The sequence below is a fragment of the Gordonia sp. CNJ-863 genome (assembly GCF_001942325.1).
GTDB classification, from domain to species: domain Bacteria; phylum Actinomycetota; class Actinomycetes; order Mycobacteriales; family Mycobacteriaceae; genus Gordonia; species Gordonia alkanivorans.
Genome location: NZ_MKKG01000012.1, coordinates 1 through 57,671 on the forward strand (window position 1 = coordinate 1; position 57,671 = coordinate 57,671).

47 protein-coding genes, 2 tRNA genes and 2 pseudogenes (1 of these 51 running past the window's edge) are annotated in these 57,671 nt (G+C 67.2%); 22 read left to right on the forward strand and 29 right to left on the reverse strand.

Annotation, left to right across the window (positions count from 1 at the left end):
- Positions 1-870 (forward strand): DUF4190 domain-containing protein (locus BJF87_RS26620; protein ID WP_262338910.1); only part of this gene is annotated, 870 nt, incomplete at its 5' end.
- A 305-nt stretch (positions 871-1,175) separates the two neighbouring features.
- Positions 1,176-6,662 carry a carboxyl transferase domain-containing protein gene (locus tag BJF87_RS08180; protein WP_006361187.1) on the forward strand — a complete coding sequence of 1,829 codons (5,487 nt, stop codon included), beginning with the start codon at positions 1,176-1,178 and terminating at the stop codon, positions 6,660-6,662.
- A gap of 67 nt (positions 6,663-6,729) precedes the next feature.
- Here the strand turns inward: BJF87_RS08180 and rpsR are convergent, their stop codons facing one another.
- The 4 genes from rpsR to rpmB are packed head-to-tail and all read right to left on the reverse strand — an operon-like array spanning position 6,730 to position 7,712.
- Positions 6,730-6,984 carry a 30S ribosomal protein S18 gene (gene rpsR / locus BJF87_RS08185; RefSeq protein WP_006361186.1) on the reverse strand — a complete coding sequence of 85 codons (255 nt, stop codon included), beginning with the start codon at positions 6,982-6,984 and terminating at the stop codon, positions 6,730-6,732.
- Between the two features lie 22 nt (positions 6,985-7,006).
- Complete coding sequence (rpsN, locus tag BJF87_RS08190) at positions 7,007-7,312, reverse strand: 30S ribosomal protein S14 (protein ID WP_005200415.1); 306 nt, start codon at positions 7,310-7,312, stop codon at positions 7,007-7,009.
- Entirely contained in the window at positions 7,312-7,476 is a 165-nt protein-coding gene (gene rpmG, locus BJF87_RS08195) for a 50S ribosomal protein L33 (RefSeq protein ID WP_005200413.1), read from the reverse strand. The genes rpsN and rpmG overlap by 1 nt, the downstream gene beginning before the upstream one ends.
- Positions 7,476-7,712, reverse strand: coding sequence for a 50S ribosomal protein L28 (gene rpmB, locus BJF87_RS08200; RefSeq protein ID WP_035753882.1), 237 nt, complete (start codon positions 7,710-7,712; stop codon positions 7,476-7,478). Before rpmB ends, rpmG begins: the two co-directional genes overlap by 1 nt.
- A gap of 94 nt (positions 7,713-7,806) precedes the next feature.
- Between rpmB and mrf the strand changes: the two genes are divergently transcribed.
- From mrf to BJF87_RS08220, 4 genes are read left to right on the forward strand one after another with little or no spacing between them, the layout of a single operon-like run.
- The gene (gene mrf, locus BJF87_RS08205; RefSeq protein ID WP_035753884.1) at positions 7,807-9,186 is read left to right on the forward strand and encodes a ribosome hibernation factor-recruiting GTPase MRF; all 1,380 of its coding nucleotides are present in this window, start codon (positions 7,807-7,809) and stop codon (positions 9,184-9,186) included.
- Between the two features lie 31 nt (positions 9,187-9,217).
- A complete protein-coding gene (locus tag BJF87_RS08210) occupies positions 9,218-9,466 on the forward strand; it encodes a hypothetical protein (RefSeq protein ID WP_006361183.1) in 249 nt (82 codons plus the stop codon).
- Positions 9,456-10,289 carry an SDR family NAD(P)-dependent oxidoreductase gene (locus tag BJF87_RS08215; protein ID WP_042378133.1) on the forward strand — a complete coding sequence of 278 codons (834 nt, stop codon included), beginning with the start codon at positions 9,456-9,458 and terminating at the stop codon, positions 10,287-10,289. The genes BJF87_RS08210 and BJF87_RS08215 overlap by 11 nt, the downstream gene beginning before the upstream one ends.
- A gap of 35 nt (positions 10,290-10,324) precedes the next feature.
- Positions 10,325-11,044 carry a type 1 glutamine amidotransferase domain-containing protein gene (locus BJF87_RS08220; RefSeq protein ID WP_042378131.1) on the forward strand — a complete coding sequence of 240 codons (720 nt, stop codon included), beginning with the start codon at positions 10,325-10,327 and terminating at the stop codon, positions 11,042-11,044.
- Between the two features lie 6 nt (positions 11,045-11,050).
- Here BJF87_RS08220 and BJF87_RS08225 read toward each other — a convergent pair whose 3' ends face one another.
- Positions 11,051-11,620: a TetR/AcrR family transcriptional regulator gene (locus tag BJF87_RS08225; protein ID WP_006361179.1), complete on the reverse strand. Its 570-nt coding sequence runs from the start codon at positions 11,618-11,620 to the stop codon at positions 11,051-11,053.
- A gap of 76 nt (positions 11,621-11,696) precedes the next feature.
- On the opposite strand from BJF87_RS08225, the gene BJF87_RS08230 reads away from it, so the two are divergent.
- The gene (locus BJF87_RS08230; protein ID WP_006361178.1) at positions 11,697-12,263 is read left to right on the forward strand and encodes a dihydrofolate reductase family protein; all 567 of its coding nucleotides are present in this window, start codon (positions 11,697-11,699) and stop codon (positions 12,261-12,263) included.
- A 68-nt stretch (positions 12,264-12,331) separates the two neighbouring features.
- Here BJF87_RS08230 and BJF87_RS08235 read toward each other — a convergent pair.
- The 9 genes and pseudogenes from BJF87_RS08235 to dnaA form a co-directional block, all read right to left on the reverse strand.
- Positions 12,332-12,407, reverse strand: a tRNA-Ala gene (locus BJF87_RS08235).
- A 59-nt stretch (positions 12,408-12,466) separates the two neighbouring features.
- Positions 12,467-12,540, reverse strand: a tRNA-Ile gene (locus BJF87_RS08240).
- A 67-nt stretch (positions 12,541-12,607) separates the two neighbouring features.
- Positions 12,608-13,524 (reverse strand): annotated as a pseudogene (locus BJF87_RS08245) (DUF3566 domain-containing protein).
- A gap of 103 nt (positions 13,525-13,627) precedes the next feature.
- Positions 13,628-16,117, reverse strand: coding sequence for a DNA gyrase subunit A (gene gyrA / locus BJF87_RS08250; protein ID WP_006361176.1), 2,490 nt, complete (start codon positions 16,115-16,117; stop codon positions 13,628-13,630).
- Between the two features lie 44 nt (positions 16,118-16,161).
- Positions 16,162-18,225 (reverse strand): DNA topoisomerase (ATP-hydrolyzing) subunit B, encoded by a 2,064-nt coding sequence (gene gyrB, locus BJF87_RS08255; protein WP_035753888.1) that lies wholly within the window; start codon positions 18,223-18,225, stop codon positions 16,162-16,164.
- Between the two features lie 345 nt (positions 18,226-18,570).
- Positions 18,571-19,158 (reverse strand): DUF721 family protein, encoded by a 588-nt coding sequence (locus tag BJF87_RS08260; protein ID WP_006361174.1) that lies wholly within the window; start codon positions 19,156-19,158, stop codon positions 18,571-18,573.
- Positions 19,151-20,365 carry a DNA replication/repair protein RecF gene (gene recF / locus BJF87_RS08265; RefSeq protein ID WP_006361173.1) on the reverse strand — a complete coding sequence of 405 codons (1,215 nt, stop codon included), beginning with the start codon at positions 20,363-20,365 and terminating at the stop codon, positions 19,151-19,153. Before recF ends, BJF87_RS08260 begins: the two co-directional genes overlap by 8 nt.
- A 37-nt stretch (positions 20,366-20,402) precedes the next feature.
- Positions 20,403-21,572, reverse strand: coding sequence for a DNA polymerase III subunit beta (gene dnaN, locus BJF87_RS08270; protein WP_006361172.1), 1,170 nt, complete (start codon positions 21,570-21,572; stop codon positions 20,403-20,405).
- 848 nt (positions 21,573-22,420) lie between these two features.
- Entirely contained in the window at positions 22,421-23,953 is a 1,533-nt protein-coding gene (dnaA, locus tag BJF87_RS08275) for a chromosomal replication initiator protein DnaA (protein ID WP_006361171.1), read from the reverse strand.
- A gap of 515 nt (positions 23,954-24,468) precedes the next feature.
- Between dnaA and rpmH the strand changes: the two genes are divergently transcribed.
- From rpmH to BJF87_RS08320, 9 genes are all read left to right on the forward strand, one after another.
- Positions 24,469-24,612, forward strand: a complete 144-nt coding sequence (gene rpmH, locus BJF87_RS08280) for a 50S ribosomal protein L34 (protein ID WP_005200386.1) — start codon at positions 24,469-24,471, stop codon at positions 24,610-24,612.
- Positions 24,613-24,655: 43 nt separating this feature from the next.
- Positions 24,656-25,087 (forward strand): ribonuclease P protein component, encoded by a 432-nt coding sequence (gene rnpA / locus BJF87_RS08285; protein WP_075862925.1) that lies wholly within the window; start codon positions 24,656-24,658, stop codon positions 25,085-25,087.
- Positions 25,084-25,563, forward strand: a complete 480-nt coding sequence (gene yidD / locus BJF87_RS08290; RefSeq protein WP_075862898.1) for a membrane protein insertion efficiency factor YidD — start codon at positions 25,084-25,086, stop codon at positions 25,561-25,563. The genes rnpA and yidD overlap by 4 nt, the downstream gene beginning before the upstream one ends.
- Before the next feature lie 28 nt (positions 25,564-25,591).
- Complete coding sequence (gene yidC / locus BJF87_RS08295) at positions 25,592-26,782, forward strand: membrane protein insertase YidC (RefSeq protein WP_075862899.1); 1,191 nt, start codon at positions 25,592-25,594, stop codon at positions 26,780-26,782.
- Positions 26,783-26,826: 44 nt separating this feature from the next.
- Complete coding sequence (locus BJF87_RS08300) at positions 26,827-27,480, forward strand: R3H domain-containing nucleic acid-binding protein (protein WP_075862900.1); 654 nt, start codon at positions 26,827-26,829, stop codon at positions 27,478-27,480.
- Between the two features lie 1,201 nt (positions 27,481-28,681).
- Positions 28,682-29,383, forward strand: coding sequence for a 16S rRNA (guanine(527)-N(7))-methyltransferase RsmG (gene rsmG, locus BJF87_RS08305; protein WP_042378121.1), 702 nt, complete (start codon positions 28,682-28,684; stop codon positions 29,381-29,383).
- A gap of 225 nt (positions 29,384-29,608) precedes the next feature.
- A complete protein-coding gene (locus BJF87_RS08310) occupies positions 29,609-30,565 on the forward strand; it encodes a ParA family protein (RefSeq protein WP_042378119.1) in 957 nt (318 codons plus the stop codon).
- A gap of 34 nt (positions 30,566-30,599) precedes the next feature.
- Positions 30,600-31,637: a ParB/RepB/Spo0J family partition protein gene (locus BJF87_RS08315; RefSeq protein ID WP_006361164.1), complete on the forward strand. Its 1,038-nt coding sequence runs from the start codon at positions 30,600-30,602 to the stop codon at positions 31,635-31,637.
- Positions 31,638-31,783: 146 nt separating this feature from the next.
- Entirely contained in the window at positions 31,784-32,644 is an 861-nt protein-coding gene (locus tag BJF87_RS08320) for a hypothetical protein (protein WP_075862901.1), read from the forward strand.
- Here BJF87_RS08320 and BJF87_RS08325 read toward each other — a convergent pair.
- The 9 genes from BJF87_RS08325 to BJF87_RS08365 all read right to left on the reverse strand — a co-directional run bounded on the left by BJF87_RS08325 (position 32,589) and on the right by BJF87_RS08365 (position 40,185).
- Entirely contained in the window at positions 32,589-33,722 is a 1,134-nt protein-coding gene (locus tag BJF87_RS08325; protein ID WP_006361162.1) for an N-acetylmuramoyl-L-alanine amidase, read from the reverse strand. The genes BJF87_RS08320 and BJF87_RS08325 overlap by 56 nt on opposite strands.
- Before the next feature lie 271 nt (positions 33,723-33,993).
- Positions 33,994-34,332: a thioredoxin gene (gene trxA / locus BJF87_RS08330; protein WP_006361161.1), complete on the reverse strand. Its 339-nt coding sequence runs from the start codon at positions 34,330-34,332 to the stop codon at positions 33,994-33,996.
- Positions 34,333-34,388: 56 nt separating this feature from the next.
- Positions 34,389-35,396, reverse strand: coding sequence for a thioredoxin-disulfide reductase (gene trxB, locus BJF87_RS08335; RefSeq protein ID WP_075862902.1), 1,008 nt, complete (start codon positions 35,394-35,396; stop codon positions 34,389-34,391).
- A gap of 143 nt (positions 35,397-35,539) precedes the next feature.
- Positions 35,540-36,334 carry a hypothetical protein gene (locus BJF87_RS08340; RefSeq protein WP_075862903.1) on the reverse strand — a complete coding sequence of 265 codons (795 nt, stop codon included), beginning with the start codon at positions 36,332-36,334 and terminating at the stop codon, positions 35,540-35,542.
- Positions 36,335-36,490: 156 nt separating this feature from the next.
- Positions 36,491-37,066, reverse strand: coding sequence for an RNA polymerase sigma factor SigM (gene sigM, locus BJF87_RS08345; RefSeq protein ID WP_042378111.1), 576 nt, complete (start codon positions 37,064-37,066; stop codon positions 36,491-36,493).
- A 96-nt stretch (positions 37,067-37,162) separates the two neighbouring features.
- The gene (locus tag BJF87_RS08350) at positions 37,163-37,519 is read right to left on the reverse strand and encodes an SH3-like domain-containing protein (protein ID WP_035753896.1); all 357 of its coding nucleotides are present in this window, start codon (positions 37,517-37,519) and stop codon (positions 37,163-37,165) included.
- A gap of 4 nt (positions 37,520-37,523) precedes the next feature.
- The gene (scnC, locus tag BJF87_RS08355) at positions 37,524-38,240 is read right to left on the reverse strand and encodes a thiocyanate hydrolase subunit gamma (protein ID WP_075862904.1); all 717 of its coding nucleotides are present in this window, start codon (positions 38,238-38,240) and stop codon (positions 37,524-37,526) included.
- Positions 38,241-38,256: 16 nt separating this feature from the next.
- Entirely contained in the window at positions 38,257-39,099 is an 843-nt protein-coding gene (locus BJF87_RS08360) for an SH3-like domain-containing protein (protein WP_075862905.1), read from the reverse strand.
- A gap of 279 nt (positions 39,100-39,378) precedes the next feature.
- Positions 39,379-40,185: a TetR/AcrR family transcriptional regulator gene (locus BJF87_RS08365; RefSeq protein ID WP_035753900.1), complete on the reverse strand. Its 807-nt coding sequence runs from the start codon at positions 40,183-40,185 to the stop codon at positions 39,379-39,381.
- Between the two features lie 112 nt (positions 40,186-40,297).
- Between BJF87_RS08365 and BJF87_RS08370 the strand changes: the two genes are divergently transcribed.
- Positions 40,298-41,248 (forward strand): sterol desaturase family protein, encoded by a 951-nt coding sequence (locus tag BJF87_RS08370; protein ID WP_075862906.1) that lies wholly within the window; start codon positions 40,298-40,300, stop codon positions 41,246-41,248.
- Here BJF87_RS08370 and murJ read toward each other — a convergent pair.
- From murJ to BJF87_RS08385, 3 genes are read right to left on the reverse strand one after another with little or no spacing between them, the layout of a single operon-like run.
- A complete protein-coding gene (gene murJ / locus BJF87_RS08375; protein WP_262338911.1) occupies positions 41,232-45,191 on the reverse strand; it encodes a murein biosynthesis integral membrane protein MurJ in 3,960 nt (1,319 codons plus the stop codon). The genes BJF87_RS08370 and murJ overlap by 17 nt on opposite strands.
- A gap of 17 nt (positions 45,192-45,208) precedes the next feature.
- Positions 45,209-48,046, reverse strand: a complete 2,838-nt coding sequence (locus BJF87_RS08380) for a DUF6049 family protein (protein ID WP_396246698.1) — start codon at positions 48,044-48,046, stop codon at positions 45,209-45,211.
- Positions 47,937-49,136: an NUDIX hydrolase gene (locus BJF87_RS08385; RefSeq protein ID WP_035753907.1), complete on the reverse strand. Its 1,200-nt coding sequence runs from the start codon at positions 49,134-49,136 to the stop codon at positions 47,937-47,939. The genes BJF87_RS08380 and BJF87_RS08385 overlap by 110 nt, the downstream gene beginning before the upstream one ends.
- A gap of 227 nt (positions 49,137-49,363) precedes the next feature.
- On the opposite strand from BJF87_RS08385, the gene BJF87_RS08390 reads away from it, so the two are divergent.
- Positions 49,364-50,806: a CCA tRNA nucleotidyltransferase gene (locus tag BJF87_RS08390; RefSeq protein WP_006361147.1), complete on the forward strand. Its 1,443-nt coding sequence runs from the start codon at positions 49,364-49,366 to the stop codon at positions 50,804-50,806.
- 22 nt (positions 50,807-50,828) lie between these two features.
- Here the strand turns inward: BJF87_RS08390 and BJF87_RS08395 are convergent, their stop codons facing one another.
- Positions 50,829-51,752, reverse strand: coding sequence for a diacylglycerol kinase family protein (locus BJF87_RS08395; RefSeq protein WP_075862907.1), 924 nt, complete (start codon positions 51,750-51,752; stop codon positions 50,829-50,831).
- A 48-nt stretch (positions 51,753-51,800) separates the two neighbouring features.
- Between BJF87_RS08395 and BJF87_RS08400 the strand changes: the two genes are divergently transcribed.
- A complete protein-coding gene (locus BJF87_RS08400) occupies positions 51,801-52,382 on the forward strand; it encodes a TetR/AcrR family transcriptional regulator (protein ID WP_006361145.1) in 582 nt (193 codons plus the stop codon).
- A gap of 13 nt (positions 52,383-52,395) precedes the next feature.
- Positions 52,396-53,924: pseudogene (locus tag BJF87_RS08405) on the forward strand (glycerol-3-phosphate dehydrogenase/oxidase).
- 11 nt (positions 53,925-53,935) lie between these two features.
- Here the strand turns inward: BJF87_RS08405 and BJF87_RS08410 are convergent.
- Positions 53,936-55,027: an aminotransferase class V-fold PLP-dependent enzyme gene (locus BJF87_RS08410; RefSeq protein WP_006361143.1), complete on the reverse strand. Its 1,092-nt coding sequence runs from the start codon at positions 55,025-55,027 to the stop codon at positions 53,936-53,938.
- A gap of 104 nt (positions 55,028-55,131) precedes the next feature.
- Here BJF87_RS08410 and BJF87_RS08415 point away from each other — a divergent pair, with 104 nt between their 5' ends.
- Positions 55,132-55,689 carry a hypothetical protein gene (locus tag BJF87_RS08415; protein WP_075862908.1) on the forward strand — a complete coding sequence of 186 codons (558 nt, stop codon included), beginning with the start codon at positions 55,132-55,134 and terminating at the stop codon, positions 55,687-55,689.
- Here the strand turns inward: BJF87_RS08415 and BJF87_RS08420 are convergent.
- Positions 55,670-57,001, reverse strand: a complete 1,332-nt coding sequence (locus BJF87_RS08420) for an MFS transporter (protein WP_006361141.1) — start codon at positions 56,999-57,001, stop codon at positions 55,670-55,672. The genes BJF87_RS08415 and BJF87_RS08420 overlap by 20 nt on opposite strands.
- Before the next feature lie 167 nt (positions 57,002-57,168).
- Here BJF87_RS08420 and BJF87_RS08425 point away from each other — a divergent pair, with 167 nt between their 5' ends.
- Positions 57,169-57,671: the 5' portion of a YqgE/AlgH family protein gene (locus tag BJF87_RS08425; protein ID WP_084813156.1), read on the forward strand. Its footprint extends 91 nt past the window's final position; 503 of the gene's 594 nt are visible here — the first part of the coding sequence; the start codon lies at positions 57,169-57,171; its stop codon lies off the right edge, out of view.

Genomic DNA, 57,671 nt, shown 5'->3' on the forward strand with positions numbered 1-57,671 from the left:
CCTGCCCGATCCGGGCCGACCCGGCCCTCGCGGGCCCTTGCCGCCCGCGCCCGGTGGTCCGGCAGGCCCGGCATCGTCTCAGCGACCCGGTCCCCCGCCCGGCGGTCCCCGTCCGCCCGGTCCGGCGGCCCCGGTCAGCCCGCCGGCCCCCGTCCGCAGCCTCTCCCGCGCCCGGCCGGCGCCTACACGACCGGCCCACGTCCGCGACCGGTTCCCGGCAGTTCGCCGGGCAACCCCGGACCGATGAATCCCGCCGGTCGCCCCCCGGCCGGACACCGCCCACCGCCGGGTACCAATCCTGTTGCGTCACAAGGGAATCTGCCACAGGGCAATCCGACGCAGAGGACCGGCGTTCCGGGACCCGACGCCCTCGGTGCCCGTCCGGGACCGGCACCGTCGCGGCCGGAACCTCCCCGGTCACGCCCTGCTGCGCTCGACGACGAGACCCGACGTTCCGACGCGGCCGACGCCACCATGTTCGTCAAGCCGCCGGCCGCTTCGGCAGCCCCCGCCAAGCAACACGACGACGAGACGCCCGGCTCCGACGACCACACGGTCTTCACACCCGTGTCCCAGGCCTACTCTGCAGACAACAACTCAGCATTCGAGGACGATCCGGAGGACAACGTGGCTCCCCAGTCCGGCCTACGCCTCAATCGCCTGGCCGTGTGGGCCCTGATCCTCTCGGGGCTCGGCATCACGTTCCCCATCGGACTCGTGCTCGGCTACCGCGCCCGTGGCCAGATCAGACGCACCCGGGGACAGTCCGGTCTGCCGTTCGCCGACGTCGCGATCTGGCTGGGCTGGGCCTACCTCGGCGTGTTGGTGTTCGGCCTGCTGATCTACAGCTGGATTCTCTTCGCCGCCTGACCCGCACCCGGCCGGTGCCGCAACCTTCATGACCCCGGTCACAGTCGGTACGGCACGAATTCGCCGATCGGAGATCGCAGATCGGCACCGAATCGCAATCTGTTTCGGTAGGAAGATCGGATAGCCGAAAAGGGTCTCCACCCAGCACGTTCCCGGTCCAGGTGAGCCGCTGGGTCGCGACGACCCGATGCCGACGCGCGTGAACGTACTCGCGCGTAATGGCTTCGGTCCGCAACTATCGATCTGTTGAACCACCTCGCGTGTGCCGAACACATCCTCGGCACGACGAACCGAAGGAGTCGGTGATGTTCTCCCGAATCGCCATCGTCAACCGTGGCGAGGCCGCAATGCGCCTCATCCATGCCGTCCGTGGCCTGTCCGCCGAGACGGGGCAGCCGATCGAGGTCATTGCCCTGCACACCGATGTCGATGCCGCCGCCACGTTCGTGCGCGAGGCCGACATCGCGTACGACCTCGGTCCGGCGGCGTCGCGCCCGTACCTGAACATGAAGGTGCTCGAGCGCGCCCTCCTCGAGACCGGCGCCGACGCGGCGTGGGTCGGCTGGGGCTTCGTCGCCGAGGACCCGGTCTTCGCCGAACTCTGCGAGCGGATCGGCGTCACCTTCGTCGGCCCGTCGCCCGACGCGATGCGCAAGCTCGGCGACAAGATCGGCGCCAAGCTGATCGCCGAGGAGGTCGGCGTGCCGGTCGCTCCGTGGAGCCGCGGTGCCGTCGACACCATCGACGACGCGCTCGCCGCAGCCGCCGACATCAGCTACCCGCTGATGCTGAAGGCCACCGCCGGTGGTGGCGGACGCGGTATTCGCGTGGTCAACAACGACGAGGAACTGCGCGACGCCTACGAGCGCACCCGTGACGAGGCCGCCCGGGCCTTCGGCAGCGGCGTCGTCTTCCTGGAGCGCCTGGTCACCGGTGCGCGCCACGTCGAGGTGCAGGTCATCGCCGACGGTCAGGGCACCGCATGGGCGCTCGGCGTCCGCGACTGCTCGGTCCAGCGTCGTAACCAGAAGGTCGTCGAGGAGTCGGCGTCGCCCGTTCTCGGTGAGGAGCAGGTCGCCGAGCTGAAGGCTTCCGCCGAGCGCCTCGCCGTCGCCGTCGGTTACCGCGGTGCCGCCACGGTCGAGTTCCTCTACCACCCGGGCGAGAAGCTCTTCGCGTTCCTCGAGGTCAACACCCGCCTCCAGGTCGAGCACCCGATCACCGAGATCACCAACGGCTTCGACCTCGTGCGTGCCCAGCTGCACGTCGCCTCGGGCGGCAAGCTCGAGGGCGAGCCGCCGACCGAGCGCGGCCACGCCATCGAGGCCCGTCTCAACGCCGAGGATCCCGACCGCGACTTCGCTCCGGCGCCGGGACGCATCAACCTCCTCGAACTACCGGCCGGCCCTGGTATCCGCGTCGACACCGGCGTCAGCGAGGGCGACACCATCCCCGCCGACTTCGACTCGATGATCGCCAAGATCATCGCCTACGGCCGCGACCGCGACGAGGCACTCGGACGCCTCCGCCGCGCTGTGCGCGAGACGCGCGTGATCATCGCCGGCGGCTCGACCAACAAGTCCTTCGTGCTCGAGTTGCTCGACCAGCCCGAGGTCATCGACGGCAGCGCCGACACCGGCTGGATCGACCGGGTCCGTGCCGAGGGCGGCCTGGTCGCCAACCAGCATTCGGCGATCGCGCTCACCGCGGCGGCCATCGACGCCTACGAGGAAGAGGAGAAGGTCGAGCAGCAGCGCCTGATGTCGACCGCCTCGGGCGGCCGCCCGCAGGTCCAGCACGAGAGCGGCCGTCCCCTCGACCTGAAGCTGCGCGGCGCCAATTACCGCGTCCGCGTCGCCCGCATCGGCGCACACCGCTTCCGTGTGAGCATCGAGGCCGGCACCGAGACCCGCACCGCCGACGTCGAGCTCGAGCGCTTCGACGAACATGCCGCCCAGCTGGTGGTCAACCGTGAACGGTTCCGTCTCGTCACCGACACCCACGGACCCGTCCACCTCGTTGACGTCGACGGCATCACCCACCGCGTCAGCCGGGACGAGGGCGGCGTCGTCCGCTCGCCGGCACCCGCACTCGTGGTCGCCACTCCGCTGCAGGTCGGCGACGAGGTCGAGGCGGGCGCACCCGTGCTGGTCCTCGAATCGATGAAGATGGAGACCGTGCTGCGCGCACCGGTCCGCTCACGGCTCAAGGAGAGCCTGGTGTCGGTCGGCACCCAGGTCGAGACCGGCGCGACGCTGCTGCGTCTCGAGCCGCTGACCGAGGACGACGGCGACGAGGCCCCGGAGGAGGTCGCGGGCGTCGATCTCGACCTGCCCACCGAACCCGAGGTCGAGGCGCACGAGCGCACCACCCGCACCCAGGAGGACCTGCGTGCGCAGCTCCTCGGCTTCGACGTCGACTCGAACGAGGCCACCCGTCTGCTCGACGACTACCTCGCCGTGCGCCGTGCCGTGATGGCCAGCGGTCGCCGGCCTCTCGCCGACGAGCTCGAACTCATCACCGTGTTCGCCGACCTCGCCGAGCTGAGCCAGAACCGCCCGTCGAGCGACGAGCTCGGCGTCGAGCACGTGCACAGTGCCCGCGAGAACTTCCACACCTACCTGCAGAGCCTCGACGTGGAGCGCGACGGGCTCCCCGCCGCCTTCCACGACCAGCTCAGCCGGGCGCTGCGTCACTACGGCGTCACCGAGCTCGACCGGACCCCGGAGCTGGAAGCCGCGGTCTTCCGCATCTTCCTGGCCCTGCAGAACCCGGCCGGATCGGTCACCGTCATCACCACCCTGCTGCGGGAATGGCTGCAGGAGCCGACGCCGCGCGACGAACTGCGCGACGACGTGGGCCCCGCCCTCGACCGACTGATCGCCGCCACCCAGATGCGCTACCCGGCCATCGCCGACCTCGCCCGCGGTGTCGTCTACGCCTGGTATGGCCAGCCGCTGCTGCTCCGCGACCGTGCCCGCGTCTACAGCAACGTCCGCAAGCAGCTGCGCTACCTCGACGAGAACCCGAACGCCGCGGACCGCGACGAGCGAGTCGACAACATGGTGCGCAGCACCGAGCCACTCGTCCGCCTCCTCGGTCAGCGCATCGAACGCGGCACCACCGACAACCAGGTGATGCTCGAGGTCCTGACCCGTCGCTACTACGGCAACAAGGGTCTCTCCGACATCCGCAACCACGAGGCCGGTGGCACCACCTTCGTCGTCGCCGACCGTGACAGCGGCAGTCTGATGTCCGCGGCCGTCGGTTTCGCGGGCCTGCCGGCAGCGCTGAACGGTCTCGGCGAACTCGCCCGTGGCGCCGCCGCGGTCGACGCCGACATCTACCTCAGCTGGGAGCAGCAGCCGAGCGGCTTCGACGCCCTCGCCGAGACCCTGCACGAGACCATCTCGAACGCCGCACTCCCACCGCAGGTCCACCGGGTCACCATCACGGTGGCCGGCCGCGGCGACGCGCGAATGCATCATCACGTCACCTTCCGTCAGTCCGCGACCGGCATGGCGGAGGAACGCCTCATCCGCGGTCTGCACCCGCACATCGCGCAGCGGATGCGGATGGAGCGGCTGCGGAAGTTCGACCTCACCCGACTCCCGTCGGCCGACGACGAAGAGGTGTACCTCTTCCGTTGTGTCGCACGGGAAAACCCGTCCGACGAGCGACTCATCGCCTTCGCCCAGGTCCGCGACCTCACCGCGGTCCGAGAGCCCGGCGGACGTCTGCTGACGCTTCCCACCGCCGAGGCGACACTCGCCTCGTGTGCCGACTCGATCCGCCGCGCCCAGCGCGGGGCGGCCCGGCCGTCGAGCACCAACCGGATCGTCCTCTACGTCTGGCCGCCGATCGACGACGACGCGTCGATCCTCGACACGATCGCCGATCACATCAGCGGAGTCACACGCGGAATCGGCCTGGAAGAGGTCCAGGTGATCGCCCGTCGCCGCAATCCCGACTCCGGCGAGCTGACCAAGGTCTCGGTGCACTTCTCGCTCACCGCGACCGGCGAGTTCGAGGTGAAGGTCACCGCACCGACCGACGCGCCCATCGAGCCCGTCGACGAGTACCGCCAGAAGGTCAAGCGCGCCGCGGCACGCAACACCGTCTACCCGTACGAGCTGGCCGAGATCCTCGGTGACTTCACCGAATACGACCTCGACGCCGAGCATCGCCTGGTCCCGGTCGACCGGCCCAAGGGTCGTAACACGGCGGCGATGGTCGCCGGTGTCGTGACCACTCCGACCGAGAAGTTCCCGGAGGGCGTCACCCGCGTGGTCCTGCTCGGTGATCCGACGAAATCGCTTGGCGCACTGTCGGAACCGGAGTGCAGCCGCGTCATCGCCGCGCTCGATCTCGCCGAGCAGATGCAGGTGCCGCTCGAGTGGTACGCACTGTCCTCGGGTGCCCGGATCTCGATGGACTCCGGTACCGAGAACATGGACTGGGTCGCCCGCGCACTGAAGCGCGTCGTCGAGTACACCCAGGACGGCGGCGAGATCAACATCGTCGTGGCGGGTATCAACGTCGGTGCGCAGCCGTATTGGAACGCCGAGGCAACGATGCTCATGCACACCAAGGGCATCCTGGTGATGACCCCCGATTCGGCGATGGTCCTCACCGGCAAGCAGTCGCTGGACTTCTCCGGCGGCGTCTCGGCCGAGGACAACTTCGGCATCGGCGGCTTCGACCGCGTCATGGGCCCGAACGGCCAGGCACAGTATTGGGCGCCGAATCTCGGTGCGGCCCGCGACGTCCTGATGTCCCACTACGAGCACACGTACGTGCTGCCGGGCGAGGGCACCCCGCGCCGGGCGGACACGGCCGATCCGTCGGACCGCGACGTCTCGGACTACCCGCACGTCCTCGCGGGCAGCGACTTCACCACGGTGGGTCAGATCTTCTCGCGCGAGCACAACCCGGATCGCAAGAAGCCCTTCGACATCCGCACCGTCATACGCGCCGTCGCCGACCAGGACCACGTCGTCCTGGAACGCTGGGCGGGCATGGCCGACGCCGAGACGGCCGTCGTGTGCGACGTCCACCTGGGCGGCATCCCGGTGTGCATGCTGGGCATCGAGTCGCGTGAGGTCGCGCGTCGTGGCTACAAGCCGACCGACGGTCCGGACACCTACACCGCCGGCACGCTGTTCCCGCAGTCGTCGAAGAAGGCCGCCCGGGCGATCAACGTGGCCAGCGGGAATCGTCCGCTCGTCGTGCTCGCGAACCTGTCCGGCTTCGACGGTTCGCCGGAGTCGATGCGCAAGCTGCAGCTCGAGTACGGCGCCGAGATCGGTCGCGCGATCGTCAACTTCCGCGGCCCGATCGTGTTCTGCGTGATCTCGCGCTACCACGGCGGTGCGTTCGTGGTGTTCTCGAAGGCTCTGAACCCGAACATGACCGTGCTGGCCATCGACGGTTCGTTCGCCTCCGTGCTCGGTGGCGCGCCCGCCGCCGCAGTGGTGTTCGCCGGTGAGGTCGCCAAGCGCGTCGCCGCCGATCCGCGCGTCCGCGAGCTGGAGACGAGCGTCGCCGAGTCCTTCGGCACCGATCGCTCGAGCCTGAACGCCGAGCTCGCCGACATCCGGCAGTCGGTCCGTGCGGAGAAGATCAGCGAGATCGCCGCCGAGTTCGACAAGGTGCACAGCATCCAGCGCGCCGTCGAGGTCGGTTCGGTCGACGCCGTCATCCGCGCCGAGGAGCTGCGCCCGCGGATCATCGGTGCGATCGAGAACTCCCCGGCCTGGGGCAAGAAGGACTCGCACGCCGTGAGTTCTTGACACACAACGCAATTCGCCGCCCCCGGTTCGAATCCGAACCGGGGGCGGCGTTGTGCTGTGTCGGCACCTAGCGTGAGTTGTACGGCAGTAACGCCATCTCCCGGGCGTTGCGGATCGCGGTGGCGACCTGGCGCTGTTGCTGTGGTGTGAGGCCGGTCAGCCGTCGACTCCGGATCCGTCCCTTGTCACTGAGGAACTGTCGGAGAAGTTGAACGTCTTTGTAGTCCACCGGGTTCCGGCCGTCGGTCCGGATGCCGAGCGCGGACAGCTGATTCTTCTTGCGGGCCGGACGTTCGTCGTCGCGGCGTGGTCTGCGTTTCATGAACGCCTCCTGTTCGGGTCTTTCACCAGCTGGATTTGTGGATGCCGGGCAGCTCACCGCGATGCGCGAGTTCGCGGAACCGCACCCGCGACAACCCGGCCTTGCCGATGTAGCCGCGGGGCCGGCCGTCGATGGCGTCCCGGTTGCGCAGGCGCGTCGGGCTGGCGTCGCGTGGCAGGGCGTGCAGGCGACGCTGGGCCTCCGCCCGTTCGGCGCCGGTGGAGTCGGGTGCGACGATGGTCCGCTTGAGTTCCGCGCGGAGGTCGGCGTATCGGGCCACCACCTCGCGACGCTGTTCGTTGCGGACGATCTTGGACTTCTTCGCCATCAGCGGTCCTCCTTGAAGTCGACGTGGGCGCGGATGACCGGGTCGTACTTGCGGAGCACCATGCGATCCGGATCGTTGCGGCGGTTCTTCCGGGTGACGTAGGTGTAACCGGTGCCGGCCGTGGACCGGAGCTTGACGATGGGTCGGATCTCATTGCGCGCCATCAGATCTTCTCCCCTCGTGCACGCATGGTGCGCAGCACGGATTCGATCCCGTACCGGTCGATGGTCGAGATCCCCTTCGCACTGACCCGAAGGGTGATGTACCGCCCCTCGCTGGGTACGAAGTACCGCTTGCGCTGGATGTTCGGGTCCCAGCGACGAGACGTGCGTCGATGGGAATGCGAGACCTGCTTACCGAAGCCCGGTTCGCGCCCGGTGACTTGGCATCGTCGTGACATGCCGTCCTCCTTATTGACAATGATTGGCATTAGCGTCGTCGACACGTTACCGTCGACCAGACCTAAATGGAAATGATTCTCAATAGTCTGGAGTGTGGACGTGGCCGACCTGAATCCCGAGGACGGGCAGATGCGATTCCTCCCTGCCGACAACCGAACGCCCGTCATCCTGGTGACCGGCCTGGACCGACCCACATCTCGCCGGATCGGAGACGCGTTGACGTCCGATCCCGGCACGGTGCAGGTCCACCACGACCTCAGCGGAGTCGGGGACGGGCGCGTGATCCGGACCCTGACCTGGCGGGAATCCGACGGCCGCCGCCGTGAGGTGGTCACGGTGATCGAACTCGCTCACGGTTGTGTGTCGTGCACGCTGCGCGAGGATCTGCTGCCCCTGCTCAGACGGCTTCACCGGCGATCGTCGGTTCGACGCATCGTCCTCACCCTCGACCCGATCCTGGAACCGGAACGGATCGCGTGGTCCATCGAGCATGTGGTCGTCGACGACGAGCCCGACACGCCCGCGGCACCGGCGGCCCTCGACGTGCGGGTTGAATCGACGATTGTCTCTGTCGCAGAGGAACTGTGGCTGCACCATGCGACGGGCGATCTCGGGTTGTGCGAGGTGTTGCCCGTACCGCCCGACGACGAGCGCACCCTCGCACAGGTTGCGGTGGGTCAGGTGGCCTTCGCCGACGCCCTCGTCGTCGTCGGCAGCGATCCCGCCGCCCGGGACGCCTGGGAGTCCGCTCGCCTCATGGCGGTCCTCAAGCGGTTGTCACCGAGGGCGCCGATGATGTTCGAGTTGCCGGAGCGGCCGCTCACTCCCCTGCTCGTCGAGCAGCTGGTCGCCGCGATCCCGCCTTCGTCGCGGCGCGGGCGCATCGACGGGCCGCACGACCCGCTCCTGGTCGACCAGCCTTCCCTCGATCCCGACTGCGGTGTCACCTGGATGGAGTTCCACACCGACCGGCCCCTGCACCCGGGCCGCCTGCACGATGCGATCGACTCACTGTTGGACGGAGTGGTCTGCGCACGAGGACGCCTGTGGGTCGCGACCCAGCCGGACGAGGCGCTGTGGCTGGAGTCGGCCGGCGGCGGGCTACGCGTCGCGCCGGGTGGTCGGTGGCTCGCCGCGATGGACGACGACGAGCTCGCCCGGGTCTCACCCGAACGGAGAGCACTCGGGGCCTTGCGTTGGGACGACACGTTCGGGGATCGCCACTCTTCTCTGGTGGTGCTCGTCCACCGCGGCGACCCCGACGAGATCGACGAAGCGCTGCGTGCCGCCTGCCTGAACGAGGTGGAACTGGCCGCGGGACAGGATTTCTGGGACACCTTGGACGATCCGTTCGGCCGGTTTCACGCGGACCCGTGCGACGACGTCGACGTCGAGGCGCCGATGGTCGACGCCCCGGCCGCCGACCGCCGATCCGGCAACGGGCGAACCGAGGACCACCACGACGACCGGTGACGTTTCGCCGATCCTCAGGCATGGTGGAGGGATGGCCGACAACGAGCAGCCCGAGTGGACGACGACCGAGGACGACCTGAAGATCGACCCCGACATGCCCGAGCAGCCCGCGGAGCGTGATGGTCCGGACTCGGTGCTGCCCACGTCCGGCGACGCCCCCGTCGGTGAGACCAAGCGCATCGAGGAGGAGAGGGCTGCTTACGACGCGGCGCCGGCCGACACCGATGCTCCGAAGGATCACGCGGTCGGCGGATCGGAGGGCACGGCAGATGGCCAGTGAGAAGCGGACCATCGTCCTCACCGGTGCCAGCGACGGCATCGGTGCCATCGCGGCCCGCGCGCTGTCCGGACCGTCGACGAATCTGATCCTCGTCGGCCGGTCCCCGCAGAAACTCGCGCCCATCGCGGCCGAGACCGGCGCGACGTCGTTCACCGCCGACTTCGCCGACCTCGCCCAGGTGCGTGATCTGGCCGCGCAGATCTCCGGCAGCGTCGAGTCCATCGACGTCCTGATGAACAACGCGGGCGGCACCTTCGATCACAAGGACCGCACGGCGGACGGCCACGAGCCGAACTTCCAGATCAATCATCTCGCTCCGTTCCTGCTGACCCACCTGCTGCGCGACCGGCTGGCCGCGGCCGGCTCGTCACTGGTCCTGAACACGGCGAGCGTCGGCAATCTGGCCGGCAGCGTCGACTTCGACAATCTCGACTTCGAGAAGCGCCGAGCGCTGGCCCTCCGCCCCTACGGCACGGCGAAGTTGATGAACATCCTGTTCACCCGCGGCATCTCACAGCGGTGGTCCGACGACAAGATCTATTCCGCCGCAGTACATCCCGGTCCCGCCGCGACGAGCTTCGGACGCGACTCCCGGTTCGTCGGACTCGCCTATCGCTCACCGATCACCCGATTGGTGACCATCACTCCCGAGCAGGGCGCCGCACCGCTGATCGCCCTCGCCGAACGCGGTGCGGATCCGTCGGTCAACGGCGTGTACTTCAGCCGGCACAAGCCGAACGGGCTCGAGAACCGGCAGGCACACGACCAGAAGCTCATCGACGGACTGTGGGAGAAGTCAGCGGAACTCACCGGGCTCAACTGACCCGCCCCGGGTCACCCCAACCGAAGGAGCGCAAGATGACGCACAACATCCTCTTCGTCATGACCGGCGCCGACGCATGGACGCTGAACGACGGATCGAGTCACAAGACCGGCTTCTGGGCCGAGGAGGCGGTGGCACCACTCGAGGTGTTCCGGGAGGCCGGATACCCGGTCACCGTCGCGACCCCGGGCGGCGTGCGTCCCCCGGTCGACGAGGGCAGCCTCAGCCCGGATGCGGTCGGATCCGTGGAACGGGCCGAAGAGATCCGGAACGTGCTCGACACCGCCCCCGAACTGCAGAAACCGATCGCCCTGACCGACGTGAACGTCGCGGACTACGACGCGGTGTTCGTACCCGGCGGGCACGGGCCGATGGAGGACCTCGCGGTGGACGCTGACGCGGGTGCGCTCCTCATCGCCGCCGACCAGGCCAAGAGAACCATCGGCATCGTGTGCCACGGACCCGCGATCCTGTTGGCCGCCAAGGGCGAGGACGGCGTGAACGTGTTCTCCGGTCGTACGGTCACCTGCTTCGGCAACGCCGAGGAGCAGCAGGCCGGACTCGCCGACAAGGCGCCCTGGCTACTCGAGAACCGGCTCACCCATGAGGGTTTCAAGGTCACGCTCGGCCTGCCGTGGACGGTGCACACCCAGGCCGACGGCAACCTGCTGACCGGACAGAACCCGGCGTCGTCGGAGAAGCTGGCCCGCGAGGTCTTGCACCGCGTGAAGAAGGTCGCGGAGGAATCCGCGTAGCGGCCTCTAGGCCGGGAGCAGTCCGTCGACCAGCGCGTCGACGATGTCGTCGAGCGATTCCTCGGGCATCAGCGGTCCGGTCAGCCGGTCGAGGACCAGGCCGTCGACGGCGTAGTGGAAGAGCGCGATCTCGCGAGCGGACCCGGGCAGGCCCGCCTGCTCGTTGAACGCCACGTCGCCGGCGAAGCCCGTTCGACGCCATTCCCCGATGATCTCGGCGACCTCGGGTCGGCGGATGCCCTCGAGTCGTAATTCGATGAGGGCGATCGTCACCTCCCGGTTGGCGAGGAGTCGTTCGACGATGTTGCGAAGATACTCCGCGAACAGCTTCTGACTGGGCGACTGGCCTGCCCGTGCGGCGATGAACTCGTCGCTGGGCGCCAGTCGCTCACCGATGCGCTCCACGAGCCCCTGGAGCAACGCTGCGCGGTTGCGGAAGTAGTTCGTCGTCGTGCCCTGCGGAACGCCCGCCTCCCGGTCCACGGCGCGATGGGTGAGTCCGCGTGCGCCCGCTGTCGCGAGCACCGTCAGTCCCGCGTCGGCGAGGGCGCGGCGTCGTTCGTCGTTTCGGGCCATAGCGAAAACGATAGCGCCGACCACTGCAGCTGCTGTACATTCCTAACCACTACATCTGAAGTGATTGGAGTGAGCATTGCGAGAACTCGTGTACTACGTGGCGGTGAGCCTCGACGGGTACATCGCGGGGCCGAACGGCGAGTTCGACGCCTTTCTCGTCGAGGGCGACCACATGGTCGGCATCAACGAGCGCTTCGCCGACACGATCCCGACCGATTACGCGACGGCCCTCGGGATCGACCAGAGCGGCGGCGGCTTCGACACCGTCCTCATGGGCGCCGACACCTACGCGGTCGGCCTGCCGGAGGCGCCGAGTCCCTACCGGCATCTCGACCAGTACGTGTTCACCCACCGAAAGCCGGAACCGGTCGACGGCGTGACGTTCACCGACCGCGATCCCGTGGAACTCGTGCGGGAGCTGAAGTCCCGGAGCGGCAAGGACATCTGGCTCTGCGGGGGCGGGTCGCTGGCGACGCAGTTGATCGGCGAGATCGATCGCCTGGTGCTCAAACGGCAACCGCTGCTGTTCGGGGACGGGATCTCGCTGTTCGCGCCCGGAACGTACGCACCGGGACGGTTCGAACGGGTCAGCAACCGGGAGTTCGAGACCGGGGTGTCGTTCACCGAGTATGTCCGCGCCTGAGTGCGGAGAATATGCCCGAGAAGCAAAACGCACCACCGGGGTCCGGTGGTGCGTTGCGGTTCTTGCAGTGGTGGAGCCTAGGAGATTCGAACTCCTGACATCTGCCTTGCAAAGGCAGCGCTCTACCAACTGAGCTAAGGCCCCGTGCCGACCGGAATCGGTCGACGGGATGCGAATTGGGAGTCCGAAAACTTCCGTCGCAGTGGGCCTAGGAGGACTTGAACCTCCGACCTCTTCGTTATCAGCGAAGCGCTCTAACCGCCTGAGCTATAGGCCCTTGAACCGAGAAGTGAGGTTACCCGACGGATCCCCCACCAACCAAAACAGCTGGTCAGAGGCTCGATTCAGTCGAGATCCGCGAGCGTCACCTCGGCACCGCCGACGAGGTCGGCACAGATGTTGTAGATGTAGCTGCCGACCGTCGCGATCGCCGTCAACAGGATGGCGTTCACGGCCCCCAGAAGAGCCGCCACGCCGAAAACGGTACCCGCCCCGATGACATCCCCCGCGGTGCTCGATTCGTCCGCCACGAGCGTTCCGAAGCTGTTGTTCACCTGATCCCAGATGCCCATGCCGTCGAAGATCAGGTACAGCACCGCGACCGCGATCATCCAGATGAAGAATCCGACGAACGACAGCACCGCGGCGATCTTGAACGTCGCCCACGGATCGATCCGACGCAGCTGCACCGCGGCGCGCAGAGCCGAACCCGCCCCGACCTGACGCGGTGCCGACCGGGGCGCGACCTTCGACGGTGCCGCGGCCGGCGGCGCCTCCGGAGGACGCTTCAGATCGGCCGTGTGGTGGATCTGATCGAGATCCGGCAGATCGTGTCCGGGCAGGTTCTCCCGGTCGATGGTGCTCGTCGGCGACTCGACGAAACCGGGCTCCTCGGTCGCGACGGCGGAGCCCGGCCGACGCGGACTGTCGAGCTTGGTGACGGGAGCCTGCTGACCGCTCATGCTGGCCGCGGCCGTGCCGCTGTTGGTCACGATGCCCCGCGGCGGCGGGCCGCCCCGAGATTCCGGCGGCGGGCCGCCCCGAGACTCCGGCGGCAGGCCGCCGGGGTTGTCCTGCGCGTTCGGGCGCGAGTCGTCCTCACGCCCGAACGCCTCGGTCGGCGCGGAACCGGACGATTCCTCGACCGGTCCGCGCTGCCACGGCGGCACCAGCCCACCGGTCGGTGTCCCCGTTCCGGGACCGGACGGGTTCCCGGACGGCGCCCGTTCTGCTCCTGGCTCGGCTCGTTCGGTGTGCTCACAGGCAATCCCTCACTCTGGCGTCACTGCCGATGGACATCGACGCGTCGGGTCACTTTCTACCGCCACCGACTGGTCGGCTGCACGTGTTCTCAACCCTAACGCCTACTCCGAGGCGTCCGTCTCCTCCGGCTCGTCGGCGTTGCGGGCGATCGCGATGACGGTGGTGCCCTCGTCGAGGTTCATCAGACGCACACCCTTGGTCTGGCGTCCCGCCTTGCGGACCTGCTTGGCCGCGGTGCGGATGACACCGCCGCCCGAGGTGATCGCGTACAGCTCCGAGTCGTCGTCGACGATGAGCGCGCCGATGAGTTCACCGCGCCGGCGATCGTGGGCGATGGTGAGCACGCCCTTGCCGCCGCGACCCTGGACCGGGTAGTCGTCCATGCCGGTGCGCTTGGCGTAGCCACCCGACGTCGCGACGAGCAGGTAGGTGTCCTCGCGAACCACGTTGAGCGACAACAGGGTGTCGTCGGCGTTGAACCGCATGCCCTGTACACCCGAGGTCTGCCGGCCCATGGGGCGCAGGGTCTCGTCGTCGGCGTGGAACCGGATCGACTGGCCCTTCTGCGACACCAGCAGCAGATCATCGTCTTTGCTGCACAGCTGGGCGCCGACGAGTTCGTCCTCGCCGCGCAGGTTGATCGCGGCGATACCGCCGGAGCGGTTGGAGTCGAAGTCGACGAGCTTGGACTTCTTCACCAGACCGTTGCGGGTGGCGAGTACCAGGTACGGGGCGTCCTCGTAGGTCTTGAGCTGGATGACCTGGGCGATGCGCTCCTCCGGCTGGAAGGCCAGGAGGTTGGCGACGTGCTGGCCACGCGCGGTGCGATTGGCCTCGGGCAGCTCGTAGGCCTTCGCCCGGTAGACCCGACCCTTGGTGGTGAAGAACAGGATCCAGTCGTGGGTCGAGCAGACGAAGAAGTGCTTGACGATGTCGTCCTGCTTGAGGCCCGCGCCCTGCACGCCCTTGCCGCCACGACGCTGACTGCGGTAGAGGTCGGTCTTGGTGCGCTTGGCGTAGCCGGTCTCGGTGATCGTGACCACGACGTCCTCGCGGGCGATCAGATCCTCGTCGCTGACGTCGCCGTCGGCCGCGATGATCTTGGTACGACGCGCGTCGCCGTACTTCTCCACGACCTCCTTGAGCTCGTCACGCACGATGGCGCGCTGACGCTCCGGCTTGTCGAGGATGTCCTTGTAATCGGCGATCTCGAGCTCGATCTCGGCCAGTTCGTCGACGATCTTCTGGCGTTCCAACGCCGACAGACGACGCAGCTGCATCGCCAGGATGGCGTCGGCCTGGATCTCGTCGATGTCGAGCAGCTCGATGAGGCCCGTGCGCGCGGTGTCGGTGTTGGCCGACCGGCGGATCAACGCGATCACTTCGTCAAGTGCGTCAAGGGCTTTCACCAGACCGCGCAGAATGTGCGCGCGTTCCTCGGCCTTGCGCAACCGGTACCGGGTGCGGCGCACGATGACGTCGATCTGATGCGCCACGTAGTAGCGGATCATCTGATCGAGACGCAGGGTGCGGGGCACGCCGTCGACGATGGACAGCATGTTGGCGCCGAAGCTGGTCTGGAGCTGGCTGTGCTTGTACAGGTTGTTCAGCACGACCTTGGCGACCGCGTCACGACGCAGCGTGACCACGATGCGCATGCCGACGCGGTCCGAGGACTGGTCCTCGATCCGGCTGATGCCCTTGAGCTTTCCTTCGTTGACCTGCTCGGCGATCGACTGGATCAAGTTGTCCGGGTTGACCTGGTAGGGCAACTCGGTGACCACCAGTGTGGTGGTTCCCTTGTTCTCCTCGATGTCGACGACGCTGCGCATGCGGATGCTGCCGCGGCCGGTGGTGTAGGCGTCCTTGATGCCCTGGCTACCGACGATCAGTGCAGCCGTGGGGAAGTCGGGTCCCTTGATGCATTCCATGCAGGCGGCGAGAGTCGTCTCGTCGTCGGCGTCGTGGTGCTCGAGCGCCCAGAACACCGCATCCGCAACCTCGTTGAGATTGTGCGGCGGCATGTTGGTGGCCATACCGACGGCGATACCGCCGGAGCCGTTGATCAGCAGGTTCGGGATCCGGGCCGGCAGTACCGTCGGTTCCTGGGTCTTGCCGTCGTAGTTCGGCGTGAAATCGACTGTCTCCTCGCCGATGTCACGGAGCATCTCCATCGCGAGCGGCGTGAGGCGGGCCTCCGTGTAACGCATGGCGGCCGCGCCGTCGTTACCGCGTGAACCGAAGTTGCCCTGTCCGTCGATGAGCGGGTAGCGCATCGACCACGGCTGTGCGAGGCGCACCAGGGCGTCGTAGATCGCGGTGTCGCCGTGGGGATGGTAGTTACCCATCGTTTCCGCAACGGGTTTCGCCGACTTGACGTAGCTGCGGTCGGGACGGAAACCGGCATCGAAGGATGCGTAGAGCAGGCGGCGGTGCACCGGCTTGAGACCGTCGCGCACCTCGGGGAGGGCGCGGCCCACGATCACGCTCATCGCGTAATCGATGTAGCTCTTCTGCATCTCCTGGCCGAGATCGACAGGTTCGATCCGGTCGCCTTCACCGTCGGCAGGCGGCAGGGTGGTGTCAGTCATTGTGTGTTCTTTCTCCGATCACTGCGAATCCATTCGATCCGTGATCAGACATCAAGGAAGCGAACGTCTTTCGCGTTACGGGCGATGAAGCTTCGACGTGCGGCGACGTCCTCACCCATGAGGATGGAGAACAGTTCGTCGGCGGCCGCGGCGTCGTCGAGCGTCACCTGACGCAGGACGCGCACCGCCGGGTCCATGGTGGTCTCCCACAGTTCCTTGGCGTTCATCTCGCCGAGACCCTTGTAGCGCTGGATACCGTCGTCGGTGTTGATCTTCTTGCCGGCGGCACGTCCCGCCTCGAGGAGACCGTCACGTTCGCGGTCGGAGTAGGCGAACTCCGGAGCCGACTTCTGCCACTTCAGCTTGTACAGCGGCGGCTGCGCCAGGAAGACGTGACCGTGCTCGATGAGCGGTCGCATGAAGCGGAACAGCAGCGTCAACAGCAGCGTCGAGATGTGCTGGCCGTCCACGTCGGCGTCGGCCATCAGCACGATCTTGTGATACCGCAATTTGGCGATGTCGAACTCGTCGTGGATGCCGGTACCGAAGGCCGTGATGATCGACTGGACCTCGGCGTTCTTGAGAACTCGGTCGATACGGGCCTTCTCGACGTTGATGATCTTGCCGCGCAGCGGAAGGATCGCCTGATACATCGAGTCGCGGCCGGACTTGGCGCTACCGCCGGCCGAGTCGCCCTCCACGATGTAGACCTCACACTTGGTGGGGTCGTTGCTGCGGCAGTCGGCGAGCTTGCCGGGGAGGCCGCCGATGTCGGTTGCGGTCTTGCGGCGCACCATCTCTCGCGCACGACGCGCGGCCATGCGGGCCTGGGCGGAGTCGGCGGCCTTCTTGATGATGATCTTGGCCTCGGCGGGGTTCGCCTCGAACCAGTGACCGAGGTGCTCGTTGCAGGTGCGCTGGACGAAGCCCTTGATCTCGGTGTTGCCGAGCTTGGTCTTGGTCTGGCCCTCGAACTGCGGGTCGGAGACCTTCGCCGAGATGACGGCGGCGAGACCCTCGCGGATGTCGTCGCCGGTGAGCTTGCCGTCCTTCTCCTTGATGAGCTTCTTCTCGAGGGCGTACTTGTTGACCGTGCTGGTCAGCGCCGCGCGGAAGCCCTCTTCGTGCGTGCCGCCCTCATGGGTGTTGATCGTGTTGGCGAAGGTGTGGACCGACTCCGAGTAACCCGCGTTCCACTGCATCGCGATCTCGACCTCGTGTCCCTCGCCCTTGGCGCTGAACCCGATGACCGTGTTGTGGATCGACTGCTTCGTGCGGTTGAGGTGCTTGATGTAGTCGACGAGCCCGTCCGGGTAGTGGTACGTCCGGGTCTTCGGCTTGGCTGCGGCCTGGGCCTTCTCGGTCTCCGACAGGACGACCTCGGCGACATCGGTCGTGGGTGCGTCCTCGTCGCCGTTGGGATCGCCGGGCGGCTCGACGGCCTGGGGGCGCTGATCGGTCAGCGTGATGGTCAGACCCTTGTTGAGGAAGGCCATCTCCTGCAGACGACGCGCCACGGTTTCGGCGTTGAATCTGGTGGTCTCGGTGAAGATGTCGGGATCCGGCCAGAACCGCACCGTCGTACCGGTCTTGCGAGTGGCATCGCCCTGCTCCAGGGCACCCGGCTTGGCGTAGGAATAGGTCTGTGTCCAGTTGTGACCGTCGCGCGCGATCTCCAGCTCGACCTTGGTCGAGAGGGCGTTCACCACGGAGATGCCGACGCCGTGCAGACCACCGGACACCGCATAGGAATCCGAGTCGAACTTGCCACCGGCGTGCAGCTGGGTCATGACGACCTCGACGGTGGGCACACCGGTCCGATGCTTCTCCACCGGGATGCCACGACCGTCGTCGACGACCTGGACTCCGCCGTCCTCGAGGAGGGTCACGTCGACGCGGCTCGCGAAGCCGGCCATCGCCTCGTCGACCGAGTTGTCGACGACCTCCCAGATCAGGTGGTGCAGGCCGCGTTCACCGGTGGAACCGATGTACATGCCGGGCCGTTTGCGGACGGCTTCCAGACCTTCGAGGATGTTGATCGAGTCCGCGCCGTACTCCGACGGCTTCTTCTTGCTCTTCTTGGGTCCGGTGTCGTTGGTGTCGGCCACGAGGTGCGTCCGCTCCTGTTCTGCTCATCGGCGGATCCCAGGTACCCGAGATCCGTCTTCGATCTACTCGACCAGGGGGCGGGCAGGTCGATGCGCACACAGGTATGCCCGGGACTTCCCGGGTTGCCTGAAGGCGGCGGTCGTTCTGCCGTTTGGTGGTCCCCTGTCGGGACAACACCTCACAGTGTACTGCCTGACTTGCCCAGGAACGTGCATCCGGGGCCGCTAACAGGCCCTCAGATCGATTTTCTTGGGACTAGCCCGGTTCGATCGTGGCTTGGGGAGGAAAGTCGGCTCACGGGGCACATCGACTAGTAATGTGCGGACGAGTCTGCTAAGCCCGGCCTAGCCGTAGGTGTCCCGCGGGCCTCTCCCCCGCACATGACGTTCGCCTTTACGCCACGACGGACCCTTGGGGCCGCTGATGCGCAGGGACTTCACCACGCCGTCTCCGACGGCCGCCGCGATCTTCGCCAGGATCTGCGACTGCACGTACCGCAGCTGCGTGGCCCATGCCGTGGACTCGGCCTGCACGTGAAGTACGTTGTCCCGCAACTCGATCGGCTTCGCGTGTGCGGCGATGTCGGCTCCCACGATCTGGTCCCACATGCCGAACAGGGTGCCTTCGCCGATCTTCTCCTGCCAGCCGCGGTCCTTCGCCAGACCGCCGACGAGACGACCGAAGGGCTGCGGATCCCGCGCATCGGGACCCGACCCTGACCATCGCTTACGTGTCTGGGCACCCCGCGGTGTGCGGCGCACGGGTGACGCGCGACCGCGTCCCACCGACTTCCCGGCCGCCCGCGCCGCGGCGCGGGCCTCCTCCAGAGCCTTCCGGGCACGTTCGTATCCGCCGAGTTCGCCCGGTTCGATCGGCCGGTTCGACGGCTCCCCGGCTGCGTCGGGACGCGACGAAGGTGCTTCGTCACTCATCGGAGACCCCGCTCACCGGTTCCCCGACGCGTTCGGGCGGTGAATCCGACTCGTCTCCGACGACCGTCGACCGGCGACCGTCTGCGTCCTCGACGACGTCGACGAGGATCCGACGGCCACCGATCTCGCCCGGGATGTCGTCGGCGACCGCTGCGGTGATCAGCAACTGCTCGGCGCCGGCGGTGAACTCCACCAGTTTCTCCCGACGCTTGGCGTCGAGTTCGGCGAAGACGTCGTCGAGCATGATGACCGGTTCGATCCCCTCGGCGCGCGTCAGTTCGACGGAGCCCAACCGCAGAGCGAGTGCGAGCGACCACGATTCACCGTGGGAGGCAAAGCCTTTCGCTACGTCGGTGCCGAGCACGATGTCGATGTCGTCACGGTGCGGACCGACCAGGCACATACCGCGATCGATCTCCTTGTCGCGCAAGTCGCTCAGACGAGCGGTGAGGATCTCGCTGATCGACTCGGCCGTGGCCGTCTCGACTTCGACGCCGCCGGCGGGCCGATAGCGCAGGGTCGCGGGCCGCGAATGCGGCGCGATCGACGCGTAGGAGCGGGTGAAATGTGGTTCCAGCTCGGCCAGGACCTGCAGCCGTGCCGCGGTCACCTGTCCGCCCAGATCGGCGAGCTGACCGTCCCATACATCGAGCGTGCTGATGACCGACTCGGCCTGGTCACCGCCGCGCCGCAGCGCCGCGGCCGCCGTCTTGAGCAGCGCCGACCGCTGTCGCAGCACCCGGTCGTAGTCGGCGCGAGCGGCCACCCACCGTGGACCGCGCTGGGCGACGAGTTCGTCGATGAAACGTCGCCGGTCGCCGGGATCCCCCCGGACGAGCGAGAGATCCTCGGGAGCGAACAGCACGGTCCGCAGGATCCCGAGCAGATCGCGGGATCGTCGGGCGGGACTGCGGTTGATCGACGCCTTGTTGGCACCTTCGGCGTTGATGCGCAGTTCCGCGGTCAGCTCCCGGCCCTCGTTCTCGACGGTGGCGGTGACCAGGGCCGACGCGGATCCGGAATGCACCAGCGGAGCATCGGAACTCACCCGGTGCGACCGCAGGGTCGCCAGGTAGAACAGCGCCTCGAGCAGGTTGGTCTTGCCGAAGCCGTTCCGGCCGGTGAAGACCGTCGGGCCGGGCCGCAGATCGAGGTCGACGGCCTGCCACGAGCGGAAATCCCTCAGGTGCAGCTCACGTACGAACACGGTCGGTTGCGGTGATCGGCTGGGTGCGCGGCGCGGGTCAGCCCGGCAGGCGGACCGGCATCAGCAGGTAGCTGAACGCGCTCTCGGGGGCCACGTAGGCGCCGGACTCGTCGGCGACCGGATCCTCGCCGCTGGCCGGACGCAGGACCGCCGGACGGCTCGGGGTGGTGAAACCGAAGTCGACGCTGTCGGCGTTGATCGCCGACAGACCGTCCTGCAGGTAGCCAGGGTTGAAGGCGATGGTCAGCGGCTCGCCGTGGAACGACACGGGCAGCTCTTCCTCGGCCTTGCCCGCCTCGTCGCCACCGGCGGTGAGGAGCACGGATCCCTCGGTGAACTCCATCCGGACCTGCGCACCGCGCTCGGCGACCAGAGCGACGCGGCGGATCGCCTCGATCAGCGGAGCGCTGTCGATGGTCGCGACCGCGGTGTGGCTGGCCGGCAGCAGCTGGCGGAACTTCGGGAACTCCGCGTCGAGCAGGCGGGTGGTGGTCTTCTTGGTCTCGCCGAGGATGCCCAGGATGCCGTCGGATCCGATGGCCGCACCGCTGCCGAAGGCCAGCGAGACGACGCCGGTGCCCTCGGCGCCCGCGGTCTTGGCGCTTTCGGAGAGCGTCTTGGCCGGGACCAGAACCGCCCCCTTGGTGTCGGGGTCCGAAGGCTCCCACTGCAATTCGCGCACAGCAAGGCGGAAACGGTCGGTGGCCGCGAGGACCACGGAGTTGCCCTCGATCTCGACGCGCACGCCGGTCAGCATCGGCAGGGTGTCGTCCTTGCCGGCGGCGACGGCGACCTGGGAGATCGCCTCGGCGAACAGCTGTGAGGGGATCGTGCCGGTGATGGCCGGGACGTCGGGCAGCTGCGGGTAGTCCTCGACCGGCATCGTCGGCAGGGAGAATTTGGCGCTACCGCAGGTGATCGCAACGCGGGAGCCGTCAAGGGTCACGTCGACGGGCTTGTTGGGCAGGGCCTTGGTGATGTCGGCCAGCAGGCGACCGGAGACCAGCACCTGGCCGGGCTCGGCCACCTCGGCACCCAGGTTCTCCTGGGCCGAGACCTCGTAGTCGAATCCCGAGACGGTCAGACCGGTCTCGCCGACGTTGAGCACCACACAGCCCAGAACCGGTACCGGCGGACGAGAGGGCAGGCTTCGAGCAACCCAGGCGACGGAATCAGCGAACTCGTCACGTGCGACACGGAACTTCATGCTGGGAGATTGCCCTTCTCTCTCGTGCGGATCGTCGGCATGCCGGAGCCGAAACGACGGCATGGTCGATCACGTCCCACATCCGGGAATCCCACTGTAGAACGCGACCGCCGATGCCGGGATGGTTGGGGCCAACTCAGTCCATCCGGGAGGACGGGCCTGCAGGGCCCGCGGATGGGTGTTTGTGCACAGTCCTTCTTACAAAAGATTTCTCTTTAGAGAGGGATCCATCTCAGTAATAGGAACTGTGGAATCTGTGGACAACAGTTACATCGGGCCAGTCGGACGGGGTGCGCGGGTGTGCATGACCGGTGGAGCGTCGTTGAGTCGAATCCCAAGAGTCTGTGGACAAAACTTGTTGTTCGCGCGGCGTCCACCGTCGGTGCACAGGTCTTCGGCTGTTATCCCATGCCGATCCACAGCCTCAGGACCTGAAAATTGTCATTCCAGACGGCCGATCCGAGTGTGCGAGAACACAGAAGATCGACGTGTCAGTCTCGACCCGGGGAACAGAGTTGTGGTTCTCGGTGATGGATCCGACGTCCGTGCGGGGCCGGCGGACAGTGGTGTCATCTCTTCCCGGGTGGTGCGAGGTGCGAGAGCCGGCTACCGCTGCCTGAGGTGCGAGGAGCGAGGTGCGAGAGCCGGCTACCGCTGCCTGAGGTGCGAGGAGCGTGGCGACGAGCCTCGAAGGCCCAGTGCGCCGTCTCGCCCCTCTGAGGCTCCCCCACGCTCGCACCTCAGGAATCGGGATATGACGGCGTCCAGGCCTGCACACGCCCTTGACACACGAAACGCGCCTCCCGTGCAAGGCACGAGAGGCGCGTGGAGAGCAGAGAAGAGGAGTGTCAGCCCACCGCACGCTGCTTGATGCGGGCGGTCAGCTCCTGGACGTGGTCGTACACCTTGCGGCGCTCGGCCATCTCCTTGCGGATCTTGCGTTCGGCGTACATGACCGTGGTGTGGTCACGGTCGAACGTCTCGCCGATCTTCGGCAGCGACAGGTCGGTGAGCTCGCGGCACAGGTACATCGAGATCTGACGTGCCTGGGCGATGGATCGCGTCTTGCCGGGGCCCCGCAGTTCTTCGACCGAGATGTCGAAGTACTCGGCGGTGATCGCGAGGATGCTGGCGGCGCTGACCTCGAGGGTGCCCGAGTTGGGCAGCAGCGCCTGCAGCACGACGTCGGCAAGCGACTTGTCGAGGGCGGCGTCGTTGAGTGAGGCGAACGCCGTCACGCGGATCAGCGCACCTTCGAGCTCCCGGATGTTGCGCTCGATCTTCGACGCGATCAGCTCGAGGACGTCGTCGGGCACGGCGATGTTGTCCATCTGCGCCTTCTTGCGCAGGATGGCGATGCGGGTCTCCAGATCCGGCGGCTGGACGTCGGTGATCAGTCCCCACTCGAATCGCGTACGGAGCCGATCTTCAAGTGTTGCAAGCTGTTTCGGCGGGCGATCGGACGAGATGACGATCTGCTTGCTCGCGTTGTGAAGCGTGTTGAAAGTGTGGAAGAACTCTTCCTGGATACCCTCTTTACCCACGAGGAACTGGATGTCGTCGACCAGCAGCACGTCGACGTCGCGGTAGCGACGCTTGAACGCCACCCGCCGGTCGTCGCGCAGCGAGTTGATGAAGTCGTTGGTGAATTCCTCGGTCGAGACGTACTTGACGCGCATCCCGGGGAACAGGCGCTGGGCGTAGTGCCCGGCCGCGTGGAGCAGATGGGTCTTGCCCAGTCCCGACTCTCCCCAGATGAACAGCGGGTTGTATGCCCGTGCCGGAGCCTCGGACACCGCGACCGCCGACGCGTGCGCGAAGCGGTTCGACGCACCGATGACGAAAGTGTCAAAGGTGTACTTGGGGTTCAGGTTTGCGCCCGACGGCGACGGCGTACTGGTCGGCCGCTCGGCGAAATACGAGGCCCAGTCGCCCGACGGCCGGCCGGTGTCGCCACCCGGCGCGGGTCCGGCGCCCGGGGTCGCCGGGAAGCCGGCACCGATCGCCGCGCCCGGGACCGCGGAGTAGTCGACCGGCGCCGCGCCGTTGACCACGCGGGGTTCGGGCGCGGCCGGCTCGGGCATCGGCTCGTCGTTGCGGGGTGTCTGGATTCGGACGCCGAGATCGACCGGCTCGTTCAGGTGACGGCTCAGCACGGAACGGATCGTCTCGCGCAGATTCCGCTCGATCTGTTCCTGGACCAGAGCGGTCGGCACGGTGAGGAGGGCGAAACCCTCGGTCAGGGTGAGGGGTCGGACCAGTGACAGCCACGCCTTCTGCTGGCGGGTCAGTGGTTCGTGGTCACGTGCGGCTTCGTCGTCGTTGAGTTCGGCGACGACCTGTTGCCACACCTCACCGAATGTGTCGCGGTCTGAAGTCACGGGGCTGGCCTCCTGACCCGGAAAACTACCAGCGTTGACGCGGGCCGGGGCACCCCACGTCATCGACCGCATCTCTCCACAGAGTTATCCACACCTGTGTACAACGGTGATGACGAACTTGGGACTTTGGTCGGTAACCTCGGATCCCGGCGACACTTCGTTGGTGTCCGGCGGGGGTTCGTGGCCGACGCTCTGACAGAACCTAACAGAGGTGTCGGCGGGCTACAAAGCGATCGGGACAATTGACTCGTTCAGACTGATTGTCGTGATCCGCGTGCTCCAGAACACACCTGGTGAGAGACTGTTCTGCTGCCCCGACGACCGCGTTTGATTTGAGCGCGCGCTGTCAGTAGTCTCGACTGGTCATCCAGGTTGCGGATTTGCGCGGCGTTTTGTCATGTTCGCCGAGTTCATCACCGACAAGAGTTCGGCACCGTCCTGGATCAACGACCAACGACAACATGTGGGTCACGTGCGGGTAACCGGCGTGCTCACAGGGAGCACAAGGAGTCACCGTGGCCAAGGGCAAGCGTACTTTCCAGCCGAACAACCGTCGTCGTTCGCGCGTGCACGGCTTCCGTCTGCGTATGCGGACCCGCGCCGGCCGTGCGATCGTCAGCAGCCGCCGTAACAAGGGCCGCGCGAAGCTCACCGCCTGATCGTCGGCTACCCACCGGATCCTCCGGGTCCGGTCAGCTGATGATGACTGCGTCTTCTCATCGGATCTCTCGTGGATCCGACTTCTCACGCACCCTGAAGTCCGGTGCGCGGGTGAATGCTCGTGACTTCGTCGTACACCTGGCACCTGTCGGCCCACAGTGGCCGGATCCAACAGGGTTACGCCGCGACGTCGCCATGACAGGTGGACCCTGGCTCGGCCTTGTCGTGAGTAAGTCGGTGGGCAACGCCGTGGTCCGCCATGCCGTCGCACGACGGCTGCGGGCCGCGTTCGGGGCTACGCGGCATCTCTGTCCGGCCGTCGAGACATACGTGGTGATCCGCGCTCGACGCGGCGCCGCGGACAGGACCAGTGAAGAACTGGCGGATCAACTGCGATCGGCTTTGACCAGCCGGCGGGTCGTCGAGATGGCGCCCACCGCAGGCACACCGACCGGGGCGGGTGTCGGACGATGATCGACGCCGAGCTGAATGACCGTGGATCGGCCCCCTCCCCCACCCCGTCATCGTCGACTCCGAACACTCGGACCGACTCGCCCGCGGACGCGGACGATCAGCTCACCGTCATCGCCCGGATGCGCCGGGTAGCCCATCTGCTCCCCCGCCGCACGGTCATCTTTCTCATTGAGCTCTACCGGACCTGGGTATCGCCGCTGCGGCTGCCCACGTGCCGGTTCGAACCGACCTGCTCGGGTTATGCAGTGGAAGCCCTCGAACGTCACGGCTTCTTGTACGGCTCTCTGCTGGCGACGGTCCGGCTCCTCAAGTGCGGTCCGTGGCACAAGCCCGGATACGACCCGGTTCCCGACAAAGGTCCCCGCGAACTGTGGAGCGATCTCTGCGGCCGGATCCGTGAACTCTCCGGCGGGCCGCAGCCGGCCCACGATGGCCGGACCCATCAGCCACCGTCCCGGCGGAACGATTCCACCTAGAGAACAACAAGTAAGGGGTACCTGACCCGTGCTCGACTTCATCTACTACCCGGTGTCCGGGATCATGTGGGTGTGGCATTGGCTCTTCAGCTACGTCACGCCCGCCAGTCCCGGTGGCGACGGCATCGCCTGGGCATTGTCCGTGGTGTTCCTCGTCTTCACCCTGCGCGCAATTCTCTACAAGCCCTTCGTGAAGCAGATTCGCACCACGAAGAAGATGCAGGAAATCAACCCGCAGCTCCAGGCGATTCGGAAGAAGTACGCCAAGGACCGGGTCAAGATGACCGAAGAGATGCAGAAGCTCCAAAAGGAGCACGGGTTCAACCCCATGCTCGGCTGTCTGCCGATGCTGCTGCAGATCCCGGTGTTCATCGGTCTGTTCCACGTGCTGCGTTCGTTCAACCGTATGGGCACCGGCATGGGGCAGCTCGGCATGAGCGCCGCCGAGACCCGGTCGCAGGGCAACTACGTATTCAGCGCGGAGCAGGTGCAGAACTTCCTCGACGCGCGCCTGTTCGGCGTCCCGTTGTCGTCGTATCTCGTCGAACCGTCGACCGAGTTCCAGGCCTTCGTCGAGCCGGGTGCCCCGATCGACTTCACCCGCCCGCAGATTGCTTACGTCGTGGTGCCGATGATGATCGTCGCTTCGATCGCCACCCACATGAACTCGCGCGCCTCGGTGCAGCGTCAGCCCGAGGCTGCACTGGAGAATCCGCAGACGCGGATGATGAACAACCTCGCGCTCTACATCTTCCCCATCGGCATCCTGGTCACCGGTCCGTTCTTCCCCGTCGCGATCCTCCTCTACTGGATGAGCAACAACATCTGGACCTACGGCCAGCAGCACCTGGTCTTCGGCAAGATCGCCAAGGAAGAGGAAGAGGCCAAGCTCCTCAAGCAGGAGAAGCTGAAGGCGAATGCCCCCAAGCCGGGTGTGCGTCCGGACCGCCAGAAGAAACGCAATGCAGCCGCAGACGAATCCGGCAACTCGGAGACGACAGCGGTGTCCATGACCAAGGCGGGTGCGACCGACGACGCGGATGCGACGAGCGACTCCTCCCCCAGCGGCGCCACGGACTCCGGGCCGGGCGCGAAGCCGAAGCCGGGACAGAAACCGACGCGCTCGAACGCCGGCGCCGGTCCGGGTTCCAAGAACCAACCCCCCAACCGGGGCGGGAAGTCCACCGCCAAGAGCGGTAAGAAACGCGGCAAGCGATGACCGCACAAGACTTGTTCGAAGAAGCACACAGTTAGGTGAATGAGATGACAGCAGAGACTGCAACTCAAACCGGAACCGAGACCGAGGCGCAGGACGACGCCAAGGCCACGACCGAAGACCAGACCGAGTCCACCGCCGAGTCCACCGGTGCGGACACCGCTGCCGACACCGACGTCACCGACGAGTCCGCCGAGGACTTCGACGATGACGAGGACGATGACGAGGACGAGGACGACGAAGATCGCCTCGTCGAAGAGGGCGAGATCGCGGGCGACTACCTCGAGCAGCTGCTCGACGTCCTCGACTTCGACGGAGACATCGACCTCGATGTCGACGGTGATCGTGCCGTCGTCAGCATCGACGGCGGTGACGACCTGACGAAGCTCGTCGGCCGTAAGGGTGAGGTTCTCGACGCCCTGCAGGAACTGACCCGTCTCGCGGTCCAGCAGGCGACCGGTGAGCGCAGCCGGCTGATGCTCGACATCGCCCGGTGGCGTGCCGACCGTCGTGACCGCCTGGCCCGTCTCGGCCGCGAGGTCGCCGAGCGTGTCCTCAAGTCGGGCGAGCGCGAGGCGCTGGATCCGATGACTCCGTTCGAGCGCAAGATCGTCCACGATGCGGTCGCCGCCGTCGACGGTGTCGTCAGCGAGAGCGAGGGCGCCGAGCCCAAGCGTCGCGTGGTGGTCCTCCCCGAGTAGTACTCGCCGGACTACGAGTTGCACTCAGGCCCCGACCGTCGGTCGGGGCCTGAGTCGTTTCCGGGCTCCCCTCCCCTTCAAGGTTCCCGACGCTCGAATGGCTGCGAGAAATTACAGGGGTGTTGTTTCACGTGAAACGTCGGTCTTTGTGGCCTTGTCAGTTTTCGCGTGAGGGGACGTTGTGGGTTCTCGTGCGCGGCGAGGAGCCGTCGATTCGACGCCCTCCGGCCAACTACGGCACCGGATCTCCGCGACCTCAGGTATCCGGGTTGATTTGTCACGTGTCGTTTCATTTGGATTGCCTCATTGCTGCCCGGTGGGCCTCCGCGAATCCGTCTGCATCCCTTGGCGGCCATCCGTTCGCGGGTCGATGCAATCGAAGTGCGATGCTGATTGTGGAGTGTCCCCCCCACAGAGACTCTCACCGGTCCCTTCATAGGAAGCCGAGGTTCTAGTGAGTGCGCCGGTCTGGTTGCGGGCCGGTGAGTGCTTGGCAGGCTCGCATGATGGTAGATGTCACCCTTCGTGGCGGGCAGCGACATGACTCGCGTCATCTGTTGCCGATCTGGGTTTCACGTGAAACGGGGCGGTGCTGAGGTCCACGGGAACCAGCGCGGTGTACGCGGCGTCGCTCGGCCCGAAGTCGAGAAGCGTGCCTAGGCCCCGCCACCGTAATGAATGCCCCGTTCTGCCGGCCCCGATTCATCCAACCCTTTCGCGACCGGTTGAGATCTCGTCGGCGTCCGAGCCGCGAGTGTCGCCCACTCGTGAGGGACACTAGAGAGGTACGAAGCAAATGGGGTTGAGAGCAGACGGGGTTGAGTCGGTGCGCAGGCCCGCATCGCGAGTTGACTGCTCCCCTCCCCCAATAGCCGCCGTGCCGTAATGACGCGTAGCGGTGAGCATCCGACCGCGCTTCCCCGGGCTCCTCTCTTGTCGACCCGATCCCGCTGCGGCACGACAAAAGATTGAGCTAGATCTGGTCAGTCGGATTCGGCGCCATTGACCAACGACTCGTCCGCCGGGCCGTGGATCGGTAACTCTGCTCCGGTCATGCGACTACGAGTTCAGCGGTCCGGCGAATATCACCAATGTGGTTTCACGTGAAACATGTGCCTCCGGGCTCCATGTGCACCGACCGTGAGTCCCGCCAGGTTCCACGTGAAACACTGTCATAGGACCAACTAGAAACGGAGGCGCAGTGTCGTCAGACGCTCAACCCGATGACCATCCCGACCTTGATGCACTGCAGACCCCGCCGGCGTCGGCGGACGCGGTGTTCGGTGAACGTAAGGAACTGGCGGAGGGTTACTGGCGAATACTGGCCACCGATGGCATCGACCACGGCCTGATGGGACCCCGAGAGGTTCCTCGTCTGTGGGATCGGCACATCCTCAACTGTGCAGTCATCGGCGAACTGATCGAGAAGAACGAGATCGTGTTCGACGTCGGGAGCGGTGCGGGCCTACCCGGTTTACCGCTCGCCATCGCACGGCCGGATGTGTCCATCACTCTGATCGAGCCGCTGCTTCGTCGTAGTACCTTCCTTGAGCGAGCAGTCCAGACCCTCGGCCTCGAGAACGTGGCAGTCGTCCGCGGCCGTGCGGAGGAGAAGGCGGTCCGCGCGGGCGTAGGTCTTGCGGACGTGGTGACGTCCAGGGCTGTCGCACCGCTTGAGCGGCTCGCCAAATGGTCCGCTCCCCTTGTTCGTGGGGGCGGACGGATGATCGCGATCAAGGGATCGTCTGCGGCCGAGGAGATCGAGCGGGATCGCGCGGTCGTCGGGAGGACCGGAATCAGTGACCTCCGGGTAATCACGTGCGGGGCCATACTCGAGACCCCGACGACTGTCGTGGTGGGGACGAAGGCAGAGCGGGCCGCGAGAAAGCAGCGACGGCGATGAGCATCGCCTGGATCATCCGCGGTAGTGCGGCCGATTGTGCCGACGGTGTCACACAGAGGGAGTTCTGAATTGGTATGGAGTCCGCGTAAGGCGCAGAATAGAAAGCGTCCTGGCAGTGCGACTCAGCGCGCTGCCGTTGACGATTCTGCATCAGTTGGAACCGGGGCGACGTCCCCTGGACCCGACAACTCGAACGCCTACCAAGTAGGTCAAAGGAGTGCCCGCGTGGTCGAGCAAGACCCGAACGTTTCACGTGAAACGCCACCCGCTGGAGCCCCGCACGTCGCGGGCGAACCATACGCCGACACCCCGATCGCCATGGCTGCGGAGCGCGCGAGTCAGGTCCTGACACCTGGCGGTGCCGGCCAACTCCCCCGCCCGCAGCACACCCGCATCATGACGGTCGCGAACCAGAAGGGTGGCGTCGGCAAGACGACCACTGCGGTGAACCTGGCTGCCGGTCTGGCTCTGCGTGGACTTCGCGTGCTCGTCGTTGATCTCGACCCGCAGGGCAACGCGAGCACGGCCCTGGGTATCGACCATCGCGCCGAGGACATCGCCTCCGTCTATGAACTCCTCCTCGGAGAGGTGACGCTCCAGGAGGCCATCCAGGAGTCGCCGAGCCAACAGGGTCTCTTCTGCGTCCCCGCGACACTCGATCTGGCCGGTGCCGAGATTGAACTCGTGTCCCTGGTGGCGCGCGAGAACAGGCTCCGAAACGCCCTCTCCGACGAAGTGCTTGCCGAGTATCAGCTCGACTACGTCTTCATCGACTGCCCGCCGTCACTCGGCCTGCTGACCGTCAACGCGATGGTCGCCGCCCGTGAGGTCCTCATCCCGATCCAGTGCGAGTACTACGCACTCGAGGGCGTGGGACAGCTTCTCCGGAACATCGAGCTCGTACAGGCGCACCTCAACCGCGAGTTGCACGTGTCGACGATCGTCCTCACGATGTACGACGGTCGGACCAAGCTGGCCGACCAGGTGGCCGAAGAAGTCCGTCGCCACTTCGGCGACAAGGTGCTCGGCACGATCATCCCCCGCAGTGTGAAGGTGTCCGAGGCACCCGGTTACGGGATGACGATCATCGAATACGATCCCGGTTCACGTGGCGCGATGAGTTACCTGGATGCGGCGCGCGAACTGGCTCTCCGCGGCGCAGCGGAAAGCGCTCAGGCATGACGACACAGATCCGGTTCCGAGTGGAGGTAGAGGCATGAGTCAACGGGACACCGCGCAGCGACGAGGCGGACTCGGTCGTGGACTGGCCGCACTCATTCCGACCGGTCCCACCGAGGACCAGTCGAGCGCTCCCAGACTGGGCAACGCCGCTGCCGACGTCGTCATCGGGAAGGGCCCGTCGCCTGCCGTCGACGGCCATTCCTCCCCTGCCGGCGCCTCAGCGGTCGACGTATTGAGCCGCGAAGAGGCCGGCGCCGTCTACCGGGAGATCCCGCCCAAACAGATTCAGCCGAACCCGAACCAGCCCCGGACGGTCTTCGACGACGAGCAGATGTCCGAGCTGGTCCACTCGATCCGCGAGTTCGGTTTGATGCAGCCCATCGTCGTACGGCGCCTGAAAGAGCCGACGGCTGACGGTGTCGCCTACCAGATCGTCATGGGTGAGCGCCGGTGGCGGGCGAGCCAGGAGGTCGGTCTCGAGGCCATCCCGGCCATCGTCCGCGAGACAGCTGATGGCGACATGCTGCGCGACGCACTGCTCGAGAACATCCACCGCGCTCAGCTGAATCCGTTGGAAGAGGCGGCCGCCTACCAACAGCTTCTCGAAGAGTTCGGTGTCACCCACGAACAGCTCGCAGCCAAGCTCGGCCGCTCACGCCCGCTCATCAGCAATATGATCCGCTTGCTGAAGCTGCCCATCCCGGTCCAGCGACGAGTCGCGGCGGGCGTTCTGTCCGCTGGGCATGCTCGCGCCCTCCTCGCCCTCGAGACAGGAAGCGACGCACAGGAGGCTCTCGCCGCGCGAATCGTTGCCGAGGGCCTGTCGGTTCGCGCGACCGAGGAAGCTGTCACTCTCGCCAACCGCGGGGACGGACCTGAGGCGAAGCCGGCCGCACCCAAGCGCAAGCCGATGCAGATGCCTGGACTCCAGGACCTCGCCGAGAGACTGTCCGACAGCCTGGACACCAGGGTTACAGTCAGTCTAGGGAAGCGGAAAGGGAAGATTGTCGTGGAGTTCGGATCGGTTGATGACTTGGAACGCATCGTTCAGTTCATCGATCCGAACAAGTGAATTCCACCGCGGTATTCTCGGTACCAGCGGATGCGGAAGTAATGTCACAGTGACGATTGATGGATCAAGCGGCGACCTGGATTTCGAAATGGTCTGCAGCCCAATATGTTTCGTAGATTCAGGTCTTCGGTTCGGAGCTAGGTGACATGAGCGTGTCGATTGTGCGGCTGGAACTCGGATCTTTCGAGTCGCTCCCCCACCACACCCGGCGATGTGTCTTCTGGGAAGTCGAACCGACCACCAACGGTGAGTCCTACAAGAGCGAGTTCGACAAGGAGGCCTGGATCTCCGGGCTGCTGCTCGAGTGGGGCGCGTGCGGACAGGTCGCGATCGAATCAACGACCAACTCCGTCATCGGTACGGCGTTCTACGCACCGCCGGCCAGGGTGCCTCGCTCGCAGCACTTCCCCACTTCCCCGGTCAGTCACGATGCCGTACTACTCACAAGCATCCGAACCGAGCCGGGCCACGAGGAAGTCGCGACGATTCTGCTCGACGCAGTCCTCGGTGATCTGATTCGCCGCGGTGTCCGCGCGGTCGAATCCTTCGGACTGGTTCGCAACGGTGCCGGCGGGGCCGAGTTCGGCTCGACGCTCGGTGCCACACCATCCGGATCTTCGGAGACGGGTGGGGCCGTCGCCGGTGGAGGTCTCGCCGATCTCGATTTCTGGACGGACGAAGAGATCATCGAAGTCGCGCGGGAGATTCTCGAGGACTCACAGGCGGACTTGTGCACCACGTGCATGATCGACGCGTCGTTCCTCAAGAACTCCGGATTCGACGTCGTCTCATCGCATCACCGCTTTCCGCGGTTCCGTCTGGAGCTCGACCAAGGACTCGGCTGGAAGTTCGAGGTGGAGAGCGCCCTGGAGAAGCTTGTGGTGATGGCCGAGATCGATCTCATCGGACGGCAGCGCACAGCTGTCCCGGTGGGATCCGGTCGGGGGCGCGTCAGCGCGAAGCGTTCTCCGCAGCCAGAAGGTCCGCGAAAGTGTAAGTGCCCGTAGGACGATCGTCCTGATCGAGCAGGTACAACCGCTTCACGGCCACCAGGATGGCATCCGCGATGACATTGCGCCAATCCGAATCGGCAAGGACCGCGGCATCATCCGGGTTGGTGATGTAGCCGACGTCGATGAGGGCGACCGGCATTCTGGTGAGCCGCAGGACATCCCACGTGCGCTCGTGCGTCCGACAATCGGCAAGCGGTGTGCGAGCGGCGATCTCGCGCTGGATGAACCCGGCGAGATTGCGACCGATCGTCGAGAAAGAGTTCTGGTTGTTGCCGAAGTAGAACGACGCGACGCCGTTGGCCTGCACGTTGCGGTAATGACCGCAACGCAGCGAGATCATCAGGTCGGCGTCCATGAGGTTCGCGACTCGGGCGCGTTCGTTGTCACCCGGCCGGCCCCGACCATCGTGAGACAGGAAGGTCTGCATCCCGGCGGCGGCCATGCGGCCCTCGAGACGCGCTCCCAGATCCCAGAGAAGATCGGATTCGCGTTCGGCGAGGTCACCGGTCGACAGCGGATGCAGCCCGCCGGAACCCGGATCGATGAGGATCCGCTTGCCCGACAGCTGCGGACCGGAGCGTCGAACCTGCTCCTCCTGACGGATCGCATACGGCGAACCACCGGTCACACGCGTGCCGAGACGCTCGAGAGACCGCAGAGTCGCCGGACCACAGATCCCGTCAGACGCCAGACCGTATTCACTCTGGTACAGACAGACTGCGTTGTGGGTGTTGAGCCCGAAGATTCCGTCGACGAGCGAGGTGTAGTAGCCGAGGTTCTGGAGTCGATGCTGCAGGGTCGCGACGTCGTCGCCGACCATGGGTGCCGACAGCTGGTACGAGAGCACACGGGCACCGAGACGATACGAGGCCTCGCGAAGAACCCGGTAGGTCGCGGGTCCGACGATTCCGTCGACGATCAGACCGCGCTGCTGCTGGAACGCCCGAAGTGCCCGGTCACAGGCTTCGTCGAAAACAGGTTCCCCACCCTCGGGCAACAGACCGAGCCCGACCAGGATGGCGCGGATCTCGGCCACCGCCGAGCCGTGATCCCCAAGTCGGAACAATGGCATGTCGTCACCCCTCGTACGAATCGCGGCAGGGTGACGCCCTGCCGGCGAGATCTGGCGGACCACATCACTGCGGCACCGGTCAGCATCAGCCTGCATTCTCTCAGCTGAAGTTCACTACACCAAACTGGAACAGGTCCAGCGGCGTCGTTGTCGGCTCGTGTCCCTCATGGTCGGGGACCCGGGCCGAGACTACCAACGACGAGAGCCCGCGGGCCCACGACAACGTCGTTCACCCGTCGGAGTCTCGCCGCGGATCAGAAGAAAATGCAGGTCAGGCCGACTGGCCGACCACCGAATCGAGCTCGCGGAGCAGTGCCGCCTTGCCCTTGGCCCCCACGATTGTCTTCACCGGCTGACCCTTGTCGAACAGGATCATGGTCGGGATCGACATGATCTGGAAGTCGCGCGCGGTGGCCGGGCTCTCATCGACGTCCAGCTTGGCGATGGTGAGCTTGTCGCCGTGGTCGCGCGCGATCTCCTCGAGAACCGGGGCGACCATGCGGCACGGGCCGCACCAGGTCGCCCAGAAGTCGACCAGAACCGGCTTGTCGGCACCGAGAACGGTGTCCTTGAAAGTGGTGTCGTTGACGACGACCGTGTTTGCACCCATGGTGATGTCCTCCTCAGATGGACTCAGAGAATGAAGTTGGAAAGGAAAAGTTCAGGTCAGGCGGGTGCCTGAACAGCTTCGACGTCGGCAACGGACTCGGCGTCGACGGTGTGCGCGGGCGCTTCACCCTGTTCGGCGAGCCAGCGCTCTGCGTCGATGGCAGCCGAACAGCCACTACCGGCTGCCGTGATGGCCTGACGGTAGGTGTGGTCGACCAGGTCGCCACAGGCGAAGACACCGGGCAACGAGGTGTAGGTGGTGCGACCCTGAACGAGGACGTAGCCCTCGTCGTCGAGGTCGACCTGTCCGCGGACCAGTTCGCTGCGCGGGTCGTGGCCGATCGCGACGAACATGCCGGTGACGTCGAGGTTGCTCACCTCTCCGTTGCGGGTGTCCTCGATCTCGAGGCCACTCACCGAGCCGTCGCCGATGACCGACCGAACGGCGGCGTTGGTGACGAACCGGATCTTGTCGTTGTCGCGGGCGCGCTCGAGCATGATCTTCGAGGCGCGGAACTCGTCGCGGCGATGGACCAGCGTGACGGTGCGGGCGAACTTCGTGAGGAAGGTCGCTTCCTCCATCGCGGAGTCGCCGCCGCCGATGACGGCGATGTCCTGGTCCTTGAAGAAGAAGCCGTCGCAGGTCGCGCATGCGGAGACACCGCGACCGAGGAGCTCCTGCTCTCCCTTGACACCGAGGTACCGAGCTGCTGCGCCCATCGCGAGGATGACCGCGCGTGCGCGGAACACCTCACCGCCGACCTCGACCTCCTTGATGTCGCCCGCGAGGCGAACCGTGTCGACGTCCTCCATGCGCAGGTCGGCGCCGAATCGGATCGCCTGCTCGCGCATCTCGTCCATCAGGGCAGGGCCCTGGATGCCGGTCTGGAAGCCGGGGAAGTTCTCGACCTCGGTGGTCGTCATCAGCGCGCCACCGAACTGGGTGCCCTCGAAGACGATCGGCGCTAGCTCGGCGCGCGCGGCGTAGATCGCCGCGGTGTACCCGGCAGGGCCAGATCCGATGATGATCACGTCGTGGATCTGCTGGGTCTCTGGCTGGCTCATCCGTCCTCCGTGCTGTGGGGTATGCGAGATCCCGGAGTTCTCGTCGGGATCACGGCTGCTTCAACACAAGGGTAAGCGCAGATGTTCCCGGTCAAGTCCATGCGTCCGGCGTGGTGACGCAGGTCTCGGCTCTGTAGAGGGGATCAGGCGCCGATGGTCCCCCTGGCCAGGAGCGCGGGATTGCCGGTGTCGCACTCGAGACCGACGATCAGGGCGTCGAACCGGCCGGCGATCCCCGTCGACAGCAGGATGGCGGCAGCGGGGTCGCCGTGGAAGATGATCCGCCCGGAGCCCACGATGACGACCGTCGCGGGGACGAGATGAGCCGCGGTACAGCGCCGGAGCGCGGCGACCGACCCGAACGGCGCACCGTCGGTACGGCCGAGGACTGCGATGGCCGACGCGGAACCCGACGGGTCCAGGGTCTGGGTCGATCCGGGTTGAGCCTGCATCGGCGACGGGGTGTCGTCGGACGACGAGGACATCAGGCGCTGCACGCCGATCGAGCCGAGAGCGACCACCACGATCGCCGCCGCGGCCAGCACCACCGGGAGGATCCTCCACCGGCGGGATCGTTCGCGCCGTGCGGCGAGATCCACCGGGGCGTCCTGGCCGGGACCGGGCCGCACAGGACCGGGAGTTGGCGCACCATCGATCGCGGACGATCCGGCGAGAGCGGTCAGTGTGGCCTGGACGTCGGCGCGGACATGATCCGGAACCGCATGCGGGGCGGGGGCCGACGTGCGGAGCTGACTCGTCGTCCGGGCCAGGGCTGTCAGGATCTCCTGCGCGGCAGCGTCATCGGCGACCCGTGCGCGGACGTGGGCGGCAGCGCGTTCGGACAGCACTCCGGCGTGGAGATCGGCCAGCGTCTCCGCCGAATACGGCGGCTCGGGCAGATCGCCGGACTCGGTGTCGTCAGGTCCCCGCGGGGTCATGGTGTCAGTCTTCCATTCCGAAGGTCGGGCGTCGGTGTGTCGGTGGTTGCATCTCGCTGGTCGTTGTCCGTTGGTCGTCGAATACTTGGACGCACAACGCGCGGTTCCGGTTCCGCCCCGACCGAATCCGACGGAAACTCATTGGCAGGCAGTGGCTTACGCATCATCGGCAGTCCGGAGATGGCCGAGGACCTGAGCGAGTTTGAGGCGCCCCCGTGCGCATCGGCTCTTGATCGTCCCCTCGGCGACGCCGAGCAGTGACGCCGCTTCGGCGACCGAATAGCCCTCCAGGTCGACTGCGACGATGGCCTGTCGTTGCCCTTCGGGCAGCGTGTGCAGCGCCCGACCGATCGACACCGACAGGTCCACCGCGGAGATGTCGTCGGTCGTGTCCGCAATCGACATCACGTCCCATTCGGGCAGGGGGACGGTCTTGCGGGCGTTGTTGCGGCGAATCCGGTCCAGGCACGCGTTGACCACGATCCGGTGCAGCCAGCTGGTGACCCTCGCGTCGGAGCGGAAATCCGCCGCGGTTCGATGCGCGGCCAGCAGTGCGTCCTGCAACCCGTCGGCAGCATCCTCGGGGCTCTGGCTGGTCCGGATGGCGACCGACCACAGGTAGTCGAGGTGACGGTTGACGAGGACGGAGAATGCGCCCGGGTCGCCGGCGACGTGAGCGCCCAGCAACTGCTCATCGGTGCGCAGGTCAACTGCGTCGTTCCCCCCGGCCATGCGCTGAGAGTAATGGAGAAGTCAACTCACGACGCTGCGATGAGGCGGTTGTCTACAGGGTTGCGTCGACTGTGGACAGCTGCGGTGCCCGCGCCCTCAGGCCTCCAGCCGCGACCGGACCGCGGCCATCCGTGCGGCGAGTTCGCGTTCGTCGATCACCCCGCGGTCGAGCAGTGTGTGGGCGAGGGCGACGAGCTGATTCTCCGGATAGGGAAGGTCGGCATAGGTGGTCGCCGCCAGCCGGTCCTCTTCGTCGCGTCGTTCCACCGGGCCCGGGGCACAGGTGGTGCCGGAGGCCTGATCGAGTGCGTCACAGATCCCGTCCAGGCTGGACTTCCAGGGCGGAATCGCGTTCTCCACACCGTATTTCGCCGCCATCCGGGGCCATACCTGGCCGCGTCCGACTATGTCGACGAGAGGCGGATAGACGCGGAGACGGTGCGGAGTCGACATCGTGTCAGCCCTCCATCGGGTGGATTGCGGGACGGATCGACGTGACACGGTTGGTTGTGACCCCGGGTTTGGGCAGCGCGACCCCGATGACACAGTCGCGGGTGATGATCTCGGCGAGCTGGTCGTGGTTCCAGTCCTCGGTCCCGGCCGGACGCTGCGGCATCACCATGAAGCGGTGCTTCTGGTTGGAGTCCTGCACGTTGATGCTGACGCCTTCGGGCAGTTCGAGGCCGAACTCGGCGAGGACCTGGCGCGGCCAGCGGACCATCCGACGGCGGTAGTTCGGTGTCCGGTACCACTCGGGTGAATTGCCCAGGATCGGACGCGGGTAACACGAACACAGCGCGCACACGATCACGTTGTGCACGTCGGGGGTGTCCGCCAAGATCTCGAATGCCGTGAAGTCACTGGGTGTTCCGAAACCCGTGGGTTCCAGCCAGTCCACCCCGACCTCCTTGCTCGCGGTCATCGGCTCCTTCATCGCAAGCTCTTTGAAGTCCGGTTCGAGCCAGGCCCGTGCGACGAGCGCCGCCGCGGGTGTGGGGCCGATCTGTTCGGCGAACTCGGTGAAACGTCGATGTTCGTCCGCGGTGAAGATCCCCTTCTCGATGCACAGTTCGCGCAGGGCGATCTCGAGGACCTCGAAGTCGGTGATCTCGTCGACCATCGGCGCGACGGTCCGCTCGTGGTCGTGGTCGTGGTCGTGTGCGTCGTTGCTCATGATTGCGTGTCCTGTCCTAGCCGCCGGCTGGTGCCAGCCAACGTTCCGGGATCTCGGTCTGCAAGGTGTCGCCTGTCGGCCCGCCGTAGCCGTGCCACAGGTCGGCCATCGGGAACTGCACGACGTAGAACCATTCGGTCTTGGCGTCGTCCATCGCGAAGGTCTCGTCTTCTGCCGCCGGGCTCTCATAGGCGATCTTGACGATCTTTCCGGTGGCGCCACGGCAGTATTCGGGTGTGCGCGTGTAGAAGATGACCGGCATCTCCCGGACGAGGACTTCGTCACCCAACGCGAATCGCGGCTCGCCCGCCTGACCGGCATATACCTGGGGGTCACCTTTGCCGACGGCCCGCTTGTGATGTTCGTTGCGGACGACCCCGGAACCGTCGCCTTCACCGCGTGGCTTGGCCTCGGGGGCCTTGCCACCTGTTCCGTTCGCGTAGCGCTCCTGGATCTCGACCATCCGCTCGGTGAGCTCGCCCAGCTTGATGTGGTGCTTCTCGATGAGGACCCGCGCAACGGCGATTATCCACCGACCGTAATACGGCAGTCCGAGATACTGGGCGCGCCCGACATCGACATTGCCGATACGTCGACGTTCCTCCGACAACCAGATTCCTCGCCAGGCGAGGACCTCACACATGACGTAGGTCATATGCTCCCATGTCTCGTACTCTTTGCCCTCGAGGAACATCGGTGAGTCTGGCTCACCACCGACGTCGTGAACGGGTTTCCAATATGCGGCGATCCGGGCGTGGTCGAGCATGTCCGGGTACGGGGCATCAATCAATTCTGGATACGAAGAGTGAAGTCGCGCAACAAGATGCAGTTGTTCCGCACGTTCCTTGGCAGTGCTCACTCGGCACCTCCGGGGGGCCTGATCGGCAACAGCGAACATTGCTGAATGTACTCTTCGACACTCTGGATCGGGCTCGATTCGTGCCCGATCAGAAAGTCGATTCCCTGTAATTCTTGAAATACATTGATGTAATGAATACCGGGAACCGGAGAATTCGACGATCAACGTCTAGAATGCCAGATATCGGCATTCCCGCGAATTGTCCGAAAAGTGCTTTTTGGGGCTGGGTGCGGACTCTGCCGGAGTGGCCGTCGCGGTAGGCAACGCAGCGGTCGGGGGTCAGGTCACCAGCCGGGCATGCGACGCGATGAGCAGGTCGACGGAGACGTCGAGGATGTCGTCGATGTCGTTGCCGCTGTTGAGGTCACCGCTGTTGAGGTCACGGTCGGGCGGGTCGTGGGACGGCGGCGTCGGTTCATCCCCGGGCGCCTCCCCCGCGATGTACCAGTCGACGAGCAGCTGCGTGACGGCACCAACCAGGGCGACGGAGGTCAAACGCTGCCCGCGTGAAGGCGTCATGGTCCCGCGGGCCAAGTTCAATATCAGCTCAGCCCATCCGTGGATGGCGTGCATGCGGACGCGCTCGAGCTTGCCGGAGACCCCGACCACTTCGACGAGCATCACGCGGGCACGCCGACGGTCCTGCGCCAAGCACGACATGAAGGCACCCAGGGTGGCCCGCGCCGCCGACGGAACATGCTCGGCGGCAATGCCTTTCATCTCCGGAGAAGATGTCCCGTGCTCGCTGTCGGAACGATTGGGGTCCGATCGGATGGCGGTGGTTCGGTCTTCCGGTCCCGAGGTGAGAAACTCCGCCGCGGCGGCTACGGTCGCAGAGCGGACGAAGTCGACGCAGTCGAGGTAGACCGCTTCGAGCAGCTCGGCGCGGTCGCCGAAGGACTCGTAGAAGTAGCGCTGGGTCAGGCCGGCAAGAGCACAGATGTTCTTGACCGATGCCGTTGCGTAGCCGTCGGTTCCGAAGATCTCCAGGCCGGCCTCGATCAGTGCGGCGCGGCGTCGGGCGCGGCGCTCCTCGGGATCGGCCCCGCCGTAGCGGCGACCGGCCGTCGATGACGAGACCGACACCGCTCTCCTCCTTCTTCACCACCAGGCCCTTTACAGCCTCGCTTCTGACACGTTACCTTGTCAGAAGCAACTGACATGCTGACGTGTCAGATGGTGGGCGAAGGGGTACACCGTGTTGGAGTTCTTACCGGAACCGATGCGCGAGCCGACGGTTCTCGCGATCCCGTTCTTCGTGACGATGCTGGCGATCGAATGGTTCGCCGCCGCCAAGCTCGAACACGACCCCGAGAACGGCCTCGATGGCGAGGGCGGACCGCTGCCGGGCGCGTATGAGACGCGGGACGCGCGCGCGAGTGTCCTCATGGGGCTCGTCTCCATCGGCACCAGCGCCTTCTGGAAACTTCTCGGGCTGCTGGCCTACACCGCCCTGTTCACGTATGTCGCTCCGTGGCATCTGCCGATGGACCAGTGGTACTCGTGGGTCATCGCCTTCGTGGCGGTGGACTTCATCTACTACTGGGTGCATCGGGTGTCGCACCGCGTGCGCATCGTGTGGGCGACGCACCAGGCCCATCACTCCAGCGAGTACTTCAACTTCGCGACCGCGCTGCGCCAGAAGTGGAACATCAGTGCGGCGATCGTGATGTGGCTACCGCTCCCCCTGCTCGGCGTGCCGCCGGCTCTCGTCTTCTTCGCGTACTCGCTGAACCTCATCTACCAGTTCTGGATTCACACCGAGCACATCGACAGGATGTGGCGACCGTTCGAGTACGTGTTCAACACCCCGTCGCACCATCGCGTCCATCACGGGCGCGATCCCGAGTATCTCGATCGGAACTACGGTGGCGTCTTCATCATCTGGGACCGGATGTTCGGATCGTTCACGCCGGAGGTACGACGCCCGCGCTACGGTCTCACCAAACCGGTTGACACGTACAACATCTGGCGACTCGAGACGCACGAGTACGTGGCGATCGCCCGCGATGTGAGATCGACGTCGAGCTGGCGGGCTCGTCTGGGCTACATCTTCGGACCGCCCGGGTGGACGCCGAAGACGGGCGAGCCCGCTGCCGAACCGGTGGCGTCAGGCGTCGAGAACGAGTCGGTCAGCCCGCCATCGTGACGCGGCCGACCTCGGCCTGGTAGCCGCCCGCCGCAGGTGGCAGCGTGGTGATCCACACCATCACGTAGCGGCTGGCTTGCGGAGACGCGATCCGGATGGTCGTGGTGTTCTGATCGACACGACCCGCGGCCACCGGGGTGGTCCGGGCGAAGGCGGGCTTCGCGTTCGGCGAGGTGCGGATCTCGACGTCGAAACCCGGGGTCGGGGTCTCGATGGTCACCGACTTCACGGCGCGCTCGTCCCCGAGGTCGAACATCAGCCCCAGGCCCGGCTTCAGACCGCCGAACTCGGGACGGCCCCGATAGTTGTCGGTCTGCCACGGCGGCGCGGCACCGGTGATCACATTGCCGACATTGGCCGAGTTGTCCGGCGGCTGCGACGAGAAGTCGGCCACGGTCACCGACCGGAGCGCGATGTCCTGCGCCGGCGGGGCCTCGGTGGGTGCATTCGCCCCGGGGGCCGGTTCGCCCGGCGGTGCCGGCTCGGTGGTGGTCAGGATCGAGTCGATGTCACTCGAGCCGTCACCGCTTCCGAAGACGTTGGTGGCTCCGACGATCAGCGCGATGACCACGAAGATCGCGAGCAGGCCTGCGCCGATCAGCAGTGCCAGGTTCTTGCGTCCCGGCTTGTGCTCGGCGCTGCCGACCCGCGGCGCCACCGTGACCGGCGGCGGCGCGTCGGCGTCGGTGATGGCGGGCAGCATGTCGGTGTTGAGGTCGACGACCGTTGCCTGGTCGAGGACATGCTGGACCGTCGCCGCGGTCCGGATCCCGCGGGTGCCGTCGAGCGCACGCGCTGCGACGGCCGAGATCTCGAACGGGATGTCGGGCTTGGCCGCCCTCGGTTCCAGGGGCTGACCGTTCTCGCCCGGTGCGGCCACCGGGATTCCGCCGATCGGTTCTTTGACGTCCTCGGTGGTGACGAGTCGCGAGCCGTTCTCGGGATCGAGGGTCCACCGGTTGAGCAGGAGGGCGTAGAGCACCGCGCCGAGTCCGCGGACGTCGGAGGCCTTGTCGTCTCCGGCGAGTGTCCCCGGGAAGGCGAGAACCGCGTTGCCGTCGTGGCTGATCCGGATGCGGTCGGGATGGTCGATCGACAGTGCGCCGCCCGAACGGTGGGCGATCTCGGCGGCCGCGGCCAGCGAGCGCACGGCGCGAGCGGCACCGATCGGGGACGGCTCGGACCTGGCGACGTCGGCGAGCGACGAGCCTGGCACCCACTCGGCGACCACGATGCCGCCGGAGGAGCCGCGCACGACGTCGAGCACCCGGGCCACGCCGTCGGAGGTGATCTGTCCGAGGCGCAGGGTCCGCGAGAGGACAGCCTGGGGGCCCTGGTCGGTCGCCTTGATCGCCTGTCCGCGCTCGAGCGGCGGGGCGAGCTGGTCCGCGTCGACGAAGGTCAGTGCCACCTCGCGGTCGAGGTTGATGTCCTGGGCGCGCCAGAACTGCAGCCCGCGGGTGCCGCCGTGCTGTTCGAGGAGTCGGTATCGGCCGCCGGCGACCGCCGCGCCCGGGATCAGGCGCGGGCCGCGTCGACGGGCGACCTCCGGAGCGGGGGCAGCGGCCGGCGCATCGGGGGTCGGGGCGTGAGCGGGTGTGGAGGGAGTCTGGGGTCCGGCGGAATGGGATTCGACGGAATGGGATTCGCCGGGACCGGATTCGACGGGCGACCCGGTCGGCGCAGTCGTGTCGATCTCGCTGTCACTCACGCGACGGACTCCTTTCCTCCGGTATCTGATGTCGCGCGGAACCGGTGCACGCTCTGGGATGGGACGTACATCCCGGCCGGCGCCGATCGCGCCACCGGAGTGCACAGAGTAGGACTGCCACGTCGCGGTACCCCTGTCGAAGCGGCGCAGCACTTGTACCTGACCAGAGTACGGGAGCGATTCGTCGGCAGAGACGCGCGGAAACTGAACTGTGATCGCCGGGGACTGTTCGCGTTCGGGCTCTGCGGGCGGCGCGAGGGCCGGGATGAACCGGCCGAGGAGGCGACGCACCGAGTTGCCGATCGCGACGACGTCCGGCACCCGCGCGGCGGCCAGACCGGCGTAGGTCACCGCCAGCACGACGACCGCGGTGAGGACGAGGTAGAGCACCGAGCCGACCTTGCCGAGCCAGCCGATCATGTGGTCGAGGCCGGACATCTTGGCGACTGCCCACACGACCGCCGAGACGCTCATCGAGACCGCGAATGTGACCAGCGTGGTGCGGGCGACGTTGGTCAGTCGTGCGCCGCGCAGGCGGCTGCGGAGCAGGTAATGGCCGACGATGGCGCCGACCAGGTAGCCCAGCCCGTTGGACAGGGCGAGCCAGCGGACGACGTTCGACGGGTCGTCGAACAGGACGGGGCCCATGTACGACGACGTCACCTTGACCACGGTGATGCCGAGCGCGATGAAGGTCGGGGTCCAGGCGTCCTCACGGGCGTAGAAGACGCGTAGCTGGACGAGTGTCATCGAGTACGGGATCAGCGTGAACGCACCCCAGGCGAGCACTGAACCCAGCTGGGAGGCGTCGGCGGCGTCGAACCGGCCGAAGTTGAACACCGCGATGGCGATGGCCGGCCCGAAGAAGGTCATGAACGCCACGACGGGAACCAGCGCGACCATCGTCAGTCGAGTGGCCAGCGACAGATCGTCGACCACGGCTTTCGTGTCGTCGGCGGCCGCGTTGCGCGACAGTCGCGGCATGATCGCGGTCAGGATGGTCACGCCGAGCACGCCGTAGGGCAGCTGCAGCAACTGCCAGTGGGTGAAGTAGATGCTGACGCCGGACTCCTCGGCGGAGGCGGCGATCCGGTAGGTCGCGATGAGACCGACCTGCAGCAGGGCGACGTAGGCGACGATCGCCAGCGCCATGTTGCCGAACTGGCGCAGCCGGGCGTCGATGCCCCATTCCAGCTTCAGATGCACCCCGGCCTTACGCAGGAACGGCACCAGGACCATGGCCTGCAGCACCACGCCGAGAGTGCAGCCGATACCCAGGACGAGCAGCTTCGGATCGCTCATCCGGACCGGGTTGAGAGTGATCTCGCCGGGCACCAGGGCGTACAGCACGAGGGTCGTGATCTGGACGACGTTGTTCAGCACCGGAGCCCAAGCGCCCGGTTTGAACAGGCCGCGCAGGTTGAGCACGGCGATGAATAGTGCGGAGAGCCCGTAGAACAGGATCTCCGGCAGCAACAGGTACGCGAGGTGGGTGGACAGGTCCCGGTTGACCTGTCCGTCACCGAGATTCAGGTAGGTCAGCAGTGGCGCCGCGATGACGGCCAGGACCGTCGCCGAGCCGAGCACCACCACGGTGATCGTGAAGATGCGGTTGAGGAACCCCTGACCACCGTCTTCGTCTTCGGCCTCCGCGCGCGCGAGGAGCGGGATGACGATGGCCGTGAGCACGGCGCCCAGCACGACCTCGGCGATCATGTTCGGCAGCACGTCGGCGGCCTGGAACGCCGAGGCGATGCCCGAACCGAGCATCGCCAGGATCAGAACGGTGCGCAGGAAGCCGGTGATGCGACTGAAGAGGGTCGCGATGGCGATCGAGCCACTGGTCCGCAGGATGCTCGAGTCGGAGTCGCGCGCCAGACCGGTCGACGACGAGTCGTCGCCGGCGGTCACCGTCTTCGACGACCCGGTGTTGACGGCGTCGGTCTCACCGCTGTGTCGTTCGTGGTAGCCGGCCGCGTCCAGACGGCCGGGCCGGGCCGGCGTGGCGTCGACTCGGAGACCGCCGGCGACGGGTCCCTGGACATGCCGGGCGCCGGGAGCAGGAGGCGGCGGGACCGGCCGGCCGGGCCGCGGTGGTGGCGGCACGGGGCCGGAGCCGGGCGGGATCCGGCGGGGTGCAGCGCGATCCGGACGCTGGGGAGGCACCGCACCGGGTGTCCCCGGCCGCGGTTCGCGCGGCACATCGTTCCAGTTCACGTGGTGTTTCGCCATCCTCGTTCAGTGCTCGATCAGGGGTCGTGCGGGTGGTCTTCCGGCTCATCTCCGGGTGGCCGACCTTCGCCTTGCAGGGTACGGCGTCGCTCCTGATACCCGCTTCCCGCCAGCATCCGCTCGAGTTCGTCGGGTTCGGGACGGTCGGCGTCGGCGGGGTCGGGCTGACCGCGGAACCGGTGCCACAGCCTGCGTGCGGTCAGCAGCACGAGCGCCACGCCGGCGACGATGGTGATGTAGAACAGCGGCTTGCCGTAGGCGTTGGTGTGTACCTGCAGGGTGATCGGCTGACCGAGGGGTACACCGGTGACCGTGGCCAGCCGGATGTCGATGGTGATGGCCTCGGAGGTCTCACCGCGTGTGGGGAGCTGGATCTGCCGGGTTCCGCGGGCGGGGATCTCGATCACCCCGAGATCGCCGATCTCGATGCCCTCGGGCGCGGAGGTGGTCAGGCGGGCCCGCACCGGCAGGGCGAGGTCGTTGCGGACCGCGAGCAGGACCGGGCTGCGTTCGGAGGCCAGGGTGTACCGGCCGCCGGGGTCGAGGATCGTCACGGACTGACCGAGGCGGTGCAGGGTCGACGCCACGGCGTCGATGCGCTCCTCCTGCAGCCGTCGCAGATGCGTGTAGACCGCGGATCCCTCCACATCAGGGGACCTGATGGCACGCAGCTGGTCCTCGCGCATCGGCGACATGTACCGCTCCGGGGTGGCCGCGACATCGGCCGACCGGACCAGCGCGCCCTCGAACTGCCAGCTGTCCTCGACGTTTCGACGGATGGCGGCGGTCGCCTGCGACGTGAGGACGGATCCGACGCGACCGACGGGTCCCACCCCCGGCGGGTTGGTCAGGCGGCCGGTGGCGCCGGCGCTGTTCAGTTCCTGCACCAGGGACGGGAGGGGTGTCGGCGTCGCGGCACCCGACTCGAGCAGCAGGCGCGCGGTCGCGAAGAGTGCATCCGAATCCGCGACCGTCGGGGACCAGTAGGTCGGGGGCACGACGAACGCCGAGCGACCCGCCACCGGGATCCGGGGGTTCGAGCCGTCGGCCGAATCCGGTTGCGGCGCGGCGATCGCCGGGTAGGCCAGCGCGGCGATCGCACTCTGGCGTCGACTCCCCGTCGATTCGTCGGTGAGGTCGACCTGCTGCGATTCCGGGGTGAGGGCCGGGGTGCTCGGTGCGGTGCCGATCGCCGCGAGTGACGCCGTGATGGGTGCGTCGAAGGTCTGGGCGGTGAGGCGTCCCACGCGGTAGCGGCCGGTGTCGTCGCGACGGCCGGTGGGGACGACCGAGTTCGACGCGAGCGCGGTCGAGGTCACGGCGGCCTCGGCCAGGGCGTCCGCACCGGCGTCGTCGATGGCGCCGAGCGCGGGCACGGACAGGTCTCGCACGCTGCGCACGCCCAGGATCGCGTCAACGATGTCGGCGGGCTTGCGGAGTGCCGCCTCGGTGAGTCCGGTGTTGCCGATCCGGGCGAGCGACGTCAGGTCGGCCTGCGCGAACGGCAACGCCACCACGCACATCCGGCTCGCGGTCCACCGCAGGTCGTCGAGCCAGCGGCCGGCGATCTCGGATCCGTTGCCGGGCCGGGCGGCCGAGGTCGGGTCGGCCGGGTTCGTCGACACCTCATAGCCGAGGGACATCGCGCGGACGGTCACGACGAGGTCGGGGTCGATGGCCAGGCACATGCTATCGGCGAGCTTCTCGGAGCCGGGCACCGCGACCGGGGCCGGTTCGGCCGGGCTCTCTGCCGGGGGCTCGGAGGACGGTGGTCCGGACTGCTCGCGCGGCGGTGCCCCGACCACCTTCTGCAAGGCCTTGAGCAGTTCGTTCAACCGGCCGCCGGTGTCGAGCGACCGTGCCATGTCCTCGTTGATGAGCCGGACGGGCTCGGTGCTGCCGCCGAGGACGCCGGGTGCGAGCTGCGGCGGCGCGGCCATCGGCCACAGCATCGTCATCCGGGCCGGGCTGGCCAGATCAGCCGAGACCGAACCGTCGGGCCCGAGCCCGGGCACCGACGGGGAACCCGTCTCGTCGGCGGTCGGGTCGACGTAGTCGCGGGCGCGGATCTCGTCGGGCGGCAGCGACAGCACGGGTAGCAGCATTCGCGAACCGGCGACCTGGGCCGGGTTGCCGTAGTCGGGGGTGCCGTTGACGTTGACCTGCATCGGATAGACGCCGGTCGCGGAGATCCCGAGTCCCTGACCGTCGGGTCCGGAACCGGCGGACAGCGCCATCGACATCCGGAAGCCGACGCTCTCCCCCGGCGCGAGGGACTCGCTGAGCGCCTCGAACGGACCGGCGACGGCCACCGCGGGATCGTCGTCGGCGAGCTGGGTGCGGAGTCCCGAGGCCGACCCGACGGCATCACCGCGTTCGAGGCGGATCGACAGGTTGCTGATCGAGCGGTCGCCGATGTTGTCGACACGACCGCTCACCGTCACCACCGGCCGGCTGGTGGTGGTGACGATCGACGGCGACATCGAGTCGATGACGATGCGTGCGAACCGCGGCGACGACTGCTGGGCGGGATTCGCCCCGGTGGCACTCGTCTCGGGTACGGCGGAGGCCGGTGCGGCGACACCCGGCAGCAGCAGTAGTGCGACGACCCCCAGCACCGCGGCCAACGCGATCACGACCTGCACCCGCGGATCGATGATCCCGCCGCGACGATCATGGCGTCGCTCGGATCGGCGGAGAGAAGGACGAGAGAACGGACCGGACCGGACAGGCAACAGCCGCGGCTCAGCCATCGCCGGCCGCGGGCCGTCGGGGACGGCGTCGTCGCCGGCGCGGACGAGCCGGGGGCGGGGGCTCGTTGCGGCGCTGATTGCGCGCTGCGGCGGCTTTCTCATAGGCGTTGGGTTCGGTGCGAATGCTGTCGGCCTCGGACTGGGCGAGTCGGGTCGGGTCGGCGGCGAGATCGGCGATCACGCCGCGGGCCATCCGGGCGAGTCGCCGCTCGTCAGAGTACGTGAGGCGACGCGGCAACTCGTGCAACGGCACCCAGGCCACCTCGCTGACTTCGTAGTCGGCGTCGGACAATTCGCCGCCGACACAACGCAGGAGGTAGTGGTGCACGGTCTTGTGGATGCGACGACCCTCGCTCACGAACCAGTAGTCGATCTTGCCCAGCGGCGCGACGACCGTGCCCAGGATCCCGGTCTCCTCCTCGACCTCACGGATCGCGGTCTGCTCGGCGGTCTCGCCGGTTTCGATGTGGCCCTTGGGCAGCGACCACATCATCCGGCCGCGACGATCCACCCGGCCGATCAGCGCGGCGGACAGCTCGTCGATCGGCAGACCGAGGTCGGAGACGACGAGTCCGCCGGCCGACGTCTCCCGCACGGTCCGGAGCTTCTCGGTGTTGGTGCGATCGTCGGACCGGTCGGCGGTGCGATCCGCCCGTGAGGAGCGGCGGCGGCCCTTACCGGCCTTGCCCGTCGTCGTCTGGGTCAGGCCCTTGGTGGTGATGGTCGCCGTGACCGTGGCCATGTCGGAAGGCTTCGGCGGCGTGACCTTCGGGCGGGCTCGGTCGGGGTCGACGGGGAGCTTCTCCACCGACTCGGCCTCGACGGGGTCGGGGCAGGCGGGATCGGCGGTGCGGGCGCGGACGAGGTCGTTCGGGGTGGGCCGGCCGGTCGACGGCGCCGGCGACGTGGCCGGGTTGTGCTGCTTGTGGGAGCCCGGTTTGTGGCCGTTCTGTTTGGGGCCGTTCTGCTTGGAACCGGACTGTTTGTGACCGGCGGCGGCGTGACCACCGTTGTTGTGCGCCGCGGTCGTTCCGCGACCCTCGCCCTTGCGGCGGCCTCGACGCCGGCGACCGCGCCGGGTGCGACGCCCCTGGCCGGCGGGATTCTGACCTGCATGTCCGCCACCGTCCCCATGCGAACCCGACGAGACGTCGCTGACGTCTGAAGGGTTGGTCGAGGAATCGGTGGACACTCCACGATGCTAGCGGCTGGTCACCTGCAGTTTGCCCGGACGCCTCGTAGTGCGGGGAGGATGTCGACACCGGCCACGGAACGGGCGGACACGGTGTACGACGGATATCGACAGGTGGCCACGACTCGGCCCGTGGTCCGGCCTCCTCCACGGCGTCGAAGCCGCGGGCGACGACGGTAGGGTGGCAAGCCGTGAATGACTCTTCTCCGTCGGATGTACGGCCGTCGGTGTCGGATCCGGACCGCAAGACGCGGCTGCTGGCTGCAGCGGCGATAGCGCTCCGGGAGCTCGACGACGTCCTGGCTCCCCTCGGGGAGTTGTTCGCGGCGGCTGGTCACGAGTTGTACCTGGTCGGTGGCTCGGTGCGAGACGCCGTGCTGGGCCGGCTGGGAAACGACCTGGATTTCACCACCGACGCTCGTCCCGAGCAGGTGTCCCGCCTCCTCAAGGGATGGGCCGACGCCTTCTGGGATGTCGGCATCGAGTTCGGCACGGTCGGCATCCGCAAGGGTGAGCACCAGATCGAGATCACCACCTTCCGTGCCGACAGCTACGACCAGGTCAGCCGGAATCCCGAGGTCACCTTCGGCGAGACCCTCGACGACGACCTGATCCGCCGTGACTTCACCGTCAACGCGATGGCCGTACGTATCGGTGCGACGGGCGCCGAGGACTTCTGTGATCCGCTCGACGGTATGTCCGCGTTGCTGGCCGGGATGATCGACACCCCGGCCACACCGGAACAGTCCTTCGGCGACGATCCGTTGCGCATGCTGCGCGCCGTCCGTTTCATCTCGCAGCTCGGATTCGGGCTCGCGCCACGCGTGTGGCAGGCCATCACCGAGATGAACGGTGAGATCGACCGCATCACCGCCGAACGGGTCCGCGCCGAGCTGGACAAGCTCATCTGCGGGGAGTTCCCCCTGGACGCGATCGACGCGATGGTCGAAACCGGTCTGGCCGAACGGGTGATGCCCGAGATCCCCGGGATGAAGCTCACCATCGACGAGCACCACCAGCACAAGGACGTCTACCAGCACTCACTCACCGTGCTGAAGCAGGCGATCGACCTCGAGGAGGGCGATCCCGACCTCGTCCTGCGCTGGGCGGCACTGCTGCACGACATCGGCAAGCCCGCGACCCGGCGCCACGAACCCGGCGGCGGTGTCAGCTTCCACCACCACGAGGTGGTCGGTGCCAAGATGGTGCGCAAGCGGATGCGGGCGCTGAAGTATCCGAAGGCCGTCGTCTCCGACGTCGCGGACCTGGTGTTCCTGCACCTGCGGTTCCACGGCTACGGCGACGGTGCCTGGACCGACTCGGCCGTACGGCGCTACGTCAACGACGCCGGTCCCCTGCTCGACCGTCTCAACAAGCTGGTGCGTGCCGACTGCACGACGCGGAACAAGCGACGCGCCCGCCGGCTACAGCAGAACTACGACAACCTCGAACAGCGGATCGCAGCCCTCAAGGAGGCCGAGGACCTGGAGAAGGTCCGCCCCGACCTCGACGGCAACGCGATCATGGAGATGCTCGGTGTCCCGCCCGGACCGATCGTCGGCCAGGCCTGGCGGTATCTGAAAGAACTCCGGCTGGACCGCGGACCGCTCAGCCACGAGGAGGCCGAACAGGCGCTCGGGGAGTGGTGGGCAGCGCGAGGGGAGAAGTAGGCGCGGGGAGGAGCAGTACCCGTCAGCTCGGCGTCGGTGCCGGCCTCGGCGTGAACACCTCGATCGCGTGCGGGACAGCCTCGAACACCGCGGGGAGTTCACCGACGAGATCACCGTCGACGGACACCAGCGCGGGCGGGTCGCAGTAGAGCTCGACCTCGGCCCCGCGCATCGTCTGCACCAGCGGATGGTCGACGTGCGTGCCGGCGAACACCTTCGGGAAGACGCGGGCGAGCGTCGGTCGGGCGAACCGCGGCGGAATCTTCGCGAGCGTGACGTCGAGCTGCCCGTCGGACACCGATGCTTTCGGGGTGATCTTCATGCCACCGCCGTAGGAGGTGGTGTTCCCGATCGCGGCGAAGATGAGGTCGGCCTCGACGGTGTCGTCGTCGACGCGGACCTGGTAGTGCCGTGACCGCAGGGCGATGAGCTCGAACAATGCGGCGATCGTGTACCGCGACTGTCCCCGGGGCCGGCGCATGTCGATGGCGCGCGCGGTCACCGCGGCGTCGAAGCCGGTGGCCGCGACCGTGGCGAACAGGGCGGTGCGGCCGTCGGGGAAGCTGACGCGGCCCAGGTCGACGGGTCGTCGGTGGCCGTCGAGGATCACCTGGACGGCTTCGGCGGTGTCGAGCGGGATGTGCAGGTTGCGGGCGAAGTCGTTGCCGCTGCCGGCGGGGATGACGGCGAGTGGCTTGCCCGAACCGATGCTGGCCTCGACCGCGAGGCGGATGGTGCCGTCACCGCCGGCGATGGCCAACACGTCCGTGTCTCCCCGAGCGGCCTTTCCGGCGAGGTCGGCGGCATCGGCCATGTCCTCCCCGACGATGATGTCGACCGCGACGTTCTGTGCTTTCAGGAGGCCGGCGGCGTCCTGCGCCACGTGTAGCCCGGCTCCGTGCCGCGCATACGGACTGGCCACGATGGTGACGTGTCGGATGGTCATGTGGTCGGCCCCCCGCCGATTGTGTGATCCGTTACAGTGTTACACATCATGTCAATCCGTAACGAGGAGATCGGGGATCTCGTTCTGGACGCGGCCAGGGTCTGCCTGCTGCGTAGTGGCGGCCGCAAGGTGACCGTCTCCGAGGTCGCCCGCCAAGCAGGGGTGAGCCGACCCACCGTCTATCGGCGCTGGCCCGACATCACCGAGATCATCCGCGATCTGCTCACCCGTGAGGTTCTCACCATCGTCGACCACGTGATCGGTGAGCGCGGCGAGCCGCAGGACCTCGACGCACTCGCCGACCAGGTGGTGACGGTGGTCGGGGCGCTGCGCGACAGCGACCTCATCTCGTCCCTGTGGCGTGAACAGCGGGACTTCATGGCGCCGTACGTCTTCGAACGCCTCGGCACCAGTCAGCAGGGTGTGCTCGCATTGCTGGCGGACATGCTGGCCCAAGGGCAGGGACGCAAGCAGGTGCGTGCCGGTGACGCCAAGCGGATGGCGTCGATGGTGCTGCTGATCGCGCAGAGCTTCCTGCAATCCGGGGCGCTGGTGTCGGACATCCTCGCCGAGGGCTGGAGCACCGAACTCCACGGCGTCATCGCCGGCTATCTGAGGCCCGCGCCATGAGGACGTCCTGCTGATGGCCACGTTGTCCGCGCGGACCCGCGGTCGCGCTCTGGAGTCGATGGCATCGAGTTCTGGGCCCCTCGATCTGCTGGTGATCGGTGGCGGGATCACCGGCGCGGGTGTCGCTCTCGACGCGGCCACCCGCGGCCTGCGGGTCGCCCTCGTCGAGCAGGGCGCCTGGCCACCGGTACGTCACGCTGGAGCAGCAAACTCGTACACGGTGGTCTGCGGTATCTCGCGAAAGTTGATCTCCGGATCGCCCGGGAGAGTGCCGTCGAACGCCATCACCTGATGACATCCATTGCGCCACATCTGATCTCTCCGCTCAGACAGATCCTCCCCGACCGCGGTGAACGGCAGAGCTCGGTGCTGCGATTCGGGATGCGTGCGGCAGATCTGTTGCGCCGCAACGCCGGAACGCCGAGTGCGCTGTTGCCGCCGCCGTCGCGACTGTCGGTCATGGAGACCCTCGGCCGTTGCCCGACCCTGTCGCCGGCCGGACTCCGCGGCGGGATCTCGACCACCGACGGGCAGCTGATCGACGACGCCCGGCTCGTCGTCGCCGTGGCGCGCACCGCGGCCGCCTACGGTGCGCTGATCTGCACGTACACGCGCGCCGACCGGGTCGACGGGCGCGGTGCCACGCTCAGCGATGTGTTCACGGGTGAGAGCTTCGACGTCGGCGCGCGGATGGTCGTGAACGCCACCGGCGTCTGGTCCGGCGCGGTCGACGACTCGATCGCCGTCCAACCCAGCCGCGGAACCCATCTCGTCGTCGACGCGACGGCCCTGGGGAACCCGACCGCCGCACTGACCGTCCCGGTCGGAAAGTCGTTGTCCCGGTACGTCTTCGCACTACCCGCACAGTTGGGTCGGGTCTACATCGGCCTCACCGACGTCGCGGCGCCGGGCGCGATTCCCGATGTGCCGACACCGGACGACTCCGAAATCGACTTCCTGCTCGATGCGATCAACCCCGCCCTGACCCGGACCCTCGACCGCTCCGACATCATCGGCGTCTACGCCGGTCTGCGGCCGCTCATCGACGAACGCGGGACCCCCGGCGCCGAATCAGACGGCCTCGCCGATGTCTCGCGCCGGCACCACGTCCGGGTTCGCGGCGACGGACTGGTGACCGTGCTCGGCGGCAAGCTCACGACCTACCGCCGGATGGCGGAGGACGCGGTCGACGCCGCCCTGACCACCACCGATCTGACCGCGGGTGAGTGTGTCACCACCACGACCGCGCTGGTCGGAGCCCTGCGCGACCCGCGCGAGAAGGGACTCCCGGCGTCGCTGGTGGCGCGCTTCGGCGGGGAGGCCCCGACGGTCGTCGAGACGGCCACGGTGGACCGACCGCTGGATCCGATCGCCCCCGGCATCGACGTCACCCGCGCCGAGATCGAGTTCGCGGTCACGCACGAAGGCGCGGTCGGCGTCGACGATGTCCTGCACCGGCGGACACGGATCGGCCTGGTCCGGCGCGACGCCGATCTGGCACGACCGGAGATCGAGAAGATCGTGGGTCGGGTCTTGGGCTGAGCGCTCCGCGCTCAATACCCCATGGTGCGCAACGCATCTGCGAGACGGTCGAGGTCTTCGCGCTGCGCGTCGAGATGCGGGCTGAGGCGTAGGACCGGCGTCTCGGCCGCCAGGGGTGCGCGCCAGGTGCCCGCCGCGGTGACCAGGATGCCGAGCGAGAGCAGCTTCTCCCGTGCGGTGGCGACGTCCTCGAACTGCCACCCGGGCGGCGGCGCGAGGGTCACGATCGCCGACGGCTCGTCGAGCGGTTCGACGACCTCCCAGCTCGCGATGCCGTGCAGTCGCTCGCGGGTGACCCTGCCGATCATCGCCAGCTCGCGGAAGACCCGCTGCTGTCCGACGTCGAGCAGTTCGCGAACCGCGATGCCGAGTCCGAGGCGGCCGGCGATGAATGCGTCGGATCCGTCGATCTCGACCGGTCGCAGGGAGTCTCGGCGCACCGCGACGAAACCGACACCGCGCGGGCCGGCCAGCCACTTGCGGCTGGTGCCGTAGACGACATCGGCGCCGGTGACGGTGGGGACGTGCCCGACGGATTGGGCCATGTCGACCACCACCGGCACGCCGACGCGGTGGGCCAGCTCGACGATCCGCGCGACCGGCTGCACCGCGCCGGACATCGACCCGATGTGGCAGATGTGGATGAAGTCGGGTTGCTCGAACTGCAGCATGTTCTCGAGCGCATCGGTGTCGACGTGGCCGTAGACGTCGGCGTCGGGCATCGTGCGGACGGCATAGCCGCGACGCTCGAACTCCTCGAGGTTGGGACCGAACTCGTTCTTCGCCACCCACACCGTCGAGGTGACGGGGAGACTCCAGTTGGTGAGCAGGGCGCGCAGGGCTGCACGGGCGCTCTCGCGGAAGATGATCTCGTCGGGCGTGTGCCCGATCAGGGCGGCCAGATTGCGTGTGTCGCGGGCGATTTCCTCGGCGCGGTCGTCGGCGGCGACGTAGGAGCCACGTTCGGTCTCACGCCACAGGTGAGCGGTCATCGCGCCGATCACGCCGTACGACGATCGCCCGGCGGATGCGGAGTCGAGATGCGCGAGGGCGGGTTTCAGCCGCGCTGCATGCCATTGCTCGCCGAGGTCGCTGACGTACATAGGGCCTCAACCTACCGGGTACGAACGGGCTCGGTCACACGCCGGGGGTGATGTGGCGTGGGATCGATGGAACCGGCCGGGGTGGTGCATGCGTCCAAGAACGCATGGACCCGGTGATCGAGTATTTCTTCGGGCCCGGCGATGGTTCGACGACCCGCTGGTCCACTCCTGCCGACACCGCTCTCGGCGATTCCGGGCCCGACGCGGTCCGCCTCGACTTCGACGGTGACGGCCGTCGGGACGACGCGATGTGGGACACCGACGGCGACGGCAAAGCCGATGTGGCAGCTCTCGACACCGATGAGGACGGGGAGCCGGACGCCTTCTACCGCGACTCCGGCGCGGGGTTGTGGGACCGTGCCGTCGACCGCGTCGGGGTGGTTGGCGAATCCGGCTCGCCGGAGGCGCGCTCCCCCGAGGCCGACGGGTCAGGGGAACCCGACGGGCCGAGAGACTTGCGCCTCGACCTGGACGCGGACGGATCCACCGACCTCGAACTGGTGGGGGCCGAGAAGGGAGGTCGGCTGACGGCCGAGCGCCTGTATGTCGATGCCGACGGGGACGGTGTGACGGACACGGTGCTGGTGGACCTGAACGGAGACGGGGTCGCCGACGCGGCCTACGACAAGCGGGACCCGCGGTTCACGCGGCGGGGTCGCTGACCGCCCGTGGACCGGCCGCGGGTTCACCGGCTTCTTCCGCACGGTTGTAGAGGGCGCGCACCGCCACCATGCCGAGCAGGTAGAGCACCACACCCAGGACGACGAGCACGGTGGCGTGGCCGTCGACGGGGATCGCCAGTGCCGCGATGGTGACCGCGCCGACGTAGGCGATGTTGAACACGGCATCCTGCACGGAGAACACCTGACCGCGTACCGCGTCACCGACGTCGACCTGCATCGCGACGTCACCGCACAGTTTGGCGACCTGGCCGATCAGACCCAGCACGAACGCCGATCCGCAGATGACCGCGAAGTGGAATCCCAGGACGGTCACCTCGGCGACGGCTCCGACGCCCAGTGCACACATCAGCGCGGCGTACCGCCCGACGCGTGCCACCGCGATCGGGGTGATCACCGCGGCGAGGAGGGCACCTGCTCCGGTGAAACCGATGACGAGGCTGACGCGGTCGAGCCCGTCGCCCGGTCCCATCTGCCGGGTCAGCACGAGGATCATCAACGTGTTCATGCCGAACACGAGTCGGTGGGCGCCGATGGCCGACAGTGCGGCCGCCACCGTCTTGTGGGTCGCGACCGCCCGGGCGCCGTGCCACAGGCCGACCGAGACCGCATGGAACGCCGACCTGCCCGGATCGTCGGGTTCGTCGGGACCCAGTTGCAGCGGTCGGAATCCATGCGCCAGACCGCCGGATACGACAGCCAACACGATGCCGGCGAGCATGGTGAGCGCACTGCCCGAGTTGTCGTCGCCGAAGATGGCGCGCAGACCCAGCGTGATCCCGAGTCCGACGCTGAGCATCGCGCCGCCGAGCGTCGTGAACAACGCGTTGGTCGCCACGATCACCTCGCGTCTGGCCACGTGCGGGAGTCCGGCGGACAGACCCGCGGCGACGAACCGGCTCGCACCCGTTGCGGCGAGTGCGGAGATCAGCACCACCAGGTCCGGTGCGCCGGATGCGACCGCGATCGCGACGAGTCCGATGATCGCGCCGCGCAACAGGTTCGCGTACAGCAGCACATTGCGTCGATCCCAGTGATCGAGCAGCGCTCCGGCGAACGGACCGATGAGCGAATAGGGCAACAACAGCACTGCGAGACCGCCCGCGACGGCCAGCGGATCCGCGTGACGTTCGGGGTTGAAGAGGATGCTCCCGACGAGCGCTGCCTGGAAGATCCCGTCCGTGACCTGACTCGAGAGACGGACGAACAGCAACCGTCCCAGACCCGGTGAGTGACGGAGCGAATGGATGAACACCGACCACCCGCGGCTTTGGCTCACCTCGGTGCTGTTCACCCGTTCAAGCGTACTCACCGACGCCGGTGGGGTCCGTCGGCTGCGCCGACCCCGGGACTCGACGGACGTGCGATGATGGCTGAGTGGCCGGCGGTGACGACGCAGACGATCCCACACCGGAATTCCGCTCCGGGGATCCTTCGGCGGGCAGCGGTGACAGTGGTCGCATGCCCGGTGTCCCCTGGGACGCCGATCCCACCCATCGCGTCCGTCCCGGCACCGCGCTGATCGCGTCGACCGATCTCATCGAACCGACATTCGCGCGCACGGTCATCTATGTCATCGAGCACAACGAGGCAGGCAGTCTCGGCGTCGTCCTCAACCGCATGAGCCAGACAGCGGTGCACAACCTGCTGCCGCAGTGGACGGACATCGCGGCGTCGCCTCGCGCGCTCTACGTCGGCGGCCCGGTCAAGCAGGACGCGGCACTGTGCCTCGGCGTGATGAAGCACGGCTACGACGTCGACGACCATCCCGCTCTTCGTCCCGTCGACGGCCGCGTAGTCCTCGTCGACCTCGACGCCGACCCGGAACCGCTGTCCGAGGTGCTCGAAGGTGTGCGCATCTTCGCCGGCTACAGCGGATGGGGAATCGGTCAGCTCGACGACGAGCTCGACCAGTTCAGCTGGATGCTCGCCTCGGCACTCCCCCGCGACCTGCTCGCCCCGCC

Bases quoted from the DNA above. Each gene is read 5' to 3' on its own strand.
- BJF87_RS08340 (WP_075862903.1), bottom strand. From the start codon at position 36,334: ATGACCCCGCGGGGACCTGACGACACCGAGTCCGGCGATCTGCCCGAG.
- dnaN (WP_006361172.1), bottom strand. From the start codon at position 21,572: ATGAAGTTCCGTGTCGCACGTGACGAGTTCGCTGATTCCGTCGCCTGG.
- gyrA (WP_006361176.1), bottom strand. From the start codon at position 16,117: ATGACTGACACCACCCTGCCGCCTGCCGACGGTGAAGGCGACCGGATC.
- BJF87_RS08415 (WP_075862908.1), top strand. From the start codon at position 55,132: ATGGACCCGGTGATCGAGTATTTCTTCGGGCCCGGCGATGGTTCGACG.
- BJF87_RS08215 (WP_042378133.1), top strand. From the start codon at position 9,456: ATGGCCAGTGAGAAGCGGACCATCGTCCTCACCGGTGCCAGCGACGGC.
- rpsR (WP_006361186.1), bottom strand. From the start codon at position 6,984: ATGAAACGCAGACCACGCCGCGACGACGAACGTCCGGCCCGCAAGAAG.
- rpsN (WP_005200415.1), bottom strand. From the start codon at position 7,312: ATGGCGAAGAAGTCCAAGATCGTCCGCAACGAACAGCGTCGCGAGGTG.
- BJF87_RS08325 (WP_006361162.1), bottom strand. From the start codon at position 33,722: ATGCCATTGTTCCGACTTGGGGATCACGGCTCGGCGGTGGCCGAGATC.
- murJ (WP_262338911.1), bottom strand. From the start codon at position 45,191: ATGGCGAAACACCACGTGAACTGGAACGATGTGCCGCGCGAACCGCGG.
- rpmB (WP_035753882.1), bottom strand. From the start codon at position 7,712: ATGTCACGACGATGCCAAGTCACCGGGCGCGAACCGGGCTTCGGTAAG.
- trxB (WP_075862902.1), bottom strand. From the start codon at position 35,396: ATGAGCCAGCCAGAGACCCAGCAGATCCACGACGTGATCATCATCGGA.
- BJF87_RS08315 (WP_006361164.1), top strand. From the start codon at position 30,600: ATGAGTCAACGGGACACCGCGCAGCGACGAGGCGGACTCGGTCGTGGA.
- BJF87_RS08260 (WP_006361174.1), bottom strand. From the start codon at position 19,158: ATGAGTGACGAAGCACCTTCGTCGCGTCCCGACGCAGCCGGGGAGCCG.
- sigM (WP_042378111.1), bottom strand. From the start codon at position 37,066: ATGGCCGGGGGGAACGACGCAGTTGACCTGCGCACCGATGAGCAGTTG.
- BJF87_RS08180 (WP_006361187.1), top strand. From the start codon at position 1,176: ATGTTCTCCCGAATCGCCATCGTCAACCGTGGCGAGGCCGCAATGCGC.
- BJF87_RS08380 (WP_396246698.1), bottom strand. From the start codon at position 48,046: ATGAGAAAGCCGCCGCAGCGCGCAATCAGCGCCGCAACGAGCCCCCGC.
- trxA (WP_006361161.1), bottom strand. From the start codon at position 34,332: ATGGGTGCAAACACGGTCGTCGTCAACGACACCACTTTCAAGGACACC.
- BJF87_RS08220 (WP_042378131.1), top strand. From the start codon at position 10,325: ATGACGCACAACATCCTCTTCGTCATGACCGGCGCCGACGCATGGACG.
- BJF87_RS08410 (WP_006361143.1), bottom strand. From the start codon at position 55,027: ATGTACGTCAGCGACCTCGGCGAGCAATGGCATGCAGCGCGGCTGAAA.
- rpmG (WP_005200413.1), bottom strand. From the start codon at position 7,476: ATGGCGCGCAATGAGATCCGACCCATCGTCAAGCTCCGGTCCACGGCC.
- BJF87_RS08395 (WP_075862907.1), bottom strand. From the start codon at position 51,752: ATGACCATCCGACACGTCACCATCGTGGCCAGTCCGTATGCGCGGCAC.
- scnC (WP_075862904.1), bottom strand. From the start codon at position 38,240: ATGAGCAACGACGCACACGACCACGACCACGACCACGAGCGGACCGTC.
- rnpA (WP_075862925.1), top strand. From the start codon at position 24,656: ATGACTGCGTCTTCTCATCGGATCTCTCGTGGATCCGACTTCTCACGC.
- BJF87_RS08350 (WP_035753896.1), bottom strand. From the start codon at position 37,519: ATGTCGACTCCGCACCGTCTCCGCGTCTATCCGCCTCTCGTCGACATA.
- BJF87_RS08320 (WP_075862901.1), top strand. From the start codon at position 31,784: ATGAGCGTGTCGATTGTGCGGCTGGAACTCGGATCTTTCGAGTCGCTC.
- BJF87_RS08210 (WP_006361183.1), top strand. From the start codon at position 9,218: ATGGCCGACAACGAGCAGCCCGAGTGGACGACGACCGAGGACGACCTG.
- BJF87_RS08400 (WP_006361145.1), top strand. From the start codon at position 51,801: ATGTCAATCCGTAACGAGGAGATCGGGGATCTCGTTCTGGACGCGGCC.
- BJF87_RS08300 (WP_075862900.1), top strand. From the start codon at position 26,827: ATGACAGCAGAGACTGCAACTCAAACCGGAACCGAGACCGAGGCGCAG.
- yidD (WP_075862898.1), top strand. From the start codon at position 25,084: ATGATCGACGCCGAGCTGAATGACCGTGGATCGGCCCCCTCCCCCACC.
- BJF87_RS08225 (WP_006361179.1), bottom strand. From the start codon at position 11,620: ATGGCCCGAAACGACGAACGACGCCGCGCCCTCGCCGACGCGGGACTG.